The sequence below is a fragment of the Nocardia sp. SSK8 genome (genome assembly GCF_037034205.1).
GTDB lineage: Bacteria > Actinomycetota > Actinomycetes > Mycobacteriales > Mycobacteriaceae > Nocardia.
The window spans coordinates 114,082-158,957 of record NZ_JBAGKD010000015.1 but is presented as its reverse complement, the minus strand read 5'-3'; the positions used below and the strand labels follow the sequence as shown (position 1 = coordinate 158,957).

43 protein-coding genes and 2 pseudogenes (1 of these 45 running past the window's edge) are annotated in these 44,876 nt (G+C 70.7%); 32 read left to right on the top strand and 13 right to left on the bottom strand.

The window, feature by feature from the left end:
- A pseudogene (locus WA675_RS24380) lies at positions 1 to 1,964 on the bottom strand (hypothetical protein); the annotation flags it as partial.
- 3 nt (positions 1,965 to 1,967) lie between these two features.
- Between WA675_RS24380 and WA675_RS24375 the strand changes: the two are divergent.
- The 6 genes from WA675_RS24375 to recN all read left to right on the top strand — a co-directional run bounded on the left by WA675_RS24375 (position 1,968) and on the right by recN (position 7,929).
- Complete coding sequence (locus WA675_RS24375) at positions 1,968 to 2,828, top strand: hypothetical protein (protein WP_336087502.1); 861 nt, start codon at positions 1,968 to 1,970, stop codon at positions 2,826 to 2,828.
- A gap of 410 nt (positions 2,829 to 3,238) precedes the next feature.
- Complete coding sequence (locus WA675_RS24370) at positions 3,239 to 4,132, top strand: HAD-IIA family hydrolase (RefSeq protein ID WP_336087500.1); 894 nt, start codon at positions 3,239 to 3,241, stop codon at positions 4,130 to 4,132.
- 13 nt (positions 4,133 to 4,145) lie between these two features.
- Entirely contained in the window at positions 4,146 to 4,418 is a 273-nt protein-coding gene (locus WA675_RS24365; RefSeq protein ID WP_336087499.1) for a hypothetical protein, read from the top strand.
- A 1-nt stretch (position 4,419) separates the two neighbouring features.
- Positions 4,420 to 5,241: a TlyA family RNA methyltransferase gene (locus tag WA675_RS24360; RefSeq protein ID WP_336087498.1), complete on the top strand. Its 822-nt coding sequence runs from the start codon at positions 4,420 to 4,422 to the stop codon at positions 5,239 to 5,241.
- Entirely contained in the window at positions 5,238 to 6,182 is a 945-nt protein-coding gene (locus tag WA675_RS24355) for an NAD kinase (protein WP_336087497.1), read from the top strand. Before WA675_RS24360 ends, WA675_RS24355 begins: the two co-directional genes overlap by 4 nt.
- Positions 6,160 to 7,929, top strand: coding sequence for a DNA repair protein RecN (recN, locus tag WA675_RS24350; protein ID WP_336087495.1), 1,770 nt, complete (start codon positions 6,160 to 6,162; stop codon positions 7,927 to 7,929). Before WA675_RS24355 ends, recN begins: the two co-directional genes overlap by 23 nt.
- A 39-nt stretch (positions 7,930 to 7,968) precedes the next feature.
- On the opposite strand, the gene WA675_RS24345 is transcribed toward recN, so the two are convergent.
- Positions 7,969 to 8,388 carry an SRPBCC family protein gene (locus WA675_RS24345; RefSeq protein ID WP_336087494.1) on the bottom strand — a complete coding sequence of 140 codons (420 nt, stop codon included), beginning with the start codon at positions 8,386 to 8,388 and terminating at the stop codon, positions 7,969 to 7,971.
- A gap of 46 nt (positions 8,389 to 8,434) precedes the next feature.
- Positions 8,435 to 8,872 carry an SgcJ/EcaC family oxidoreductase gene (locus WA675_RS24340; RefSeq protein ID WP_336087493.1) on the bottom strand — a complete coding sequence of 146 codons (438 nt, stop codon included), beginning with the start codon at positions 8,870 to 8,872 and terminating at the stop codon, positions 8,435 to 8,437.
- A 115-nt stretch (positions 8,873 to 8,987) separates the two neighbouring features.
- Here WA675_RS24340 and WA675_RS24335 point away from each other — a divergent pair, with 115 nt between their 5' ends.
- The 12 genes from WA675_RS24335 to der all read left to right on the top strand — a co-directional run bounded on the left by WA675_RS24335 (position 8,988) and on the right by der (position 21,299).
- Positions 8,988 to 9,452, top strand: coding sequence for a MarR family winged helix-turn-helix transcriptional regulator (locus tag WA675_RS24335; RefSeq protein ID WP_336087492.1), 465 nt, complete (start codon positions 8,988 to 8,990; stop codon positions 9,450 to 9,452).
- A gap of 49 nt (positions 9,453 to 9,501) precedes the next feature.
- Entirely contained in the window at positions 9,502 to 10,701 is a 1,200-nt protein-coding gene (gene steA, locus WA675_RS24330) for a putative cytokinetic ring protein SteA (RefSeq protein WP_336087491.1), read from the top strand.
- Entirely contained in the window at positions 10,698 to 11,639 is a 942-nt protein-coding gene (locus WA675_RS24325; protein WP_336087509.1) for a copper transporter, read from the top strand. Before steA ends, WA675_RS24325 begins: the two co-directional genes overlap by 4 nt.
- A gap of 128 nt (positions 11,640 to 11,767) precedes the next feature.
- Positions 11,768 to 13,489, top strand: coding sequence for a CTP synthase (locus WA675_RS24320; RefSeq protein ID WP_336087489.1), 1,722 nt, complete (start codon positions 11,768 to 11,770; stop codon positions 13,487 to 13,489).
- Between the two features lie 15 nt (positions 13,490 to 13,504).
- A complete protein-coding gene (locus WA675_RS24315; protein ID WP_336087487.1) occupies positions 13,505 to 14,167 on the top strand; it encodes an NUDIX hydrolase in 663 nt (220 codons plus the stop codon).
- A 72-nt stretch (positions 14,168 to 14,239) separates the two neighbouring features.
- On the top strand, positions 14,240 to 15,163 hold the full coding sequence (gene xerD / locus WA675_RS24310) for a site-specific tyrosine recombinase XerD (protein WP_336087485.1): 924 nt from the start codon (positions 14,240 to 14,242) through the stop codon (positions 15,161 to 15,163).
- A 244-nt stretch (positions 15,164 to 15,407) separates the two neighbouring features.
- Positions 15,408 to 16,241 carry a ParA family protein gene (locus tag WA675_RS24305; RefSeq protein WP_336087508.1) on the top strand — a complete coding sequence of 278 codons (834 nt, stop codon included), beginning with the start codon at positions 15,408 to 15,410 and terminating at the stop codon, positions 16,239 to 16,241.
- Positions 16,238 to 17,110, top strand: a complete 873-nt coding sequence (locus WA675_RS24300) for a segregation and condensation protein A (protein WP_336087483.1) — start codon at positions 16,238 to 16,240, stop codon at positions 17,108 to 17,110. The genes WA675_RS24305 and WA675_RS24300 overlap by 4 nt, the downstream gene beginning before the upstream one ends.
- A gap of 70 nt (positions 17,111 to 17,180) precedes the next feature.
- Positions 17,181 to 17,837 carry an SMC-Scp complex subunit ScpB gene (scpB, locus tag WA675_RS24295; protein ID WP_336087481.1) on the top strand — a complete coding sequence of 219 codons (657 nt, stop codon included), beginning with the start codon at positions 17,181 to 17,183 and terminating at the stop codon, positions 17,835 to 17,837.
- An 8-nt stretch (positions 17,838 to 17,845) separates the two neighbouring features.
- Positions 17,846 to 19,141, top strand: coding sequence for a pseudouridine synthase (locus tag WA675_RS24290; protein ID WP_336087479.1), 1,296 nt, complete (start codon positions 17,846 to 17,848; stop codon positions 19,139 to 19,141).
- 38 nt (positions 19,142 to 19,179) lie between these two features.
- A complete protein-coding gene (gene cmk, locus WA675_RS24285; protein WP_336087507.1) occupies positions 19,180 to 19,884 on the top strand; it encodes a (d)CMP kinase in 705 nt (234 codons plus the stop codon).
- A complete protein-coding gene (gene der / locus WA675_RS24280) occupies positions 19,881 to 21,299 on the top strand; it encodes a ribosome biogenesis GTPase Der (protein ID WP_336087476.1) in 1,419 nt (472 codons plus the stop codon). Before cmk ends, der begins: the two co-directional genes overlap by 4 nt.
- Positions 21,300 to 21,782: 483 nt before the next feature.
- Here the strand turns inward: der and WA675_RS27450 are convergent.
- A pseudogene (locus WA675_RS27450) lies at positions 21,783 to 21,947 on the bottom strand (TetR family transcriptional regulator); the annotation flags it as partial.
- Between the two features lie 91 nt (positions 21,948 to 22,038).
- Here WA675_RS27450 and WA675_RS24270 point away from each other — a divergent pair.
- Positions 22,039 to 22,926, top strand: a complete 888-nt coding sequence (locus WA675_RS24270; protein ID WP_336087472.1) for an alpha/beta fold hydrolase — start codon at positions 22,039 to 22,041, stop codon at positions 22,924 to 22,926.
- 218 nt (positions 22,927 to 23,144) lie between these two features.
- Here the strand turns inward: WA675_RS24270 and WA675_RS24265 are convergent, their stop codons facing one another.
- Positions 23,145 to 24,263 (bottom strand): homoserine dehydrogenase, encoded by a 1,119-nt coding sequence (locus WA675_RS24265; RefSeq protein WP_336087470.1) that lies wholly within the window; start codon positions 24,261 to 24,263, stop codon positions 23,145 to 23,147.
- A 204-nt stretch (positions 24,264 to 24,467) separates the two neighbouring features.
- Between WA675_RS24265 and WA675_RS24260 the strand changes: the two genes are divergently transcribed.
- On the top strand, positions 24,468 to 25,724 hold the full coding sequence (locus WA675_RS24260; protein WP_336087468.1) for an aspartate kinase: 1,257 nt from the start codon (positions 24,468 to 24,470) through the stop codon (positions 25,722 to 25,724).
- A 25-nt stretch (positions 25,725 to 25,749) separates the two neighbouring features.
- On the top strand, positions 25,750 to 26,598 hold the full coding sequence (locus tag WA675_RS24255; protein WP_336087466.1) for an alpha/beta fold hydrolase: 849 nt from the start codon (positions 25,750 to 25,752) through the stop codon (positions 26,596 to 26,598).
- Positions 26,599 to 26,604: 6 nt separating this feature from the next.
- Here the strand turns inward: WA675_RS24255 and WA675_RS24250 are convergent, their stop codons facing one another.
- Both WA675_RS24250 and WA675_RS24245 read right to left on the bottom strand, forming a co-directional pair.
- Complete coding sequence (locus WA675_RS24250) at positions 26,605 to 27,324, bottom strand: GNAT family N-acetyltransferase (RefSeq protein WP_336087464.1); 720 nt, start codon at positions 27,322 to 27,324, stop codon at positions 26,605 to 26,607.
- 210 nt (positions 27,325 to 27,534) lie between these two features.
- Positions 27,535 to 27,867 (bottom strand): SAM-dependent methyltransferase, encoded by a 333-nt coding sequence (locus tag WA675_RS24245; protein ID WP_336087462.1) that lies wholly within the window; start codon positions 27,865 to 27,867, stop codon positions 27,535 to 27,537.
- A gap of 564 nt (positions 27,868 to 28,431) precedes the next feature.
- On the opposite strand from WA675_RS24245, the gene WA675_RS24240 reads away from it, so the two are divergent.
- Positions 28,432 to 28,722: a hypothetical protein gene (locus tag WA675_RS24240; RefSeq protein ID WP_336087460.1), complete on the top strand. Its 291-nt coding sequence runs from the start codon at positions 28,432 to 28,434 to the stop codon at positions 28,720 to 28,722.
- Positions 28,723 to 28,736: 14 nt separating this feature from the next.
- Here WA675_RS24240 and WA675_RS24235 read toward each other — a convergent pair whose 3' ends face one another.
- A complete protein-coding gene (locus WA675_RS24235; protein WP_336087458.1) occupies positions 28,737 to 29,219 on the bottom strand; it encodes a cation:proton antiporter regulatory subunit in 483 nt (160 codons plus the stop codon).
- A 314-nt stretch (positions 29,220 to 29,533) separates the two neighbouring features.
- Here WA675_RS24235 and WA675_RS24230 point away from each other — a divergent pair, with 314 nt between their 5' ends.
- Together WA675_RS24230 and WA675_RS24225 are read left to right on the top strand one after the other, a co-directional pair.
- Positions 29,534 to 30,994, top strand: a complete 1,461-nt coding sequence (locus WA675_RS24230) for a sugar porter family MFS transporter (protein ID WP_336087456.1) — start codon at positions 29,534 to 29,536, stop codon at positions 30,992 to 30,994.
- 35 nt (positions 30,995 to 31,029) lie between these two features.
- Positions 31,030 to 32,079 carry a glucose 1-dehydrogenase gene (locus WA675_RS24225; protein ID WP_336087453.1) on the top strand — a complete coding sequence of 350 codons (1,050 nt, stop codon included), beginning with the start codon at positions 31,030 to 31,032 and terminating at the stop codon, positions 32,077 to 32,079.
- 7 nt (positions 32,080 to 32,086) lie between these two features.
- On the opposite strand, the gene WA675_RS24220 is transcribed toward WA675_RS24225, so the two are convergent.
- Positions 32,087 to 32,926 (bottom strand): SDR family oxidoreductase, encoded by an 840-nt coding sequence (locus tag WA675_RS24220; protein ID WP_336087450.1) that lies wholly within the window; start codon positions 32,924 to 32,926, stop codon positions 32,087 to 32,089.
- Between the two features lie 101 nt (positions 32,927 to 33,027).
- Here WA675_RS24220 and WA675_RS24215 point away from each other — a divergent pair, with 101 nt between their 5' ends.
- Positions 33,028 to 33,765 (top strand): PaaX domain-containing protein, C- domain protein, encoded by a 738-nt coding sequence (locus WA675_RS24215; RefSeq protein ID WP_336087448.1) that lies wholly within the window; start codon positions 33,028 to 33,030, stop codon positions 33,763 to 33,765.
- A 247-nt stretch (positions 33,766 to 34,012) separates the two neighbouring features.
- Here the strand turns inward: WA675_RS24215 and WA675_RS24210 are convergent, their stop codons facing one another.
- Positions 34,013 to 34,879, bottom strand: coding sequence for a TetR family transcriptional regulator (locus tag WA675_RS24210; RefSeq protein ID WP_336087446.1), 867 nt, complete (start codon positions 34,877 to 34,879; stop codon positions 34,013 to 34,015).
- 131 nt (positions 34,880 to 35,010) lie between these two features.
- Between WA675_RS24210 and WA675_RS24205 the strand changes: the two genes are divergently transcribed.
- From WA675_RS24205 to WA675_RS24195, 3 genes are read left to right on the top strand one after another with little or no spacing between them, the layout of a single operon-like run.
- On the top strand, positions 35,011 to 36,219 hold the full coding sequence (locus tag WA675_RS24205) for an acyl-CoA dehydrogenase family protein (RefSeq protein ID WP_336087445.1): 1,209 nt from the start codon (positions 35,011 to 35,013) through the stop codon (positions 36,217 to 36,219).
- Between the two features lie 11 nt (positions 36,220 to 36,230).
- Positions 36,231 to 37,235 carry a phosphotransferase family protein gene (locus tag WA675_RS24200; protein ID WP_336087443.1) on the top strand — a complete coding sequence of 335 codons (1,005 nt, stop codon included), beginning with the start codon at positions 36,231 to 36,233 and terminating at the stop codon, positions 37,233 to 37,235.
- Complete coding sequence (locus tag WA675_RS24195; protein WP_336087441.1) at positions 37,232 to 37,975, top strand: SDR family NAD(P)-dependent oxidoreductase; 744 nt, start codon at positions 37,232 to 37,234, stop codon at positions 37,973 to 37,975. The genes WA675_RS24200 and WA675_RS24195 overlap by 4 nt, the downstream gene beginning before the upstream one ends.
- A 20-nt stretch (positions 37,976 to 37,995) precedes the next feature.
- On the opposite strand, the gene WA675_RS24190 is transcribed toward WA675_RS24195, so the two are convergent.
- Together WA675_RS24190 and WA675_RS24185 are read right to left on the bottom strand one after the other, a co-directional pair.
- Positions 37,996 to 38,976 carry an AurF N-oxygenase family protein gene (locus WA675_RS24190; RefSeq protein ID WP_336087439.1) on the bottom strand — a complete coding sequence of 327 codons (981 nt, stop codon included), beginning with the start codon at positions 38,974 to 38,976 and terminating at the stop codon, positions 37,996 to 37,998.
- 89 nt (positions 38,977 to 39,065) lie between these two features.
- Positions 39,066 to 39,914: an SDR family NAD(P)-dependent oxidoreductase gene (locus tag WA675_RS24185; RefSeq protein WP_336087437.1), complete on the bottom strand. Its 849-nt coding sequence runs from the start codon at positions 39,912 to 39,914 to the stop codon at positions 39,066 to 39,068.
- A 48-nt stretch (positions 39,915 to 39,962) separates the two neighbouring features.
- On the opposite strand from WA675_RS24185, the gene WA675_RS24180 reads away from it, so the two are divergent.
- Both WA675_RS24180 and WA675_RS24175 read left to right on the top strand, forming a co-directional pair.
- Entirely contained in the window at positions 39,963 to 40,967 is a 1,005-nt protein-coding gene (locus WA675_RS24180) for an alpha/beta fold hydrolase (protein ID WP_336087435.1), read from the top strand.
- Positions 40,968 to 40,998: 31 nt separating this feature from the next.
- The gene (locus WA675_RS24175) at positions 40,999 to 43,191 is read left to right on the top strand and encodes an MMPL family transporter (protein ID WP_336087433.1); all 2,193 of its coding nucleotides are present in this window, start codon (positions 40,999 to 41,001) and stop codon (positions 43,189 to 43,191) included.
- On the opposite strand, the gene WA675_RS24170 is transcribed toward WA675_RS24175, so the two are convergent.
- On the bottom strand, positions 43,169 to 43,750 hold the full coding sequence (locus WA675_RS24170) for a YdcF family protein (protein ID WP_336087431.1): 582 nt from the start codon (positions 43,748 to 43,750) through the stop codon (positions 43,169 to 43,171). The two genes, WA675_RS24175 and WA675_RS24170, sit on opposite strands and share 23 nt — an antisense overlap.
- A gap of 288 nt (positions 43,751 to 44,038) precedes the next feature.
- Between WA675_RS24170 and WA675_RS24165 the strand changes: the two genes are divergently transcribed.
- Positions 44,039 to 44,587 (top strand): hypothetical protein, encoded by a 549-nt coding sequence (locus WA675_RS24165; protein ID WP_336087429.1) that lies wholly within the window; start codon positions 44,039 to 44,041, stop codon positions 44,585 to 44,587.
- A gap of 44 nt (positions 44,588 to 44,631) precedes the next feature.
- Positions 44,632 to 44,876, top strand: partial view of a PQQ-dependent sugar dehydrogenase gene (locus WA675_RS24160; RefSeq protein ID WP_336087427.1) — the beginning only. Its footprint extends 853 nt past the window's final position; only the first 245 of its 1,098 coding nucleotides appear in the window; it begins with the start codon at positions 44,632 to 44,634; the stop codon falls past the right edge of the window.

The window sequence follows — 44,876 nt, the reverse complement described above, 5'->3', positions numbered from 1 at the left end:
TTTCGCGATAGGGGACCCAGATCTGGGTCCCCTATCGGCGTTTCTGGGCCTTGTGCTGGGCCCGATATGCCGGGTGGAGGATGCCCCGTCCTCCGTCCGTGGTTGAATTCTTCAGGCGGGGCACCACAACATCTCCCCGGAGGCGGGGAACCTAGAAAGGGATCGCCGTGTCGGAACACAACGACGGACGGAAGCCTTTCCGCCGGGACGGAGACGCCCGCGGTTTCGGCCGACGCGGCGAACCGACCGATCGCCCCCGAGGCGGCCACGGTGACAACCGCGGCGCCGGGCGCGGCGAGGGCGGCGGCTTCCGCCGCAACGATGACAATCGCGGATCCCGCGGCGGCTCCGAAGGTGGCGGGTACCAGGGCCGTAGCGGTTCGAACGACCGAGGCGGCTTCCGGCGCAGCGACGACGACCGGCCCCGCGGCGGTTACCAGAAGCGCGACGATGAGCGCGGCGGTTTCCGGCGTGACAGCGGCGACCGTGGCGGCTACCAGGGCCGTGGCGGTTCCGGTGACCGTGGTGGTTTCCGGCGCGACGACGACCGCTCGCGCGGCAGCTCCGACCGTGGCGGCTTCCGCCGGGACGACTCCCGTGGCGGCTCCGATCGCGGTGGGTTCCGGCGCAACGAAGGTGAAGATCGTTCGCGTGGTGGCTACCAGCGGCGTGACGATGAGCGCGGCGGCTACCAGAAGCGCGATGACGAGCACGGTGGCTTCCGGCGTGACAGCGGCGACCGTGGTGGATACCAGGGCCGTGGCGGCTCGGGCGATCGTGGCAGCTATCAGAAGCGAGGCGACGACGACCGTTCGCGCGGTGGCTCCGATCGCGGTGGTTTCCGCCGTGGTGGTGACGACTCGCGCGGCGGCTCGGACCGCGGTGGGTTCCGGCGCAACGAAGGCGACGACCGTTCGCGTGGCGGCTACCAGCGCCGCGACGAAGGCGACCGTGGCGGTTACCAGAAGCGTGACGATGACCGCGGCGGCTACCAGAAGCGTGGCGACGAGCGCGGTGGCTACCAGAAGCGCGATGACGAGCGCGGCGGTTTCCGTCGCGACAGCGGCGACCGTGGTGGTTACCAGGGCCGTGGCGGCTCGGGCGACCGTGGTGGGTTCCGGCGCGACGACGACCGCTCGCGCGGCAGCTCGGATCGCGGCTCCGATCGTGGCGGTTTCCGACGCGGTGCCGACGACTCGCGCGGCGGTTCGGACCGGGGTGGCTTCCGTCGGAACGAGGGTGACCGTGGCGGTTACCAGCGGCGTGACGATGACCGCGGTGGCTACCGGAAGCGTGATGACGAGCGCGGTGGCTTCCGTCGTGACAGCGGCGACCGTGGTGGTTACCAGGGCCGTGGCGGCTCCGGTGATCGTGGTGGGTACCAGAAGCGGGGCGACGACGATCGTTCGCGCGGTGGGTCCGGTGGCTTCAAGCGTGGCGAGAAGTCCGGTGGTTACCAACGGCGCGACGAGAACGCGCGCGGCGGCTTCAAGCGTGGCGGGGATCCCGGCCGGACCGAGTACATCGGCGAGGACGGCGCTCCGCTGGACGGCACCTACCGGGAGAAGCGGCGCGAACGCGAAGGCGATGTGCTGGGCGTGATCTCGAGCGGCGCCGACGATCAGCCCACCGGCGACACCGTCTCGGCGGCCGATGAGCACGCCGACCAGGCCGCGTCCACTGTGCAGTCCGATGCGGACAACGCGACCCGGAGCGCCGACACGACAGAGTCGGAGAAGGCCCGCGCCCGTCGCGACTCCGACCGGTCCGCCGACGATCGCGCCGCATCGACCGACGATGACGGTGCCGACCGCTCGGCTGACGAAGACGAGGAAGCGGTCGGCGGCCGCTCCGCGCGCTCGGGGGATACTCGGGCCGATCGTTCGGACGAGTCGCGGAACGCGGCTGCCGAGGACGACGTCCGTGCCGATCGCGGGGCCGCGGCGGAGGACGATCGTGCTCATCGCGTGGATGACGAGCGCGGCGAGACATCGGAGGAGGGCGGTGCTCGCGGCCGCTGGCCGGACGACCGCCGCGAGGGTTCCGATCGTGATCGCGGATCGCACTCCGAGGGCTATGAGCGCGAGGATCGCCGCCGTGGTGGCGAAGGCGCGCGCACGGCGGGCGGCAGGCCCACCGACCGGCGCAACGCGCGGCCGGACGAGCCCGATCTGCCCGAGGACGTGCAGGCGTCCGATCTGGATCCGGCGGTACGCCGCGATCTGCTGAGCCTGGACAAGAACAATGCCGAGACCGTCGCCCGGCACATGGTGATGGCCGTCGAGCTGCTCGAGGACGACCCGCGGCTGGCCCTGGCGCACGCGCGGGCCGCGCGGCAGCGGGCGGGCCGGATCGCGGTGGTGCGCGAGACCGCCGGTGTGGTGGCCTACCACGCCGAGGAATGGGCCGAGGCGCTCTCGGAGCTGCGGACCGCGCGACGGATGTCGGGTGGTTCGGGGCTGCTGGCCGTGATGGCCGACTGCGAACGCGGTCTGGGCCGTCCGGAGCGGGCCATCGAGCTCGGCCGCAGCGAGGAAGCGCAGCGGCTCAGCGGTGACGAGGCCGCCGAGCTGCGCATCGTGGTCGCCGGGGCGCGCATGGACCTGGGTCAGTTCGACCAGGCCGTGGTGACCCTGCAGACCCCGGATCTCGACCCCGCGCGCACCGGCTCGGCGGCGGCCCGGCTGTTCTACGCCTACGCCGACGCCCTGGTGGCGGCGGGCCGCACCGAAGACGGCCTGCAGTGGTTCCTCAACGCGGCCGCGGCCGACGAGGACGGCGAAACCGACGCCGAGGAGCGCGCCGCCGAACTCACCGGCGGCGCCTGACACATCGCTGGATCACCGGCCGCAGTCCGGCCCCCTGGACCGCCGGAGGATCGGACTGCGGCCGCTCCGCGTCCGGTCCTCACCCGGTCGTGCGCGTTCCGGCCACTCTGTGCCGCGGCGTGTTCCTGTCACTACGGATGCGCGGTCTTCGGTCGCTGCCGTCGGCGTGGTGCTGGGTGAGGTGGTGTGCTCGGCACGCCGGAGGTGGTGTGTGGTGTGCGGGCGTGGCACGTGAGGTGGGTCACCCGCGGTGGCCGAACCTCGCGCACCCGGCACCGAGCGCCCGGCCCATGCTCGATCATGAAGAGGGCGAGGGCGATTCGACAGTGGCGCGAGCCGGAAAGGTGTCGGTGGCCTCGCCTAGGGTCGCAGACGTACTGGGCCCGGCAGCGACGACGGAGTGAGGGTGTGTGAACCGGCTACGCGATCGATATGACGCTCTGCTGCTCGATCTGGACGGCACGCTGTACCGCGGGCCCGACGTGATCGTCGGCGCGCCCGAAGCGCTCGTCCCGGACGGGAATTCGGCCCAGCGGCTGATCTATGTGACCAACAACGCCTCTCGTGGTCCCGGCGCGGTGGCCGGTCATCTCGTGGAGCTGGGCTATCCGGCCACGGCCGACGATGTGGTGACCAGCGCGCAGGCCGCGGCGGGCATGCTCGCCGAGCGGCTGGAGCAGGGCACCCCGGTGCTCGTGGTCGGCACCGAGGACCTGGCCGCGGAGGTCAAGGCCGTGGGGCTGGTCCCCGTCCGCTCCTTCACCGACACGCCACCCGCCGCGGTCGTGCAGGGCCATTCGCCCACGACCGCGTGGCCCGACCTCGCCGAAGCCGCCTACGCCCTGCGCGCGGGTGCGCTCTGGATCGCCAGCAACGCCGACCGCACCCTGCCCAACGAGCGCGGCCTCGCCCCGGGCAATGGCGCCATGGTCGCGGCCCTGCGCGCCGCCACCGACCGCGAGCCCCTGGTGGCGGGTAAACCGTACGCGCCGCTGATGCGCGACGCGCTGACCCGCTCGGGCGCCCACACGCCGCTGGTGGTGGGCGACCGGCTCGACACCGACATCGAAGGCGCGCACGGCCTCGGCCTGGACTCGCTGCTCGTGCTGACCGGCGTCAGCACCCTCGACGAGGTGGGCGGCGCGCCACCGGAGCGGATCCCGACCTATCTCGCCGCCTCGCTCGACGCCCTCAACACCGAACCGCTCGCGGAGTCCGTCGCGCCGTCCGCCGTCGCGGAACTGTTGCGACAGCACCCCGACCGGGCCGTACGCGTGCGCGCGGCCGATCCGGAAATCCGATAGCGTTGACCCCACGATGAGTACTCCGAGTTCACCGCCGACCGGCGCGTCGCAGCCACCCCGTCCCGGCATTCCGCTGCCGGGCGCTCACCTGGCGAGCCAGGAACCGGCCGACCCGAACCGGATCAGGACCGAGGTCGACGCGCTGCTCGCCGAGCTGGGTCCCCGCCCCGCCGCGGGTCCCGCGGAGAGTACCGAGACCGGGGCCGACATCACCCGCCGCGCGCGCATCCTCGAGCAGGCGCACGACGTGCTGGTGGACGCGCTGGCGACAGTGGACAAGATCTGAGGTGGCCAGGCGAGCGCGTGTGGACGCCGAACTGGTTCGCCGCGGATTGGCGCGATCGCGAGAACACGCGGTCGAGCTGATCGGCGCGGGCCGCGTCCTGATTGCCGGAACCGTCGCGGTGAAACCCGCGACGGCCGTGGAGGCCAACACCCCGCTGATCGTGCGGGAGGAACCCGACGAGGTGTCGTGGGCCTCGCGCGGCGCGCACAAGCTGCTCGGCGCGCTCGAGGCGTTCGAACCGCAGGGCGTGAGCGTCGCGGGGAAGCGGTGCCTGGACGCCGGGGCCTCGACCGGTGGGTTCACCGATGTGCTGCTCGAGCGTGGGGCGCGTGAGGTGGCCGCCGTCGATGTCGGCTACGGCCAGCTGATCTGGCGGTTGCAGAACGACGACCGAGTGCAGGTGTTCGACCGCACCAACGTGCGCAACATCACCCCCGAGATCATCGGCGGCACAGTCGAACTCGTCGTCGGTGACCTCTCGTTCATCTCGCTGGGCCTGGTACTGCCCGCGCTGGCGGCCTGCGCGGCCGAGGGCGCCGATCTGCTGCCGATGGTCAAGCCGCAGTTCGAGGTCGGCAAGGAGCGGGTCGGCGCGGGCGGGGTGGTGCGTGATCCGGCACTGCGCGCCGAGGTGGTGTGCGAGGTCGCCGCCGCGGCGGCCGCGCTGGGGTTGCGCACCCAGGGTGTGGTCGCCAGCCCGCTGCCGGGGCCCTCGGGCAATGTCGAGTATTTCCTGTGGTTGCGCAAGGTCGGCCCGTTCGACTACGCCGCCGAACAGGTGGCCGCGCTGGTCGCGAAGGCCGTCGAGGAGGGTCCGCAGTGAGCACGCACGCCGGCGATCGGGAGATCCTGCTCGTCGCCCATCCGGGCCGCGCGGAGATCATCGAGACCGCGCACCGGGTGGCCAAGATCTTCGCCGCGGCCGGGATCTGCCTGCGGGTACTGGCCGACGAGGCCGACAGCACCCGCTTCGAGAACGAACCCGCCGGTTACCCGGTGCGGGTGGTGCCACACAGCCCGTCGGCCGCCCAGGGCTGCGAGATGGTGCTCGCGCTCGGTGGTGACGGCACGTTCCTACGGGCCGCCGAACTGGGCAGGCCGACCGGGGTGCCGGTGCTCGGGATCAATCTGGGGCGCATCGGTTTTCTCACCGAGGCGGAGGCCGAACACCTCGACGAGGCGCTCGCACAGGTGGTCGACCGGGACTACCGGGTCGAGGACCGGATGACCATCGACGTCACCGTCCGGGTCGAGGACGTGGTGGTCGAACGCGGCTGGGCGCTCAACGAGGCCAGCATCGAGAACGCCCAGCGCATGGGCGTGCTCGAGGTGGTGCTCGAGGTCGACGGCAGGCCGGTCTCGGCGTTCGGCTGCGACGGCATCCTCATCTCCACGCCCACCGGGTCGACCGCCTACGCGTTCTCGGCGGGCGGTCCGGTGGTGTGGCCGGAACTCGAGGCCATGCTGGTGATTCCCAGCAACGCGCACGCGCTGTTCGCCCGGCCGCTGGTGACCAGCCCGGAATCGCTGATCGCGGTGGAGGCCGTGGTGACCGGGCACGACGCGATCGTGTTCCTCGATGGCAGGCGCACGCTGGCGCTGCCGCGCGGCGGGCGCGCCGAAGTGGTGCGTGGCGACCGGCCGGTGCGGTGGGTGCGGCTGGATTCCGCGCCCTTCGCCGACCGGATGGTGCGCAAGTTCCAGCTGCCGGTGACGGGCTGGCGGGGCAGAAAGGACACCGATGCTGACCGAGATCAGAATTGACGGACTCGGCGTCATCTCGACGGCCACCGCGCAGTTCCACGCGGGACTGACCGTGCTGACCGGCGAGACCGGCGCGGGCAAGACGATGGTGGTCACCAGCCTGCACCTGCTCAGCGGGGCACGCGCGGACGCGGGCCGGGTGCGCCTGGGCGCGGCCAAAGCCGTAGTCGAGGGCCGGTTCGTGGTCGACGACGTCAACGAGGCGGCGCGCGCGGCGGTGCACGAGGTCCTGGAATCGGCGGCCGCCGAGGCCGACGAGGACGGCAGCGTGATCGCGGTGCGCACCGTCAACAGCGACGGGCGCTCACGCGCGCACCTGGGCGGGCGCGGGGTGCCCGCGGCGGTACTCGGGGAGTTCACCTCGCGGCTGCTGACCGTGCACGGCCAGAACGACCAGCTGCGCCTGCAACGTCCCGAACAGCAGCTCGCCGCGCTGGACCAGTTCGCCGGTGACGGTGTCGCCGGGCTGCTGCGCAAATATCAGGTGCACCGCCGGACCTGGCTGGACGCGCGCGCCGAACTGCTCGAACGCACCGCCCGCGGCCGGGAACTGGCGCTCGAGGCCGACCGGCTCAAGCATTCACTGGCCGAGATCGACGGCATCGCCCCGGAACCCGGCGAGGACGAGCGCCTCGTCGCCGAGATCCGCAGGCTCAGTGATCTGGACTCGCTGCGCGAGGCCGCGGTCGCCGCGCACGAGGCACTGTCCGGCCCGGGGGAGGAGCCCGTCGACGGCGGGGGCGTCCTCGACCTGCTCGGCGGTGCCAGGGCCCGGCTGGATTCGGCCGACGATCCCGCCCTGACCGCGCTCGCACCGCGCCTGGGCGAGGCGATCGCCGTGGTCGTCGACGTGACCACCGAGATCAGCGGTTACCTCTCCGAACTGCCCTCGGATCCCGGGGCGCTGGACTCGATGCTCACCCGGCAGGCCGAACTCAAGTCGCTGACCCGCAAGTACGCCCCCGATATCGACGGCGTGATCGCCTGGGCCGACGAATCCCGCGCGCGCCTGGACTCCCTGGACGTGTCCGAGGACGCGCTGGCCAAGCTGGCGGGCGAGGTGGAGACCGCCGCGGGCAAGGTGCGCGAGACCGCGCGCAAGCTCAGCGCCGCGCGCGCCAAGGCGGCGGGCAAGCTGGCCACCGCGGTGAGTACCGAACTGGGCGGGCTGGCCATGGGCAAGGCCCGGCTGGAAGTCCAGGTGCGGCCGATGCCCGCGGGCGCGCAGGATTCCGCGCCGCTCGAGGTGGACGGTGTCGCGCTGCACGCGGGGGCCACCGGGGTCGACGAGGTGGAGTTCCGGCTCTCGGCGCACTCCGGCGCGCAGTCGCTGCCGCTGAGCAAGAGCGCCTCCGGCGGTGAGCTCTCCCGGGTGATGCTGGCGCTGGAAGTGGTGCTGGCGGGGTCCGATCACGGCGCGACCATGGTCTTCGACGAGGTCGACGCCGGGGTCGGCGGCCGGGCCGCGGTGGAGATCGGCAAGCGGCTGGCCCGGCTGGCGCGTACCCATCAGGTGATCGTGGTAACGCATCTGCCGCAGGTGGCGGCCTTCGCCGACACTCACCTCGTCGTGAACAAGTCCGACGACGGCAAGGGCAAGGTCGACAGCGGCGTGCGCACGCTCACCGACGAGGAACGCGTGGTGGAACTGGCCCGCATGCTCGCGGGTCTCGACGACACCGAGACCGGCCGCGCGCACGCGGAGGAACTGCTCGAGACGGCCAGGGCGGAGCGGACTCCGGCCTGAACCGAGGCCGCCCGCGCGGGGCGCGGGCGGCGGTCGGCGCTACTTCAGGGCTTTGCGGACGCCGCCGAGCAGCTGGTTGGTGAGCTGGCGCAGCCCGAACTCGAGCACCGGCGCGGGCACGGGCAGCGAGGGCTCGGAGTCCATGGTGTAGACCACGCGGGTGCCACCGGAGCTGGTGTCGGCGAAGGTCACGGTGCCGACGTGGCGCTTGACCGGGGCACCCTTGACGATCTTGTACTCCATCCGCTCACCGGGGACCAGCGCGGTGGTCTCCTCGGTGACGACGACCTTGCCCAGGCCGAGCGAGTACTGCGCGCCGACGCCGGTGGCCGGGTCGCCCTGCTTGACCAGCTTGACCGTGACCGGCAGGTACGGGCTGACGCTCTCGCGCTCGGTGAAAAGGCGGTAGACGATATCGCGGGGGGCGTCGAAAACCGTCTCGACGGTGCTGCGGGGCATGGATGTCTCCTGTCCGGATTGTCTGTGACCCGCAGCATACGGGTATTCAGGCGGCCCGTTCCGACCTGGCCGCCATGGTGTCGAAGAACCAGTGGTACTTGGTGTTGTGGAACGCGGCGAACCGCCAGCTGCCCGCCTGGCGCACCGCCACGTAGACGTAGTCCTTGGTGTTGCGCCGGTTCCGGGTCTGCTTGCCCTTGAGCAGCGCGCCCCGGCCGTCGACCACCGCGACATCGGGGGTCAGGAACCGCAGCCGGGTGATCTCGCCGTCGAGGCGCGAGTTCTTCAGGTACGAGGTGAACAGCGCGGCGTGTGAGGACTCGATGGCGGCCCGGCCGGTGTAGTGGCGGCCGAACCAGGTGACGTATTCGGCGTCGTCGGTGAAGGTCGCGGCGAAGGCGCGCGCGTCCCCGGCGTCCCAGGCGGCGGTATTGGCGGCGAACAGCGCGCGCACGGCCTGCTCGTCGGCACGGGTCTCGGTCATCATCGTGGCTCCCGAATCTAGGATCGAACGGTCAGAAGTCGATCGGGTGAGTATCTGTTTCGGTAATAATCTTACCTAGGAAGATAATCACCGAGAGAGCGGAAGGTGTCAAGGGATGTCTGAGAAGAGGGCCGCGCTCGCGGCCGCGCTGACGGTGGCCGCGCAGCGCAGCGCGACCGACGGCGTGATGCTGCACCAGGCCGTCGCCGACAAGCTCGGCCTGCACGTCACCGATCTGCGGTGCCTGAACATGCTGCGCCTGGGTGGCCCGGCCACGGCGGGGGAGCTCGCCGCGCAGACCGCGCTGTCCACCGGGGCGGTGACGAAGATGGTCGACCGGCTGCTCGCGGCCGGATATGTGCGCCGCGAACACGATGTCGCGGATCGGCGGCGGGTGATCGTCAGCGCGATCCCGGACAGGATCGACGAGATCGCCCCGCACTACGAGCTGCTCGCCCGCAGCTTCGCCACCGCCCTCGATGACTACTCCGACGCGCAGCTCGAGCTGGTTCTCGACCTGTTCGAGCGGCTGCACGCGACCTCGCTGGAGGTGGCGGCGGCCCTGCGCGAGGAGGGCTGACTCGGCGCGCCTCCACCAAAGGTTGAGGGTTTGCGCTCATCATCGGCCCATGAGGATGCCGGCGCTGTTGTCGAGGAATACCGAAACGCTGCCCGGTGTCACCGGGATCGCCCGGGTGGACCGGAACACCCGGCGGCTGTTGCGCCGGGTCGGACCCGGGGACGTGGTCGTCCTCGACGAGACCGACCTGGACCGCCATACCGCCGACCGGCTGGTCGAGGCCGGGGTGGTCGCGGTGATCAACACCTCGCCCTCGATCTCCGGCCGCTATCCCAACCTGGGCCCGGAAGTGCTGGTGGCCAATGGGATCGTGCTGATGGACACCGTGTCCTCCGACGCGTTCGGCAAGATCAAGGACGGCACCAAGATCCGGATCGACGCCGGTATCGTCTACGCCGACAAGCTGACGAAGAAGGAACCCGAGGTCCTCGTGGAGGGCATCGAGTTCGACGAGTCGGCCATCGCCGACAAGATGATCGAGGCCCGCAACGGCCTGGCCGATCACCTCGACGCCTTCGCGGGCAACACCACCGAATTCGTCCGCACCGAGAGCGCGCTGCTCATCGACGGCATCGGCGTGCCCGATATCGAGCTGGAGCTGCGTGGCAGGCACGTCGTGGTGATCGCCGACGGCCCGGGGCATCTCGAGGAGTTGCAGCGGCTCAAGCCGTTCATCAAGGAGTACGCGCCGATCCTGATCGGTGTCGGCCGTGGCGCCGACACCCTGCGCAAGCAGAAGTACACCCCGGATCTGATCGTGGGCGAGCCCGACGAGATCAGCACCGAGACGCTGCGCTGCGGCGCCGAGATGATCCTGCCCGCCGACACCGACGGGCACGCCAGGGGCCTCGAGCGCATCCAGGACCTCGGGATCGGCGCCACCACCTTCCCGTCCTCGGGGGCACCGGCGGATCTGGCGCTGATGCTGGCCGATCACCACGGGGCCTCGCTGATCGTGCTGGCCGGGGCGCCCGCCTCGCTGGAGGACTTCTTCGATCGCGGCCGCCGCGACAGCAATCCGGCCACCTTCCTCACCCGGCTGAAGGTCGGGGCCAAACTGGTCGACGCCAATGCCGTCGCGACGCTGTACCGGCAGCGCTCCTCCGGGGCGGCGCTGGCGCTGGTGGTGCTGGCCGCGCTGGTGGCCGTCGTGGTGGTGATCCTGGCCTCGCGCAACGGCTCCCAAGTGCTGGACTGGGGGATCGCGTACTGGGATCGCTTCGTGCTGTGGGTGCGGGGGTTGCGGTGATCTCGATGCGCCAGCACGCCATCTCGATCGCGGCGATCTTCCTCGCGCTGGCGATCGGGGTGGTGCTCGGCTCGCAGACCCTGGCCGCGGATCTGGTGTCGGGGTTGCGGTCGGACCGCGGTGACCTGCGCGGCCAGGTCGACGCGCTGACCGCGCAGAACGAGCAGCTCACCGCCCGGCTCGACACCGCCGACCGGTTCGTGGCCGGGTCGGCCGCCCGCATCCTCGGCGGCACTCTGGCCGAGCGCAGTGTGCTGGTGTTCAGCACCCCGGACGCCGATCCCGCCGACATCGACGGCGTCAGCCGCGCGCTCGAGACCGCGGGCGCCGCGGTGACCGGCCGGATCGCGCTCACCGAGGCCTTCACCGATACCGGCGAGGGCGATCGGATGCGCTCGGCGCTGACGAACATCGTCCCCGCGGGCGCCCAGCTGCACACCGGCGCCGTCGACCAGGGCAGCATGGCCGGGGACCTGCTCGGCCTCACCTTGCTGCTCGACCCGGCGACCAACCAGCCCCGCAGCACCCCCCAGGAACTCGCGCTGGCCCTGGAGACCCTGCGCGGCGGCGGCTTCCTCGCCTACGGTGACGCCCCCGTGCGACCCGCGCAACTGGCCGTGGTGGTCACCGGCAATGGTGTTGTTTCCGACACCGGCCAGGGCGCGACTATCGCCCGATTCACCGGTGCGGTCCGTGCCCGCGCGGTGGGAGCTGTGCTGACCGGCCGGGCGGGCGCCGCCGAGGGCAACGGCGCGATCGCGTTCGTCCGCGCCCAGGCCCCGCTGTCCACCACGGTCACCACCGTCGACAACGCCGACCGCGAAATCGGCCGCGTGACAACGGCTCTCGCCTTCACCGAACAGCTCACCGGCGGCGCGGGCCGCTACGGCACCACCCCGACCGCGACCTCGTTCACCCTGGTCGCCATGCCCGGCTGATCCCGCTTCCCCGGCGGAAAGGCACCGGCGGCTCACGGGGCACTCCCGGCCCGCCTGATCCCCGACACACCCCTGCGAAAACGGCACGCTGAATTCCCACGGTGGCGGTACTGCTAGGCTGGAGTTCCGTGGGTCAAACACGGAATCAGGCTCGAAATGCCACCAAGCACATCTTCGTGAGCGGTGGTGTCGCCTCCTCGTTGGGTAAGGGTCTCACCGCCTCCAGCCTCGGTCAGTTGTTGACCGCGCGCGGGATGCGGGTGACGATGCAGAAGCTCGACCCGTATCTGAACGTCGATCCGGGCACCATGAATCCGTTCCAGCACGGCGAGGTGTTCGTCACCGAGGACGGCGCCGAGACCGACCTCGACGTCGGCCACTACGAACGCTTCCTGGATCGCGATCTGTCCAAGGACGCCAACGTCACCACCGGTCAGATCTATTCGACGGTCATCGCCAAGGAGCGTCGCGGCGAGTACCTCGGCGACACCGTCCAGGTCATTCCGCACATCACCGACGAGATCAAGAACCGCATCATGGCGATGCAGGGTCCCGATCTCGAGGGCCAGGTGCCGGATGTGGTGATCACCGAGATCGGCGGCACCGTCGGTGACATCGAATCCCAGCCGTTCCTCGAGGCGGCGCGCCAGATCCGCCACGACGTGGGCCGCGACAATGTGTTCTTCCTGCACGTGTCGCTGGTGCCGTATCTGGCGCCCTCGGGCGAGCTCAAGACCAAGCCGACCCAGCACTCCGTCGCCGCGCTGCGCAATATCGGTATCCAGCCCGACGCGCTGATCCTGCGCTGCGACCGCGAGGTGCCGCAGGGGCTCAAGAACAAGATCGCGCTGATGTGCGACGTCGACGTGGAGGCCTGCATCTCCACCCCGGACGCGCCGTCGATCTACGACATCCCGAAGGTGCTGCACAGCGAGGGCCTCGACGCCTACGTGGTGCGCAAGCTCGGCCTGCCGTTCCGCGATGTGGACTGGACCGTGTGGGGCGACCTGCTCGACCGCGTGCACTCCCCGCGCGAGACCGTCGAGGTGGCGCTGGTCGGCAAGTACGTCGACCTGCCGGACGCCTACCTGTCGGTGACCGAGGCGCTGCGCGCCGGTGGCTTCGCGCACCGCGCCAAGGTGAACATCCGCTGGGTGCCCTCGGACGAGTGCGAGACCGAGGCCGGTGCGCAGGCCGCGCTTCGCGACGTCGACGCCGTGCTGATCCCCGGTGGGTTCGGCATCCGCGGCATCGAGGGCAAGCTCGGCGCCATCCGCTACGCGCGGCACCGGGGCATTCCGCTGCTGGGTCTGTGTCTGGGCCTGCAGTGCGTGGTCATCGAGGCGGCGCGCTCGGTGGGCATCGAGGACGCCAACTCGGCGGAGTTCGAGCCCGAGACGAAGAACCCGGTCATCTCGACCATGGCCGACCAGGAAGACGTCGTCGCCGGTGCGGCCGACCTGGGCGGCACCATGCGCCTGGGCGCCTACCCGGCTACCCTGCAAAAGGGCTCGGTGGTCGCGCAGGCCTACGGCTCCGAGCAGGTCTCCGAGCGGCACCGGCACCGGTTCGAGGTGAACAACGCCTACCGCGACGCCATCGCCAAGAGCGGTCTGGTGTTCTCGGGCACCTCGCCCGACGGGCACCTGGTGGAGTTCGTGGAGTACCCGGCCTCGGTGCACCCGTTCTTCGTCGCCACCCAGGCGCACCCGGAACTCAAGAGCCGCCCGACCCGCCCGCATCCGCTGTTCGCGGCGCTGATCAACGCGGCCTTGAAATACAAACTGGCCGAACGCCTTCCCGTAGACTTTCCCGAGGAAGAGCTCGCGGAGCAGGCCGCGGAACTCTGAGAGAAGCTGAGGTTCATGAGCGCGCCCGGTAGTCACGAGTTCGAGACGGTGTCGAGCCGGGTGCTCTACAGCGGCGCGATCCTGGCTTTGCGTCAGGATCAGGTCGCGATGCCGGGTGGGCGGATCGCCGAACGTGAGGTCATCGAGCATCACGGTGCCGTCGCGGTGCTGGCGCTCGACGACAACGGCGAGATCGTGCTGATCCGCCAGTACCGGCATCCGCTGGGCACCCGGCTGCTCGAGCTGCCCGCCGGGCTGCTCGACATCGACGGCGAGGACCCGCTCACCGCGGCCCGGCGCGAGCTGGCCGAGGAGACGGGCCTGGCCGCGGCCGACTGGTCGGTGCTGGTGGATGTGGCGCTCTCGCCCGGGTTCACCGACGAATCGCTGCGGGTGTTCGTCGCCACCGGTCTCACCCCGACCGAGCGGCCCGACCCCGAACACGAGGAAGCCGACCTGGAAACCGTGCGGATGCCGGTGGCCGAGGCCGTGCGCGCCGCGCTGGCGGGGGAGATCGTGAACGCGACCGCCGTGGCCGGGGTGCTGGCCTACGCGGCGGCGAAGGCGAGCGGGGTGGCCTTGCGCCCGGCCGACGCGCCGTGGCCGGGTCAGCCGACGGCCTTCCTGCGGCGCAAGGCCGACGAGGCCCGCGCGACAGCGTCCGGCAGCGACGCGTGACCACGACGTCGGCTCGCGGCGCGACAGGGCGACCTGCCGCCGCGGCCGACGGGGATCGACCGGGCACCCGCCGTGCTCGCGCGTGAAATCGGCGCCTACCTCGACCATCTGACGGTCGAGCGCGGAGTCGCCCGCAACACCCTCGGCGCCTATCGCCGGGATCTGGCCCGCTACCAGGCTTTTCTCGACGGCCGCGGCATCGCGGGTCTGGCCGTCGTCGCCCAGGGCGATGTCGCCGAATTCACCATGGCCCTGCGCTCCGGCGGCGGCGAACATCCGCCGCTGGCCGCGGGATCGGTGGCCAGGGCCCTGATCGCGGTGCGTGGCCTGCATCGCTTCGCCGCCGCCGAGGGCATCACCGACACCGATGTGGCGCACGCGGTGAAACCCCCCGCGCCCGGCCGCAGACTGCCCAAAGCGCTGCCCTACGACCAGGTTCTGCGCCTGCTGGAAGCGGCGGGCGGGGAGGGCGACGACGCTCCCCGTAGCCTGCGGGATCGGGCACTGCTGGAACTGCTGTACTCCACCGGCGCGCGCATCTCGGAGATGGTCGGTCTCGACGTGGACGACATCGACGCCGAACAGCGCTGCGTCGTACTGCGCGGCAAGGGCGGCAAGCAGCGGCTGGTCCCGATCGGCCGCCCCGCCCTGGCCGCCGTCGACGCCTACCTGGTGCGCGGGCGCCCGAGCCTGGCCGCGAGCGGAAAGGGTTCGGCCGGAGCGCTTTTCCTCAACGCGCGCGGCGGCCGGTTGTCCCGGCAGAGCGCCTGGCAGGTCCTGCAGACCGCGGCCGACCGCGCGGGCATCGGCGCCGCCGTCTCCCCGCACACCCTGCGGCACTCCTTCGCCACCCACCTGCTCGACGGCGGCGCCGACGTGCGAGTCGTCCAGGAACTGCTCGGCCACGCCTCGGTGACCACCACCCAGATCTACACCCTGGTGACGGTGAGCACCCTGCGCGAGGTCTGGGCCACCGCGCACCCGCGCGCGCGATGAATCCATCGGCGCAGGTCGGCGCGCAGCGGGTATCGTGCGAACACGCCCGGCGTTGCCATGCCGTACCTCACCGGTCCGAGCGGTAGCGTCTACCCCCAGAGCTGGACCGTACGAAAGCGAGTCCGGGCCCGAATCGGTCTCGCTACCCTCGACAGGGGTTACCGGCAGGAATACGTATAAGGAGCAGCGGATCGTGACGACAGCGGAAACACCGTGGGACGGTGGATCGGACGAGGTCGCCGAGATGGGGCCGACCGGGCGTCCGCTGCGACTGGTGCCCGAGCCCCCGCGGGTACAGCGTCACGGTGACGCACTCGTGGTGGCCATGTGCAACCAGAAGGGCGGGGTCGGCAAGACCACCTCGACGATCAATCTCGGTGCGGCCCTGGCCGAATACGGCCGCCGCGTGCTGCTGGTCGATCTGGACCCGCAGGGCGCGCTCTCGGCCGGGCTCGGCGTGGCGCACCACGACCTCGAACTCACCGTGCACAACCTGCTCATCGGCGGCAAGGCCAAGGTCGACGACGTGCTGCAGACCACCAAGGTCGACGGCATGGATCTCTTACCGAGCAATATCGACCTGTCCGCGGCCGAGATCCAGCTGGTCAACGAGGTCGGGCGCGAGCAGTCGCTGGGCCGGGCGCTGTCCTCGGTGCGCGACCGCTACGACTACATCCTCATCGACTGCCAGCCCTCGCTGGGCCTGCTCACCGTCAACGCGCTGGCCTGCTCCGACGGTGTCATCATTCCGATGGAATGCGAGTACTTCTCGCTGCGCGGCCTCGCGCTGCTCAATGACACCGTCGAGAAGGTGCGCGACCGGCTCAACCCGCGGCTGAGCCTCTACGGCATCGTGGTCACCATGTTCGATGCGCGCCTGCTGCATTCGCGTCAGGTGATGTCGCGCGTGGTCGAGGTGTTCGGCGATCTGGTCTACGACACCGCCATCTCGCGCACCGTGCGCTTCCCCGACGCCAGCGTGGCCGGTGAGCCGATCACCACCTGGTCGCCGAAATCCGCGGGCGCGGAATCGTATCGGGCCATGGCTCGCGAGGTCATCCACCGGTCGGGCCGGTGATCGACGCTTCACCCGCGGTGCCCGCTGTACCCGAAGACCCTGCCCCGACCGGCTTTCAGCTGAAGCTGGCGAATTTCGAGGGGCCGTTCGATCTGCTGCTCACGCTGATCAGTTCGCGCAAACTCGATGTCACCGAAGTGGCGCTGCACCAGGTCACCGACGAATTCATCGCCTACACCAAGGCGCTCACGGCCGAGCTGGCCGAGAACACGAAGCTGCGCGCGGACAAGATCCTCGACCAGACCACGGAGTTCCTGGTGGTCGCGGCGACCCTGCTCGATCTGAAGGCGGCCCGGTTGCTGCCCTCGGGCGAGATGACCGACGCCGACGATCTGGAACTGCTGGACGCGCGCGACCTGCTGTTCGCCCGGTTGCTGCAGTACCGGGCGTTCAAGCAGGTCGCCGAGCTGCTCGGCGAACTAGAGGCCGCCGCCCTGCGCCGGTACCCGCGCTCGGTGGCGCTCGAGGAACAGTTCGAGGGCCTGCTGCCCGAGGTGACCCTCGGCGTCGACATCGCCGCCTTCGCCGAGATCGCCGCGGCCGCCTTCCGGCCCCGCCCGGTCGCCGAGGTGGGCCTGGGCCACCTGCACATGCACACCATCTCGGTGGCCGAACAGGCCGAGCTGGTGCTGGCGCTGCTCAAGGAGCGCGGGCCCGGCGGCTGGACCACCTTCGCCGAGATCGTCGCCGACTGCACGGTCCCGGTCGAGATCGTCGCCCGGTTCCTGGCGCTGCTCGAGCTCTACCGCGGTAAGACCATCGCCTTCGACCAGCCCGATCCGCTCGGCCCGCTGGCCGTGAGCTGGCTGGGCGAGATCGACCCGGATGCCGAGGCGGCGGCGCTGACTTTCGAGGAGGACTACGGGTGATCGGGTCGAGCCCGGAGGCGGCAGCGGAGCGGAACCACGGAGGGCTCCCGATCACCCGAGGAGGAACAGCATGACGGAGACAGTGGTGGAATTCACCTCCGAGCCGCTCGACGACGACGAACTGCGGGCGGCGCTGGAGGCGATGTTGCTCGTCGTCGACGCGCCCGCCCCGGCAGAACAGCTGGCAGCGGCCCTGGACGACAGCACCGAGCGGGTCGAGCAGGTGCTGCGCGCGATGTCGGCCGAGCTGTCCGCGCGGGGCAGCGGGATCGACCTGCGTTTCGTCGGTGACGGGTGGCGCTTCTATACTCGACAGCAGTACGCGCCCTATGTCGAGCGGGTACTGCTCGACGGGGCCCGGACGAAATTGACCCGGGCCGCCTTGGAAACCTTGGCGGTGGTGGCCTATCGCCAGCCGGTGACCCGCACCAGGGTCAGCGCGGTTCGCGGGGTGAACGTCGACGGAGTGATGCGCACGCTGCTGGCCAGGGGCTTGATCGCGGAAGCGGGTCAGGACCCGGAGACCAACGGCACGCTGTATCGCACCACCGAGTTGTTCCTCGAACGGATCGGGCTCGCCTCCCTGGGCGACCTGCCCCCGCTGGCGCCGCTGCTTCCCGGCGTCGATCTGATCGACGAGATCAGCGAGAGCCTGGAGACCGACCCCCGGTTCACCAGGCTGAAAAAACCCGCCGAGTCCGACATGGACCTCGGCACCGACGATTGACAGGACAGATGAATAATTCCGCTCGCCGAGATGGCACACCGGATCGAAGAAATCGCAGCGACCAGCCCCGTAGTGGCGCGAACCGGACCGCGGCTCCCCGCGGCGGCAGTGCGCGCACCGGGCAGGGTGGCTCCCGTGGTGAGGCCCCCGGCCGCCGCGGCACCGGCGCGGGTGGTTTCCAGCGCAGCAGTGACACCGGCCGTCGCGGTACCTTTACCGGCGGATATCAGCGAGAGGGTGACTCGGCGGGCCGCCGTGACGGCCGCGGCGGTTCCGCTGGTGGCAATCATCGTGACGGGGCGCCCGCGCGTCGCGGTTCCGCGGGTGGCTTCCAGCGTGACGACGCCCCGCGCGGTGGGTACCCGCGTGGTGGCGCGGGCGGTCAGCGGGGCGGCGCGCCCCGCGCGGGTGGCACGGCCCGTCCGGCCACCTCGCAGGCGCCCGCCGCACGCAAGAAGACCGCCAAGCCGCAGCGCAAGGTGGTCGCGCCGACCATCCTGAACAACGCCAAGCCCGCGCGGCACCAGCACTCCGACGCCACCGAGGGCCCGAAGAAGCTGCCGTGGGGCGAGGGTGAGCGTCTCCAGAAGGTGCTCGCCAAGGCCGGTGTGGCCTCGCGCCGCGCGGCCGAGGACATGATCGCGGCCGGTCGCGTCGAGGTCGACGGCAAGATCGTGCGCGAGCAGGGCCTGCGGGTGGATCCGCAGAACGCGGTCGTGCGCGTCGACGGCACCCGCGTGGTCGTGCGCGACGAGCTGGTGCACCTGGTGCTGAACAAGCCCAAGGGCTGGCAGTCCACCATGTCCGACGATCTGGGCCGTCCCTGCGTGGGTGACATCGTCGCCGAGCGCATCGCCGCCGGTCAGCGCCTGTTCCACGTCGGTCGCCTGGACGCCGACACCGAGGGTCTGCTGCTGCTGACCAACGACGGCGAGATGGCGCACCGGCTGATGCACCCGTCGTTCGAGGTGCCCAAGACCTACCTGGCCACCGTCAACGGCGAGGTCAACTACCGCCTGGTCAACAAGCGCCTGCGCGACGGCGTCGAGCTCGAGGACGGTCCGGCCAAGGTCGACAAGTTCGTCCTGCTCGAGGCGCACGAGGGCCGGTCGCTGGTCAAGCTCGTGTTGCACGAGGGCCGCAAGCACATCGTGCGTAGGCTGCTCGACGAGGTCGGCCACCCCGTGGTCCGCCTGGTGCGCACGCACCTGGGCCCGGTCGCGCTGGGTGATCAGCGTCCCGGCACGCTGCGGGTGCTCGGCCGCGACGAGATCGGCAAACTCTACGAGGCGGTGCAGCTGTGAACGGAGTGGACCTCCCGGTGGAACTCACCGGCGGCCGGATGGCCGGTGACGGCACGCTCGTCGTCGCGATGGACGGGCCATCGGGCACCGGCAAGTCGAGCGTCTCGCGCAGGCTGGCCACCCGCCTCGACGCTCGCTACCTCGACACCGGCGCCATGTACCGGGTCGCGACCCTGAGCGTGCTGCGCGCGGGCGTCGACCTGGCCGACCCGGCGGCGATCGCCGCCACGGTGGCCGAGCTGCCGCTGTCGATCGGCACCGATCCCGGTCACGAGGTCATCGAGCTCGACGGCGAGGACGTCTCGGCCGAGATCCGCGGCGACGCCGTCACCAAGGCCGTCTCGGCGGTCTCGGCGGTGGCGCAGGTGCGCGAGCAGCTCGTCGCCCTGCAGCGCGAGATCGCCGCGGTCGCCGGGCGGATCGTGGTCGAGGGCCGCGATATCGGCACCGTGGTGCTCACCGGCGCCGACGCCAAGATCTACCTCACCGCCTCCGCGGAGGCGCGCGCCCAGCGGCGCAATGCCCAGAACATCCGCGAGGGCCGCGGCGACGACTACACGGCCGTGCTGGCCGACGTGCAACGCCGCGACACCCTCGACTCCACCCGCACGGTGTCGCCGCTGCGCCCCGCCGCCGACGCGGTGCTCGTCGACACCAGCGACCTGACGATGGACGAGACCATCGACGAGCTCTACCGCGTGGTGGCCCAGCAGCTTTCGGCCACGACAGGAGGGTCGCGATGATCGACGAAGAGGTTCTGGTCGGAGACGGCACCTGGAGCGACGAAACCGACTGGGAGATCGCCGATCTCGACGGTGAGCAGGAGGACGGCGAACATCTCGCCATGCCGACCCTCGCCGTGGTCGGGCGCCCGAACGTGGGCAAGTCGACCCTGGTGAACCGCATTCTCGGCCGCCGCGAAGCCGTCGTGGAGGACATCCCCGGCGTCACCCGCGACCGCATCTCCTACGAGGCGAGCTGGGCCGGGCGCCGATTCCTGGTGCAGGACACCGGCGGTTGGGAACCCGACGCCAAGGGCCTGCAGCAGCACGTCGCCCGCCAGGCCGAGGTCGCCATGGAGACCGCCGACGCGATCCTGCTCGTGGTCGACGCGACCGTCGGCGCCACCGCCACCGACGAGGCCGCGGTGCGCAAGCTGCGCCGCTCCAAGATCCCGGTGATCCTGGTGGCCAACAAGGTCGACGACCAGAAGGTCGAACTCGAGGCGGCCAGCCTGTGGTCGCTGGGTCTGGGTGAGCCGCGCATGGTCTCGGCCGCGCACGGCCGCGGCACCGGCGACCTGCTCGACGACGTGCTCAGCGCCCTGCCGGAAACCCCGCGCGAGGGCACCGGCGTGGCCGGACCGCGGCGCGTGGCCCTGGTCGGCAAGCCGAATGTCGGCAAGTCCAGCCTGCTCAACAAGCTCTCGGGCGACGAGCGTTCGGTGGTCCACGATGTCGCGGGCACCACCGTCGACCCGGTCGACTCGCTGGTCGAGCTCGGCGGCAAGGTGTGGAAGTTCGTCGACACCGCCGGTCTGCGCCGCAAGGTGTCCAATGCCTCGGGCACCGAGTTCTACGCCTCGCTGCGGACGAAGTCGGCGCTGGAAGCCTCCGAGGTGGCGATCATGCTGATCGACGCCTCGGTGCCGATCACCGAGCAGGACCTGCGGGTGATCAGCCTGGTCGCCGAGTCCGGCCGCGCGCTGGTGCTGGCGTTCAACAAGTGGGACCTGGTCGACGAGGACCGCCGCTACATCCTCGAGCGCGAGATCGATCGCGATCTGGTGCGGGTGCCGTGGGCCCAGCGGGTCAATATCTCCGCCCATACCGGCCGCGCGGTGCAGAAGCTGGTGCCGCAGATGGAGACCGCGCTCGAGTCCTGGGACAAGCGCATCTCCACCGGTCGCCTGAACACCTGGCTCAAGGAAGTCATCGCGGCCACCCCGCCGCCGATGCGCGGCGGCCGCCAGCCCCGCGTCCTGTTCGCCACCCAGGCGGGCACGCGCCCGCCGACGTTCGTGCTGTTCACCACCGGTTTTCTGGAGGCGGGCTACCGCCGATTCCTGGAGCGCCGCCTGCGTGAGGAATTCGGCTTCGACGGCTCGCCCGTGCGCATCTCGGTGCGCGTGCGCGAGAAGAAGGACCGCAAGAAGTAGGCGTTATGCCGTCGCGAGCCCCGGGCCCTGTGCCCGGGGCTCGTTCGCGTTTCCGGTGCCCATCACGCGGTCGAGCAGATGGTCGACCAGCGCGGTCGCGCGCGCGGCCAGGCCCGCGTCGGTGAGCATGCCCTGGGCCAGCCCCGCGACGGCGATCAGCGTCACCTCGGCATCGGCGCGCACGATCGACTCGTCGGCCGCGGGCCCGCGCAGGGCGCGCAGCTGGGCGGCGACCGCGTCCACGATGTAGGTGGGGGTCTCGGCGGTGTCCGCGGATTCGAGGTGCGGGCCGGTGAGGGTCGCGGCGTGGAAGATGCCGAGGATCACCGCGTTCTCCCGGCTCGGCTCATCGAGCGGGAGCAGCCCGAGCAGCACCGCGCGCACGATCTCGCGCGGGCCCGCGCCGGGACCGAGCTCGCCCAGCGCCCGATGCAGCCGGGCACCGGCATCGGCGACCACCGCGCGGTGGGTGGCCAGCAGGAACTCGCGCTTGGTGCCGAAGTAGTACTGCACCGACCGCACCGAGACTCCCGCCTCGGCGGCGACGGACTGAAAGGTCGCCGCGTCGAGTCCGCCCCGCGCGATGACCCGCCGGGCGGCACCGGTGATGGCGCCGCGCCGTTCCTCGTGATCGGCCAAGCGTGGCACTGCGGTCTCCTTCTGTCCGGCGAGGTCTTCATGGTACGCCCATATCACTTATGTGGTACGGTCATATCACCAACGAGATTCAGGGGTGGTCATGGCCAAGATCGGGCGATTCAAGAACGACAAGGCGCGCGAGGAGTACCTGCGTGCCTATCGCGCACTCGAGCAGGAGATGCCGGTCCCGTCGACCACGGTCGACATCCCCACGTCCTTCGGCAGCACCCGGGTGCGCACCGCGGGCTCGGGTACGGGGATTCCGATCGTGCTGCTGCATTCGATGGGCGGCAACAGCCTGGCCTGGAACCACGTGATCGAGGACTTCGCGCCCGGGCACGTCGTCCATATGCCCGAGATGATCGGCACACCCGGCCTCAGCGTGCAGACCGCCCCGCTCGACGAGTCCGGGTTCGGTACCTGGCTGGGTGAGGTCCTGGACGGTCTCGGCGCCGATCGGGTGCACCTGGTCGGCTATTCGCAGGGCGCGTGGGAGGCGCTGGTCATCGCCACCACCCAGCAGCGCCGACTGGCCAGCCTGACCGTCATCGAGCCGAGCGGCACGCTCACCAAGATCAAGTGGAGCCTGCTGTGGATGATGATCCGGGTCGGCGCGCGCCCGACCGACAAGAACCTGCGCGCGATGAACGCCCGGATGAATCCTGGCGTCACCCTCAGCGACGCGGAATTCGACGGCGTCAAAGCGGCACTGGGCTACCACCCGTCCATCGGCTATCCGAAGCTGTTCACCGACGAACGCCTGGCCACCATCACCACCCCCACCCTGGTGATGCTCGGCGCCGAATCCCTGGTCGTCGACCCGGTCCTCGCCCAACAGCGCTTGCGCGAGAACCTCCCGCGCTGCGAGGTGGTGATCTTCCCCGGCGAAGGCCACGGCCTGTTCCACGCCATTCCGGAGGCGATCGTCCCCCGCATCCTCGATTTCACCGCCCGCTACGAACCGACCGACGTCCGCCACGGCGACTGACCACAGCGAGCGTCCCCCACCGGGATGTCCGCCCCGCACGATGCGCCGCCGCCGGTCGCCCGCCGCCTGTTCCCCCGGACGCGCCGTCAGCGCAGGTGGTCGGTGCGGGTGCCGTGTTCGTCGAACAGTTCGGCGTAGACGTGTTCGCTGGCGGTCGGCCATCGCCCGCTGGTAGCCCTCGACGCGCCGCGCGAAGGAGTGGGTGACAGCTCTCGCGGTCAGTCGTCGGTGCCTTCGACGCGCCAGCGGGTGGTGACCGCGCGGACGCAGGGGGAGTCGGTGAGGGCGTCGACGGTGTCGGTCAGGGCGGATTCGGGGGCGCGGTGGGTCAGGACGATGAGGTGGGCGTCGGTGTCGTGGAGTTCCTGGCGGACGCGGGCGATGCCGACGCCGTTGTCGGCGAAGAGGGTGGCGACCTGGGCGAGGGCACCGGCGTGGTCGGTGACGTGGAGGTTCAGGTAGTAGCGGGTGGGGGTGTCGCCGAGGGGTGCCAGGGGGAGTTCGGCGTAGGTGGAGGGGCGGGGGGCGCGGGCGCCGTGGACGCGGTCGCGGGCGGCGGTGACCAGGTCGCCGAGCAGGGCCGAGGCGGTCGCGGGGATGTCGGCGGGGCCGGAGAAGACGAGGTGCCCGGCGCCCTCGGCGGTCACCGAGACCGCGCTGACCGCCGGATCCAGGTGGGCCAGCGGGTGCTCGGCGGGGAGCAGGGCGGGGGAGACCCGCACCGAGATTCCTTCCTTGCCACCGTGTTCCGGCCCGGGCGGCTCGCTGACCAGCGTGCACACCGTGAGCGGGCGCAGGCGCAGTGACAGCGATTCGGCGGCCGCCAGATCGTGCGCGGAGACCGGACCCGAGGGCACGCGGTGCACCTCCTCCGGCTCCACCCGGGTGTGGAAGGCCAGCGTAGCCAGGATCGCGGCCTGGGCGACGGTGCGATCGTCGTCGCGATGGGGGAATACGCCGAGCACCTGGCGGACCCGGTCGCCCGCGAGCGACTGGGTCAGCGGCCGGACCACCGGCACCCCACCGCCCACCGCCGCCTCGAAATACAGGTCGCCGCGGTGCTGTTCGGCGGCCGCCGTCAGCGCGTACCCGTGCCGGGCCACCGTGTGCGCGTTCGCCGTGATCACCGAGCGTCCCGCGCGCAGCGCGTCCAGGACCGGCGCGGACGCCCGCGCCGACTCGCTCGCGTCGACTGCCAGATCGGGGCTCACCGTGTCGAACACCAGCCGCGCCCCGATGCGGGCGCGCAGGTCGGAGCCGGTATCCCGGATGATCCGTTCGACCTCGGCGGCCAGCGGGCCCGCGCCGAGAACAGTGACACCGAGTTGTGAAGCCATGGAATTCGCCTAACCGCCGAGAGCTGCCGAGCCGGGGATCGCCGCGGGCACGCGCTACCCCCGAGATGCCAGTATCCGGGCCTGATCCCTTCGGCGGCAGTCCTTTTCGCGCACCAATCTCCCCGGTTGTGTCCGGTTTGCCTGGATACTCGAAAGGGTCACCCGCGGATCGCACGCGGGCGAGCAGGGGAGAGGACGACGTCAATGGCCTTGGTGGTACAGAAATTCGGCGGCTCATCGGTCGCCACGGCGGAGCGCATCCGCCGGGTCGCCGAGCGGATCGTGGAGACCAAGAAGCAGGGCAACGACGTGGTCGTGGTGTGCTCGGCGATGGGCGACACCACCGACGAGCTGCTCGAGCTGGCGGGCCAGGTGGCCCCCGCGCCACCACCGCGCGAGATGGACATGCTGCTCACCTCCGGTGAACGCATCTCGAATGCCTTGGTGGCCATGGCCATTCACTCACTCGGCGCCGACGCCCGGTCGCTGACCGGGTCGCAGGCCGGGGTCATCACCACCGGCGCGCACGGCAACGCCAAGATCATCGAGGTGGACCCGGGCCGGGTGCGGCGCGCGCTCGACGACGGCGAGATCGTGCTGGTCGCCGGGTTCCAGGGCGTCAGCCAGGACAGCCGCGACGTGACCACCCTGGGCCGCGGCGGCTCCGACACCACCGCCGTCGCCCTGGCCGCGGCGCTGAAAGCCGATGTCTGCGAGATCTACACCGATGTCGACGGCGTGTTCACCGCCGACCCGCGCATCGTCGCCGACGCGCAGAAACTCGACCGGATCTCCTACGAGGAGATGCTGGAGATGGCGGCCTGTGGCTCCAAGGTGCTGATGCTGCGCTGCGTGGAATACGCGCGCCGCTACGACGTTCCGGTGCACGTGCGCTCGTCCTACACCGAGGGGATCGGCACCACCGTGCACGGCTCGATGGCCGATATCCCCGCTGCTCAGGCCGTGCTCACCGGTGTCGCGCACGACCGCAACGAGGCCAAGGTGACCGTGGTCGGCCTGCCCGACGAACCGGGCTACGCCGCCAAGGTGTTCCGCGCGGTGGCCGACGCCGAGATCGGCATCGACATGGTGGTACAGAACACCGGTACCGGCCGCACCGACATCACCTTCACCCTGCCCGCCGCCGACGGCGCCCGCGCGGTCGCGCTGCTGCGCAGCCGCCGCGCCGAGATCGGCTTCGCCGACGTGCGCTACGACGACCGGGTCGGCAAGGTGTCGCTGATCGGCGCGGGCATGAAGAACCACCCCGGCGTCACCGCGACCTTCTGCGAGGCGCTGGCCGCGGCGGGCATCAACCTCGACCTCATCGCCACCTCCCAGATCCGCATCTCGGTGCTGGTCCGCGACACCGACCTCGACGACGCGGTGCAGGTCCTGCACCGTGCCTTCGACCTGGGTGGCACCGAGGTCGCGGTGGTGCACGGCGGTACCGGCCGGTGAGCGCGGCACGGGCATAATCGGGCACATGGGCACACGGATCACCACCTACACCCGCGCCGGGCTCGCCTTCGACGTGGTCGACGCGGGCCCGCTCGACGGGCCCGTTGTCGTTGCCCTGCACGGCTTTCCACAGACCAGCAGCTCGCTGGCGGCGCTGACCGGCCTGCTCGCCGACCGCGGCTACCGCACCGTCGCCCCCGATCAGCGCGGCTACTCCCCGGGCGCCCGGCCGCGCGGACGGCGGGCCTACCGCCTGTCCGAACTGTCCGGGGACATCGTCGCGCTGATCGAGGTGATCGGTCGCGGCCCGGTGCACCTGGTCGGGCACGACTGGGGTGCCATGGTCGCCTGGGTGGTCGCGGCGAACCACCCCGAGCTGGTCAGCTCGCTGGTCACGATCTCGGTGCCGCATCCCGGCGCGTTCCTGCGCTCGCTGACCTCGAGCGATCAGCTGCTGCGCTCGTACTACATGGGCCTGTTCCAGCTGCCCGCCCTGCCGGAATACCTGCTGCGCACCCGGCCCGCGTTCCTGCGGCGGGTGCTGGCCTCGACCGGGATGCCGGACGAGTCGATCGAGCGGGTGCGCGCCGAGATCGTCGACGGCGGCGCGCTCACCGGCGGCCTGAACTGGTATCGCGCGCTGCCGCTCGGCGGGTTCGGTGGCCCGCTGGGCCCGGTCGAGGTGCCGGTGACCCATGTGTGGAGCTCCGGTGACACCGCGCTGAGCCGCCGCGGCGCCGAACTCGCCGGACGGTATGTGCGCGGTGACTACCGGCTGGTGGTGCTCGACGGCGCCTCGCACTGGCTGCCCGAGGAACGCCCGGCCGAGCTGGCCGGGATCGTCGCCGAGCGGATCGAGTCCACCCGCCGCTGACCGGGTTCAGCGGTGCGGATACACCAGCGGTCGCAGGGCCGCGGCAGTGGCCGGGATGAGTGGCGCGGGCCCCACCGCGGCCCGCGCCGCCAGCTGCTCGGCGATGCGCGCCCGCACGCCACACCACTCGTCGTGCAGGATCGAGTAGAACGCGGTATCGCGCACCGCGCCGTCGAGCCCGCGCGAATGTGCCCGGCGCACACCGTCACACACCGCGCCCAGGCGTTCGATCGCGGTGCGGGAGCGCTGGTTGCGGGCGTCGGCACGCAGGCTCACCCGCCGCACCGCCCAGCTCTCGAAGGCGTGGGTGAGCAGCAGCAGCTTGGATTCGAGGTTCACCTGGCCACCGCGCACCGCGGGCACCAGCCAGGTATTGCCGATCTCGACGGCGTCGGGAATCGCGCCGCCGGGCAGCGCGGACACCGGCTCGGCCGATAACGGCCAGGTCAGCGGGCCCTGCCAGTAGTCGAGCCGGGTGAAACGGGTGGCGCCGACGACACAGTCGTCGGCGCTGGTGAGAATCGCGAAAGCCAGCGCGGTGCCTGCCAGCTGCGCGGCCTCGGCCTGGAAGACATAGGTGCGTGCCTCCTGTTCACCGTGCGGGACGATGGTGAACCCGGCTTGTCCGTCGAGCGCGGCCGCCGCGGCGACCAGACCGGGAACGTGGTGGGGTGCAAGCGGTTCCAGCCGTACGATGCGGCCATCGAGGATAACGGGTGCGGGCATGGTGACCGGCGTCCTTCGTCTGATGAGGGTCGCCGAATCACGAGGCGTGGATCTCACGCGGCACGTGATTGCGGCGAAGCGACACGAACGATCCAGCGGCATCGAAAAAAGCAAGATGGACGATAGCCGACCGTGCCGCGTTCGCCCACACGAACGCACAAGATGTCGGGACCGGAAAATTTCCCGGTTTCGTGGACCCGGACGAAACGCCTACCGCTTCTCGGCGAGGGCCGCCACGATGAGTTCCTCCCACACCGACAGGTCCCGGTCGGCGTCCTCGGCGTGCGGCCGCCACCGCGCGGCCGGGACCACCCCGGGTGCGGTCAGGGTGAGCGCGCCGAAGAGCGCCTCGATCTCCGCGCCGGAGCGCCAGCGGCCGCGCCCGAAGGTCGATTGCAAGGTGGTCTCGGCCGCCACGGTCTCGGGATTGTCCCCCGAGCGGAAGTGCGAGATGAACACGGCGCTGCCCACCGGGACCTGTTCGGCGGCCATCTCACGCACCGCGCGGGTGAGGGCCTGGCGGTTGGTGACGGCGATGGCCACCGAGCCGGGCAGATTCTGCTTGAAGTGGTCGCCGACCGCCCCTCCCGCTGTGCTGGTGCGTGCCGCCGCCCATCGTAGGAGAACTCCGGGGTCCCGGCAGGGTTTCGGAACGGCTGCACCCGCGAAAGCTGTTCTGGGCGTGTCGATTCCGATATCGATACGCGGGAACTGCCGGTACGGGTGCGTCGGTTGGCTAACTCTGTAACGGCCGGTGTTCTCGGCCTGTTTTCGCACGTCAGAGCCATAACGGTTCGATAAATCACAATCGTGACAGTTCGTTGAGCAAACGTCCAGTTGTTCGCCTGTTTCGCCAGTTCCGAGCCGTGTTCCCGGGGAGAGGCTGTCTCGTTATCACTTCGTGTCGCACGTATGTTCTATGTGATGCAGATCACAGTAGGTGTCTTTCGTCCGGTTCGGGTGGCACGCTCGTAATTGCTGAACGTTAACCGTTTGTGATCAACGGCAGGTCGAAGTGGATCTTCCGTCACGAACGCACCACAGGGGATCGGCAGTGATCACCTACCGGCCGTGTCGATACGGCCGTCCGGAAGGGGCCGCATGGTTATGAGCAGCATGTATTTCGACTCCAATAGCAATCTGCCAGTTACCGGCCGAGATCGCCGCGTCACCGCGAATCCGGCCGCCGAATCGCCGCTCACCCCGCTCGCGATGCCGGGTCTGCTCCTGGGCATGGTCCTGCTGGGCCTCGGCATCATCGCCGCGGTGCGCCTGGGCGACTGGACCGGCGACTACGGGGCGCCGCTGGTCCTGCTGGCCTACGTCTTCTATATGGCCGCCGCGGCGCGCCTGGTGCAGTGGAGCGCCGTCACCGTCTGGGCGGTGCGGCACCGGTAGTGGCCAGGGACGTCTCAGCCGTCGCGCAGAATCCGCGCGGCGGCATCGAGGCCCTCGGTGGAACCGACCACGATCAGCACATCGCCCGCCGTGATCGGGAATTCCGGCCCGGGCGAGGCGATCACCGCGCCGGTGCGCATCGCCGCCACGATCGAGGCCTTGGTGCGAGTGCGCAGGCGCGTCTCGCCGAGGGTGCGCCCGTCGTAGGGTGAACCGGCGCCGACCGGGAACTGCCGGGTGCGCACGCCGTCGAACTCGCGATGCTCGGCCTCGAGCTGGGCGACCACCTGGGGTGCGCCGAGCAGGCTCGCCAGCGCCGCTGCCTCGTCGGCGGACAGCGTGATCTGTTCGGTGACCTCCGGGTCGCCCGGCCGCCCGACGAGCAGGTCGACGGTGCCGTCGCGGCGCTCGACGATCCCGATGCGGCGCCCGCCCTTGCGTGCCGCGAAATCCTTGCGTACCCCCACGCCGGGCAGTGGCGTCACGTCGATCTGCACACCGTCCACTGTAACCGGACAAAATGGACGTAGGGTGGTCACAGTTCGACGGCCGGGTGGTGTCGAAGAGTTATCCGCGCGCAGGCGCATTCGGCGATTTCGGGCGACGATCAGCTGCCGCGGAATTCGGAATCGCGGGACGGAGCGGGCGGAATTCGGGCCACGGTGCGAGGCATATCGGGATCGCCCGCTGATTGCCTCGAATTGTTAACGAATCAGGACCGATGTCTGTTGCCGCTGTGCGTCTTTCGGGGCCTGCTACTTCTCGATTACAGTGCAGGAATCGCTCGACTCCCGGCGACGGAGGTACCGACATGGCGGATTCCCGGCGCGGCCCCACCGGTGCGGACCCCGAAATCACCACTACTGTGCTGGTTTCGCCGGTGACCGAGCCGCCGGTCCCGTCCGACGATTCTCCCGAACGCGTCGCCATCCGCGCCCGGATCAAGAAATTCGTGCTGACCGTGGTCCTCGTCGCGGCTCTCGGCGGCGCGCTGTTCGGCTACGACACCGGTGTCATCTCCGGTGTCCTGGTGTTCCTCACTCCGGATTTCGGCCTCACCCAGGCCCAGGTCGGCGTGATCACGAGTTCGCTCCTGATCGGCGCGGCCATCGGCTCCATCACCGGCGGCTGGATGGCCGACCGCTGGGGCAGGCGAACGACCCTGCTCTTCGCCGCCGGGCTGTTCCTGATCGGCGCGCTGGCGCAGGCCGCCGCGCCGAACGCCTCGATCATGATCCTCACCCGGCTGGTCCTCGGCGTCGCCGTGGGTACCGCCTCGCTGGTCGTGCCGATGTACGTCTCGGAGATCGCGCCCGCCACCTATCGCGGCAGGCTCGTCTCGATGAACAGCCTGATGATCGCGAGCGGCCAATTGCTGGCGTACATCGTGAACGCGGGCCTGGCGCCGACCGGGAATTGGCGCTTGATGCTGGTGATGGCGGCCATTCCCGCGGTCGCTCTGCTGATCGGCATGCATTTCATGCCGGATTCTCCGCGCTGGTATCTGAAAGTCGGTCGCGAAGACGATGCCAGAAAGGTGCTGCGACGCTCCTATTACCCGGAGAACGTCGAACCGACGATCACGGCGATCGAGCAGACGGCGGCCGCCGACGCGGCCGTCAAGGACAGTTTGCGCGACCAGCTGCGCAGGCCGAAAGTGCGCGCGCTGTTCGTCACCGGTGTCGGGCTGGCCCTGATCCAGCAGTTCGTCGGCGTCAACACCGTCATCTACTACGCCCCGTCCACCCTGGCCGCCGCGGGGATGGGCGACAACGCCGCGATCACCAGCTCGATCGGCATCGGCGTCGGCGCGGTGATCGGTGTGATCGTCGGCATGAGCCTGGTCGACCGGATCGGCAGGCGCCCGGTGATGTTCCTCGGCCTGACGATCATGATCGTCGCGCTGGTCGGGATGGCGCTGGTCGAGCGTCTCACCCAGGACACCGTCACCGGATATGTCCTGCTGGTGCTGATGATCGTCTACATCTCCTCGTTCCAGGTGGGGGTCGGCGTGCCCACCTGGCTGCTGCTGTCGGAGATCTTCCCGGCGCCGATCCGGGCCACCGCGATGAGCATTACGACCTTCCTCATCTGGATGGGCAACTTCGTTGTCTCGCTGGTGTTCCCGCCGCTGGGCGAACTGTGGGGTGCCTCGACGATGTTCGCGATCTTCGCGGTGGTCTCGGTGCTGTCGCTGGTGTTCTGCTATCGACGGGTGCCCGAGACCAAGGGCGTGTCGCTGGAGCAGATCACCGCGGCGGCGGAGAGTTAGCACGTGACGGGCAGGCGGGCGGAAAGGGAGACGACATGCGGGCGTTGACTGTGGTGCCGAATCAGGCCGGATCGCTGGCGGTGCGGGAGGTACCCGACCCGGTCGCCGGGCCGGGCGAACTCCTCGTCGACGGGGTCTCGCTGGGGATCTGCGGCACCGACCGGGAGATCGCGAGCGGCCTGTACGGCTGGGCGCCGCCGGGCAAACAGCAGCTCGTGCTCGGCCACGAATCGCTGGGCCGGGTGCGGACCGCGCCGGAAGGAAGTGGTTTCGCGCCGGGCGATCTCGTCGTCGGGATCGTGCGGCGGCCGGACCCGGTGCCGTGTGGCGCGTGCGCGCGCGGCGAGTTCGACATGTGCCGCAACGGCCGCTACGTCGAGCGCGGGATCAAGGAGATCGACGGCTACGGGTCAACGGCCTGGGTGGTGCGCGCCGATTACACCGTGAAACTGGATCCGGCGCTGAGCGAGGTCGGGGTGCTGATGGAGCCGACCACGGTGGTCGCCAAGGCCTGGGATCAGATCGAGCGGATCAACCGGCGGGCCTGGTTCGAGCCGAAGTCGGTGCTGGTCACCGGTGCCGGGCCGATCGGTCTGCTGGCCGCGCTGCTCGGCGCCCAGCGCGGGCTGGACGTGCACGTGCTCGACCGCACCGACGAGGGCCCGAAGCCGGGCCTGGTCGCCGATCTCGGCGCCACCTTCCACACCGGCTCGGCGGCGGCGGTGGCCGACAAGATCCAGCCGGACCTGGTGGTGGAGGCGACCGGCGCGCCCTCGGTGGCACTCCAGGCGATGGAGGTCAACAACCCGGGCGTGCTGATCTGCCTGACCGGGGTCTCCTCGCCGGGCGCCGACACCGAGGTCGACATGGGTGAGCTCAACCGCAACATCGTGCTGGACAACGCGCTGGTGTTCGGCTCGGTGAACGCCAACCGCCACCACTACGAACTCGCCGCGCAGGCCCTGGCGAAGGCCGACGCCTCCTGGCTGACCCGGCTGATCACCCGGCGACTGCCGCTCGAGCGCGCGCTCGAGGCCTTCGATCCGGGTGATCACGCCGATATCAAGGTCGTTGTCGATCTCTGAGCGGACCTCAGGCCTGCGGCGGGTCGACGAAGATGTCGTATTCCAGCTCGCCCGCGCCGCCGTAGCCCGACAGGTCGGTGATGCCCTGCTCGCGCAGCACGTCGACATCGAGGAAGGTGTTGCCGGTGGTGGTGCGCGCGTCCTTGCCGAGGATGGCCACGGCGGCGTCGGCCACGATCTCCGGGGTGCGGGCCTTGGCGATGGCGTCGTCGCCGCCGAGCAGGTTCTGCACCGCGGCGGTGGCGATCAGGGTCTCGGGCCACAGGCAGTTGGCGGCCACGCCGTGCTCGGCGTATTCGGCGGCCCAGCCCAGCGTCAGCAGGGACATGCCGTACTTGGCGAGCATGTAGGCCGGTGCCTGGCCGAGCCACTTCTGGCTGAGGTTCAGCGGCGGGGACAGGCTCAGGATGTGCGCGTTGTCGCTCTCGCGCAGGTGCGGCAGACAGGTCGAGGACAGCAGGTAGGTGCCGCGCAGCTGGATCTGCTGCATCAGGTCGAAACGCTTGATCGGCAGTTCCTCGGTCGAGGCCAGCGCGATCGCCGAGGCGTTGTTGACGCAGTAGTCGATGCCGCCGAAGCGCTCGACCGCCTTGGCCACCGCGTTGCGCACCGAGGCCTCGTCGCGCACATCGCCCACCACGGCCAGGGCCTGGCCACCGGCGGCCTCGATCTCGGCGGCGGCGGTGTGGATGGTGCCGGGCAGTCGAGGGTCGGGCACGTCGGTCTTGGCGAGCAGCACGATATTGGCGCCCTGGCGCGCGGCGGCCACGGCGATCGCCAGGCCGATTCCGCGGCTGCCACCGGACATGATCATCGTGCGCCCGGCCAGCGGGAACGGGGCTGTCATGGGGACTCCTTGTCGTGGACTAGGCCGCGAGGCGGCAGGTGCCCGGTGACGTTACAGATGAAAAACGATTGTGGCAATACTGAAATATGTACACTCGAGGCGTGAAAAGCGCTGTGACCGGCTCCGACGTCGCCATCCGCCCGGTGACCGCGCGCTCGGCCCTGGTCCGCATCCTCATCGCCGCCGACTCCCCGACGATGACCTCCCGCGAGATCTGCGCCGCCACTACCGCCATCGGCTACCCCGAGTCCACCATCCGGGTCGCGGTCTCCCGGATGGTCGCGGCGGGCGATCTGCTGCGCGAACGCCGCGCCTACACCCTCGACCCCGCCCTGCGCGCGCGCCGCAGTGAGCTCGCCGCCCCGCGCACCCGGCCGTGGACGGGGGACTGGGACCAGGTCGTCGTCACCGCCGGTGGCCGCCCCGCCGCCGAGCGTGCCGCCCTGCGTACCACGCTGCTGTCGCTGCGCCTGGCCGAACTGCGCGAAGGCGTGTGGATGCGCCCGGCCAACCTCGAGCGCGCCTGGCCGACCACCTTCGACGACGCCCTGCTGCGGCTGCGGACCCACGCCGTCGACGACCCGGTGGCCCTGGCGCGCCGGTTGTGGTCGCTCGACGAGTGGGCCGCCCGGGCCACCGGCCTGCTGGCCGCCATCGAAACGCCGGATCCCACCGCCGAATTCACCGCCGTCTGCGCCGGGCTCGACCATCTCACCACCGACCCGGCACTGCCCGCCGAGCTGCTGCCCGCGGACTGGCCCGCAGGCCGGTTGCGGGCGCGGACCGCCGACTACCTCGCGTGGTTCCGTACCCTCGCCCCGGCCGACGCGGACCGCTGAAAAGCCCAGGCTTCGGCACACATCCACGGTAACTCCTGTGCGCCTCCCGGGGTGCGCGGCGATCAGCGCCTACCATGGGGGCAGCCGTGCGACGTGGCGGCGCCGCATGGTGCGTGGGGAAGGACCCGCCCCGAAAGCTGGGGCGGGTCGCACACACCGGTGGCCGTGGATGTCACGCGACGGCGCGCAAGAGGTTTCGGCTTCGGATGCCGCGCAACGGAATTCGTGCGCGGCATCGCCGGAACCGTCATCGGTCCGGGGTCCCCCGGTGGCCGTCGATCCCGAGCATGCCGAGGGCGAAGTTCGCGTAGTCCGTCGCGATCCGTTCCGGCGTGGCCGCGCCGTCGAGCCGAAACCATTGCGGCAGTGAGGTACACATCGTCGCGATCGCCCGCCCGGCGGCCCGCGCCCGGCCGGTGTCCAGCCCCGCCTCGGTGAGCGCGGCGTCGATGTCGGCGTCGAGCCGGTGCTGGATGGCATTGCGCGAGGCCGCGATCCGGCGCCGGTTCTCCGGTGTCAGGCTGCGCATCTCGCTGGCGCCGATGAAGGCCAGCTCGCGCCGGTGGGTGTGGAACAGCGCCAGCGCCTCCACCACCCTGGCCACCCGGTCGCGTCCGCCGGTGGCCTCCCGCCGGGCCGCGTCCACCCGCCGGTGCAGCTCGTCCATGGTCAGGTCCAGCGCGCGGACCAGCAGTTCCTGCTTGTCGCGATAGTGGTGGTACACCCCGGGCACGCTCATGCCCGCGCGCTGCGCGATCGTGCGCACGGTGGCCCCGTGATAGCCGGTCTCGACGAACGCGGCGATGGCGGCGGCCAGGACCGGATCGATGTCCAGCGGCGGGAAGACTCGCCAGTCGTCGGCGGTGCCGGTGGGGGTCGTCGTCGGTGCCCGCCGCGCCGGTGTGTCGTCGAGCAGGGCGGCGGCGGTGGTGCCGAAGGTGGTCGCCAGGGCGATCAGCCGGGCGGCCGAGACGCCGGTCTTGCCGTTCTCCACGGCGCTGAGCGTGGCCGGGCTGACGCCGAGGCGCCGCGCGGTCTCGCGCAGCGACAGTCCGGCGGCGGTCCTGGCCCGGCGCACCCGCGCACCCAGCGCCACCTGTTCCGAGGTGTTCACGATGTTCAGAATAGCTGAACAACGCCGATCGGGAAGTGGTCCGGCATTGACACATTGAGCGGCGACATGTCAGTGTCGATGGCGTCCAGTGCCGAGCGAGCGTTCGGCACGCGAGATCGAGGAGTTGGTCCGTGGCGATCGACCTGTCCCATCCCGCCGAGGTGCGCCGCCTGACCGAGGCCACCCGCGCCTTCGTCCGCGAGCAGGTCCTCCCGCTCGACGACGCCCACGACGGTGACATCACCGCCGCGGGCGGCGAGAAGCTCCGGATCGAGTTGCAGCAGGCCGCCCGCGACGCCGGTGTCTTCGCCCCACACGCACCCGTCGAATACGGTGGCCACGGCCTGACCATGTCCGAGCGCGCCCCGATCTTCGAGGAGGCGGGCTATTCGCTGTTCGGCCCGACCGCGCTCAATATCGCCGCGCCGGACGAGGGCAATGTCCACATGCTCGCCCACATCGCCGACCCCGAGCAGAAGCAGCGGTACCTCGCGCCGCTCGCGCGCGGCGAGGTGCGCTCGGCCTTCGCCATGACCGAACCCGCCCCCGGCGCGGGCTCGGACCCGTCCGCCCTGACCACCCGCGCGGTCCGCGCGGCGGGTGGCTGGCGCATCACCGGCCAGAAGTGGTTCATCACCGGCGCCGACGGCGCGGGATTCTTCATCATCATGGCCCGCACCTCCGGCGAACCCGGACAGCGCGGCGGCGCCACCATGTTCCTCGCCCCCGCCGACGCCCCCGGCCTGCGCGTCGGCAGGCACATCGACACCCTGGACCGCTCGATGCTCGGCGGGCACTGCGAGGTGTTCTTCGACGACCTGCTCGTCCCCGATGTGGCCGTCCTCGGCGAGGTCGACCGCGGCTTCGACTACGCCCAGGTCCGGCTCGGTCCCGCCCGGATGACCCACGTCATGCGCTGGCTCGGCGCCGCCCGGCGCGGCCACGATGTCGCGGTGGCGCGGGTGGCCGAACGCGAGGGCTTCGGCTCGCGCCTGGGCGATCTCGGGATGATCCAGCAGATGATCGCCGACAACGAGATCGATATCGCCGCGACCCGCGCGCTGCTGACCCGCGCCTGCTGGGAACTCGACAACGGCGAGCCCGCCGCGAACGCCACCTCGATCGCGAAAACCTTCGCCGCCGAGGCGATCTTCCGGATCATCGACCGCAGCATGCAGATGTGCGGCGGCCTCGGTGTCGCGGCCGATCTGCCGCTGGCCCGGCTCTCGCGCGAGGTGCGCCCGTTCCGGATCTACGACGGCCCCTCGGAAGTGCACCGGTGGGCCATCGCCAAGCGCGTGGTGAGCGCCGCCAAGCGAGCCCAGCGGGACAGCGAATGAACCTGCCCGGCATGGATGTCGCCGCGCTCGAGCGGTTCCTGCGCGATCAGGGTGTGCCGGTGCAGGGCGCGCTGCGGGTCGAGCTGATCAGTGGCGGTCGTTCGAATCTCACCTTCGCCGTGGCCGACGACGTGTCGCGCTGGGTGGTCCGGCGCCCACCGGTGGCCGGGCTCACGCCCTCCGCGCACGATATGGCCCGCGAGTTCACCGTCACCCGCGCGCTGCGGGATTCCGCGGTGCCGGTGGCGCCCACGGTCGCCTTCGACGCCGACGGGACCGCCCTGGGCGCCCCGATGACCGTGGTCGAGTTCGTCGACGGCACCGTGGTCCGCGATCAGGACGACCTGGCCGCCCTCACCGACGACCAGGTCGGCGCGGCGACCACCGCCCTGGTCCGCGTCCTGGCCGACCTGCACGCCGTCGACCCCGCGGCGGTCGGGCTGACGGAGTTCGGCCGCCCCACCGGCTTCGTCGCGCGCCAGGTGAGACTCTGGGCGTCGCAATGGAACCGGGTCAGCACCCGCGAGCTGGCCGATGTGGCCACCCTGCACGCCGCGCTGGTCGAGGCGATCCCGGCCCGCTCGGCCACCTCGATCGTGCACGGCGATTTCCGCATCGACAACACCATTCTCGACACCGCCGACCCGGGACACGTTCGCGCCGTGGTCGATTGGGAACTGTCCACTCTCGGCGACCCGCTCACCGATGTGGCCCTGATGTGTGTCTACCGATCGCCGGTCTTCGACCTGGTCCTCGGCTCCCGCGCCGCCTGGACCAGCGACCGCCTGCCCACCCCCGACGCGCTCGCCCAGTCCTACGCCCTCGCCGCGGGCCGCGACCTGGACGACTGGGGTTTCTACCTGGCCCTGGCCAACTTCAAGCTCGGCGTCATCGGCGAAGGCATCACCCACCGCGCCCGCCAGGGCTCCGACGCGGGGGCCGCCGCCGAACGCGCCGCCGAGGCCACCCCCGAATTCATGGCCGCGGGCCTGCGGGCACTGAGAGGACAACGATGACCGTCACCCGATCCGCCCTGATCAGCGGCGCCTCCCGCGGCATCGGCCGCGGTATCGCGCACCGGCTCGCCCAACAGGGCTACGCGCTGACCATCACCGCCCGCGACGCCGACCGCCTGGACACGGTCGCGGCCGAGCTGCGTGCCGCGGGTGCCGCCGAGGTCGTGCCGGTCGCCGCCGAGATGGCCGACGAGGACGGCATCGGCCGGGTCGTCGCGACCCACGCCGAACGCCACGACACCCTCTCGGCGCTGATCCTCAATGCCGGTGTCGGCACCGCGGGCCCGATCGCCGACTCCTCGATGCGCCGCTTCGACAAGACCCTCGCCGTCAATGTCCGCGCGCCGCTGCAGCTGATCCAGACCGCGCTGCCGCTGCTGCGGGCGGGCGCGGCGGCCGACCCGGCGCGCGGCGCCAAGGTGCTCGCGCTCGCCTCGATCACCGGCGTCTACGCCGAGGCGGGCCTGGCCGTCTACGGCGCGGCCAAGGCCGCGCTCATCTCCCTGCTGGCCACCCTCAATGCCGAGGAATCCGGCAACGGTGTCACCGCCACGGCGCTGGCGCCCGGCTATGTCGACACCGAGATGAGCGCCTGGATCCACGACCGCGTCCCGCCCGAACGCATGCTCGCCGTCGACGACATCGTGGAGATGGCCGACGCGCTGCTGCGGCTGTCCGCCCGCGCGGTCGTCCCGGAGATCGTGCTCTCGCGCGCCGGAGCCGACGCCTATCACGCCTGAGGACGCGGCCCCGTCGCGCGTCAGCTCGCGCGGCGCTGCGGCTCGCTGCGGTAGCGGGTGACGCCGCCGTCGATCTTCAGCAGCTTCCACAGCGGCCGGGTCACCCGGTTGCGGAAGCCGAGTTCGTCGGCGAGCGTGCGCATATCGCCGAAGAACCCGCTCAGGATCGCGCGTGAGGCCGGGCTGCGCCAGAAGGCGTCCTTGAACACCTCGTCGGGGATATCGAACTTGCGCGCGAACGACTTCGACGGTTTGACCAGCTCGTCGGCCAGCCAGCGCATCGCGATCGGGAACGCCACCGCGCACACCCCGGTACTCACCGGGTTCATCCGCGCCACATGGTCGCGCAGGAACTCGTGGGCGAAGGAGATGTGGCGCGCCTCCTCGGCGATGTGGATCTCCATGATCCGGCGCAGCGTCGGCTGGGTCGCGCTGCCCGAGCGCAGCAGGGCCTTCTGGTAGTGGTCGATCGGTTCCTCGCCACCGAGGATGCCGATGAACAGGATGGCCCAGAAGTAGCCGCCCGCCACGCCGATGAACGGGGAGGTCAGCCGGAACAGCGGCCGCATGCCGGGCACATCGTCCCCGATGCGGTTCACCAGCTCCTGGAACATCTGGATGTGGTTGCACTCCTCGGTCATCTCGTGGAGGCAGTACCGGAATTCGGGGGAGCCGTTGGGCAGCGCCATGGCGTACTGCATCATGCCGCGGATCAGGATGGACTCGAACGCGAGGCCCACCTTGGCGGCATTGGCCTGGCGCCAGCGCCCGATCTCGACGCGCCGCTCCAGCGGCAGGTTCTGGTACCAGCTCGTCGCGCCGAGGGGGTCGAGCTCGGGCGAGAGCACCCAGCGGGGATCGTCGCGGTCGACTGTCATCTCCGGTGCGTCCCAGTCGATATCGAGAAAGGGATCGAACCGCCGGTGGACCGATCCTTCCGACAGGGTGAGCAGGGTGTCGGCGTACTCCGATGCGGGGGTCGTGGTTTTCGAGAACGTCATTGTTTCTCTCCATTGTCACCGGGACGGCCGAGGTACCGGCACATCCCTCAACTAACTGTAACGCACTGTCCCACCTATTTCCAGGGTCATCAGTCGGCCCGGGGAATCCGCCCGTCGACGTCGGTGAATCCGTACTCGACCGCCAGATCGGCGACCTTCCATGCCTTGCCTGCCCGGCTCTGCCGGTGCGGATCAGCGGCCAGCGCCACCACCGCGCGCCCCGGGAAACGCGGGGTCTCGGCCGCGCCGAGATCGAAGGTGCCCTCACCCGGCAGGGTGACCAGGCGCCTGCCCTGATCGTCGGCGGGTACCAGCTGCAGCAGTTCGGTGTCGACGATGCCCGGCCAGATCGAGACCGCCGTGGCGCCGGTGCCGTCGAGGTCGTGGGCCAGGTCGGCGGTGAGCCGGTCCAGGGCGGTCTTGGCGACGCCGTAGACGGCATTGTGCATATAGCGCTCCGCGCCGGGGGAGGACACATTGACGATCAAACCTGCCGACTCGATCAGCAGCGGCGCCGCGAAAACGCTGGCCACATAGTGCGATCGGACGCCGATGTCGAAGGTCTCGTCCCAGGCATTCGGCGGCACGTCCCAGAACTTGCGGCCGAGCCAGCGGGCGGCGGCGGGGGAGTTGTAGACATTGTTCACCAGCACGTCCAGGCGGCCCTGCTCCGCGCGGACCTGAGCGAACAGCTGCTCGACCGCCGCGTCGTCGCGGTGATCGCAGACCACCGCGACGCCCGTGCCGCCCAGTCCGGTGATCTCGGCGGCGGTGGCGTGCACGGTGCCGGGGAGCCTGCCCGGTTCGGCGGTGCGCCCGGTGACGTAGACCGTCGCCCCGGCCGCGCCGAGTTCCAGGGCGATGCCCTTGCCGATACCGCGGCTGGCGCCGGTCACCACCGCGACGCGCCCGGCCAGAATCTGGGGTGTTCCGCTCATGACCTCCGGACACTACCGTGAAATGAGAACACGTTCTAGAAATTGGAGATGGTAGTGGAGCAGACCCATCGATTCCTCGACACCGACGGCGCCCGGATACACCTCACCGAGCAGGGCCGGGGCTATCCCGTCGTGTTCTGTCACGGCTTTCCGCACACCGGCTTCATCTGGCATCGCCAGCTCGCCGCCGTCGCCGCGGCGGGCTGCCACGCCATCGCCCCCGACCTGCGCGGCTACGGACGCACCGAGGTCACCGGCGATGTCACCGCCTACACCAACGCGGCCGTGATCGGCGATCTGCTGGCCCTGCTCGACGATCTCGGCGCGGAGCAGGCGGTGTTCGTCGGCCTGGACTTCGGTGCCCAGCTCGTCTGGGAACTCGCCCTGCGCGCCCCCGACCGCGTCGCGGCCGCCGTCGTGCTCAACAACCCGTTCTCCCCACGCCCACCCCGCGCGCCCTCGGAGTACTGGACCAAGGCCGCGCAGCGCCACTTCCTGCACCTGGCCTACTTCCAGGAACCGGGCGTGGCCGATGCCGAACTTGCCGCGCGGCCACGGGAATTCCTGGCCCGGGTCTATTTCGCGCTCTCCGGCGACTACCACTACCTCGACACCTGGAAGAACCCGCCCGGCCTCGGCTACCTCGACGTCCTGCCCGCGGCCCCCGACCTGCCATGGCCGTGGCTCGACGAGGCCGAATTCGACACCCTGGCCACCGAATTCGAGCGCACCGGCTTCACCGGCGGCCTGAACTGGTACCGCAATCTCGACCGCAACTGGGACCTCACCGCACCCTTCGCCGGGGCCACCGTGCCGGTCCCCACCTACTTCCTCTACGGCGAGCACGACCCCGACATGGCGGGCTTCAGCGGCCGCGACCCGCTGGCCACGCTGCGTGCCTCGGTCACCGATCTGCGCGCGGTGGTGCGGGTCCCGGACGCGGGCCATCTGGTGCAGCTCGAGCAGACCGCGGCTGTCGACGCCTTCCTGCTCACCGCGCTGCGCGAACTCGGTGTCGCGCCGCCTCAGCCCGCGCAGGCCGAAGCGAGGTGAAATCCGGCCGGACGGCGGTACTTTGGATGGGGTGTTCACGCAATGGGGGAACCTGGTCCACCGCCGCCGGTTCGCCGTGCTCGGCGTCGTCGTCTTCGCGCTGCTGAGTCTGGGCGGCTACGGGCTGGGCCTGCACGACCATCTCAGCTCCGGCGGAATGGACGATCCCGGCTCGGAGTCCGCGCTCGCGGCCCGGCTGTCGGACTCCGCGTTCGGCCGCAATCACGACCTCGACGTCGTGGTCCTCTACACCGCGCCCGCGGGCAAGACCGTCGACGATCCGGAGTTCAGCCGCCGGATCGTCGACCATCTCAACGGCCTGCCGGACGCGTATCCCGGCGTGATCGCGGGCGTCAACGGCGCCTACTGGCCCACCGAGACCGGGCGGGCCAGCGGCGTGGCGTTCGCGACCCCCGACCGGCAGCGCGCCGTCGCGGCCATCGCGCTGGTCGGCGACGACGACACCGAGATGCTGCGCAGCAACCGTGCCGCCGCGGGCGCCTTCGCCATTCCCGGCATCGACGTGCGGGTCGGCGGCCTGCAACCGGTGGCGGGAGCGCTCAACGACACCCTCGCCGACGACATCCGCCGCATGGAAGTGCTCGCCTTCCCCGTGGTGGCGGTGCTGCTGTTCTTCATCTTCGGCGGGGTGGTCGCGGCCGCGCTGCCGCTGATCGTCGGCGGGCTGACCATGCTCGGCGCCAGCGGCATCGTGCGCACCTTCACCCATGTCACCGAGGTGAACTCCTTTGTCGCTCCGGTCGTGTCGATGATCGGTGCGGGCCTGGCGATCGATTACGGCCTGTTCATCGTCAGCCGGTTCCGGGAGGAACTCGCCGAGGGCCACGACACCGCGACCGCGGTCCGGCGCACGGTGACCACCGCGGGCCGCACCGTCGTCTTCTCCGCGACCATGATCATCGCCAGCGCGGGCGGGCTGCTGCTGTTCCCGCAGGGCTTCCTGAAATCCATCGGCTACGGCGCCATCGCGACCGTCTCGCTGGCCGCGCTCACCGCCATCACCCTGCTGCCCGCCATGCTCGCGGTGCTCGGCCCGCGCATCGACGCGCTCGGCAGCGCCCGGCTGCGCCGCACCAGGACCGCCGCCGAGGTGGAGAACGGCTTCTGGGGCAAGACGACCGACTGGGTGATGCGCAGGCCGGTGCGGGTCGGCGCGGTGCTGTGCCTGGTGCTGATGCTGCTGATCCTGCCCGCCCGCAACCTCGCCTTCGGCGGTTTCAGCGAGCGCTACCTGCCCCCGGACAACACCACCCGCGTCGCGCAGGAACAGATCGACGAGGCCTTCCGCGGCCGCCGCTCCGACCCGATCGAACTGATCTTCGTGGCCGACAACAGCATCGCGGTGGGTACGGCATGGAAGCAGGCCAATGCGGCACCCGGCATCGCGGCGCCGTTCGACCTGCCCTCCCAGTCGAGCATCGACAAGCAGGTCTTCCGCGCCAAGACCACCCTCACCGACGCCGACGACCCGGGCCCGACCATCGAGTACCTGCGCTCGATCCCGCTGCCGGACGGGGTGCGCATGCTGGTCGGCGGCGTGCCGGTCATCCAGCAGGACAGCCTCGACGCGTTGCTCACCCGGATGCCCGCGATGATCCTGCTGGTCCTGTTCGTCACGACCCTGCTGATGTTCCTGACCTTCGGCTCGCTGATCCTGCCGATCAAGGCCGCGCTGCTGAGCGCGCTCGGCCTCGGCTCGACGCTGGGCATCCTGACCTGGATCTTCATCGACGGCCACGGCGCCACCCTGCTCGGTTTCACCCCGCAACCCATCCAGGCGAACATGCTGGTGATGATCATCGCCATCATCTACGGCCTGTCCATCGACTACGAGGTCTTCCTGCTCTCGCGCATGGTGGAGGCCCGCGCCCGCGGGGCGACCACCTCCGAGGCGGTGCGCATCGGCACGGCCCATACCGGGCGCATCATCACCGCCGCCGCGCTGATCCTGCTGGTGGTGACCGGCGCCTTCGCCTTCTCCGACCTGGTGCTGATGCAGTACGTCGCCTACGGCATGATCGCCGCGCTGATCATCGACGCGACCGTGCTGCGCATGCTGCTGGTGCCCGCCGCGATGAAACTGCTCGGCGACGACTGCTGGTGGGCGCCCGCCTGGATGCGGCAGATCCAGCGCCGCATCGGTCTGGGCGAAGCACTGCCGGACGATCGGGGCCCGGACCTCACCACCGCGTCGGCACGGTGAACGGTGGCACCTGCTCGGGGGTCACCGCGGAGACCACCACGACACCCGCGCCGAGGAAATTGGCCACCGCGCGGTCGATGTGATCGGCCGAGGTGACCACGACGGCGTCGCGCGCGCCGATCTCGCGCAGGATCGCGGCGGAGAAGCGCGCGTTCTGGATCGTCGAATCGGCCTGCGCTTCGCGGTGGACGCGCTCGGCGGGAATACCCTGCTCGACCAGCCAGGCCGCCATCGCGTCGGCCTCGGTGACCCCGTTGTGCGGGTTGCCGCCGGTCACGACGATGGGCGACAGCGGCGCCAGCACGGCCTGGACATAGCCCGCCGTCAGCCGGTCGACAAGTTCCGGGCGCATGCTGCCGTCGGGCAGCAGGCCGTAGCCGAGGATGACGATGGCGGTCTCGGGGCCGCGCAGCCCCAGCGGCGCGACCGTGGCCGCCGGACCCGGCCCGGCGTGCGCGGGCGGCGTGCCGAGCAGGACGGAGGTGGCGACCGCCGCGCCCGCGAGCGCGCAGGGCAGGCGGCGGACAAACGGGCGAAAAGGGACGAAGAGGGCGAACATTCGGAAACTCCCGGATAGGGCGGTGGTGTCGCCACAGAATCCGCTGTGCGATCCGGGAATTCGCCGGTCATGCCGTGTTCCTGGGCAATTCACACGGGAATTGCCGTGGTTTGGTGGCGCGTGGAAATCCGTCTGGGTTTCTCCAAAGTACCGACCAGCCGTTATGTGACTGGCGACAATATCGCGCCGAATGGTTGCCCAGGGGGTCCGCAACACCGATGGTGGATACGTGGGATTTTCGGTCCCATGCATCGAACCGAGCCGTGTGGATTCGACATCGGAGTCAGAATGAACAGCTTGCTCGACAATCATCGTGGTTGGGTCGCCGATATCTTCGCCGACGGATTGCGTGGCCACAGCGACACTCCCGGCCCGCGCGCCACCGCCGCGGTCGACGCCACGCCGCTGCCCCCGCGCGACCGGCGCCCCCGCGACGAGCAGGAGGTGATCGGCTGGCGCGCGCTGTGCACCTGCGGTGGCTGGCAGGGGCGCACCTGGCTGCGCACCCAGCACGCCGCCGACCACGCCCCGCGGGACCGCGTCCTGTACTGCCCCGGCGGCCGTCTCGACGCCGAGCTCACCTGCCTGGTCGCCGCCGAATGGGACTACCACCGGCTGGAGATGCAGGCCCTGCTGCCGGTGCACCTGGCCTTCCAGGATTCGGCTTCCGCCCAGCAGCGCCTGGTCGAGGCCGTGCGGTTCGTCCGCGCGTCCGGCGCGTCCTGGGACGCCGTCGGCCGGGTGATCGGCGCGGAATCCGCCGAGGCCGCCGAACGGACCTTCCGCCCCTGGCTGACCCCCGCCTTCGCCGACAGCGTGCCGGTCGACCTGCCCTAGGGCCTCTACCCTGGAAGGGGACCTGCTCCGGAAGGAGGTCCCGCATGCCGTTCGCCTCGCCCCTGCGCGCCCTGCTGGCCGCGACCCTGGCCCTGGTGACCGTCTCGGCCTGCGCCCAGGACCGGCCCCGCGACGAAACACCCACCGCCGTCGCCTCGTCGGTGGCGCCGAGCAGTCCCGGCGGGATCCCGGACCTGGCCGCCGCCGAGGAGGTGGCGCGGGGCCTCGACGTCCCGTGGGGCCTGACCTTCCTGCCCGACGGCGCGGCGCTGGTGGCCGAACGCGATTC

Coding starts and splice junctions, on each gene's coding strand:
- WA675_RS24365 (WP_336087499.1), top strand. CDS start 4,146: ATGAGTACTCCGAGTTCACCGCCGACCGGCGCGTCGCAGCCACCCCGT.
- recN (WP_336087495.1), top strand. CDS start 6,160: ATGCTGACCGAGATCAGAATTGACGGACTCGGCGTCATCTCGACGGCC.
- WA675_RS24345 (WP_336087494.1), bottom strand. CDS start 8,388: ATGCCCCGCAGCACCGTCGAGACGGTTTTCGACGCCCCCCGCGATATC.
- WA675_RS24340 (WP_336087493.1), bottom strand. CDS start 8,872: ATGACCGAGACCCGTGCCGACGAGCAGGCCGTGCGCGCGCTGTTCGCC.
- WA675_RS24335 (WP_336087492.1), top strand. CDS start 8,988: ATGTCTGAGAAGAGGGCCGCGCTCGCGGCCGCGCTGACGGTGGCCGCG.
- steA (WP_336087491.1), top strand. CDS start 9,502: ATGAGGATGCCGGCGCTGTTGTCGAGGAATACCGAAACGCTGCCCGGT.
- WA675_RS24315 (WP_336087487.1), top strand. CDS start 13,505: ATGAGCGCGCCCGGTAGTCACGAGTTCGAGACGGTGTCGAGCCGGGTG.
- WA675_RS24305 (WP_336087508.1), top strand. CDS start 15,408: ATGGGGCCGACCGGGCGTCCGCTGCGACTGGTGCCCGAGCCCCCGCGG.
- scpB (WP_336087481.1), top strand. CDS start 17,181: ATGACGGAGACAGTGGTGGAATTCACCTCCGAGCCGCTCGACGACGAC.
- WA675_RS24290 (WP_336087479.1), top strand. CDS start 17,846: ATGAATAATTCCGCTCGCCGAGATGGCACACCGGATCGAAGAAATCGC.
- cmk (WP_336087507.1), top strand. CDS start 19,180: ATGGCCGGTGACGGCACGCTCGTCGTCGCGATGGACGGGCCATCGGGC.
- der (WP_336087476.1), top strand. CDS start 19,881: ATGATCGACGAAGAGGTTCTGGTCGGAGACGGCACCTGGAGCGACGAA.
- WA675_RS24270 (WP_336087472.1), top strand. CDS start 22,039: ATGGCCAAGATCGGGCGATTCAAGAACGACAAGGCGCGCGAGGAGTAC.
- WA675_RS24265 (WP_336087470.1), bottom strand. CDS start 24,263: ATGGCTTCACAACTCGGTGTCACTGTTCTCGGCGCGGGCCCGCTGGCC.
- WA675_RS24260 (WP_336087468.1), top strand. CDS start 24,468: ATGGCCTTGGTGGTACAGAAATTCGGCGGCTCATCGGTCGCCACGGCG.
- WA675_RS24255 (WP_336087466.1), top strand. CDS start 25,750: ATGGGCACACGGATCACCACCTACACCCGCGCCGGGCTCGCCTTCGAC.
- WA675_RS24250 (WP_336087464.1), bottom strand. CDS start 27,324: ATGCCCGCACCCGTTATCCTCGATGGCCGCATCGTACGGCTGGAACCG.
- WA675_RS24240 (WP_336087460.1), top strand. CDS start 28,432: ATGAGCAGCATGTATTTCGACTCCAATAGCAATCTGCCAGTTACCGGC.
- WA675_RS24230 (WP_336087456.1), top strand. CDS start 29,534: ATGGCGGATTCCCGGCGCGGCCCCACCGGTGCGGACCCCGAAATCACC.
- WA675_RS24225 (WP_336087453.1), top strand. CDS start 31,030: ATGCGGGCGTTGACTGTGGTGCCGAATCAGGCCGGATCGCTGGCGGTG.
- WA675_RS24220 (WP_336087450.1), bottom strand. CDS start 32,926: ATGACAGCCCCGTTCCCGCTGGCCGGGCGCACGATGATCATGTCCGGT.
- WA675_RS24200 (WP_336087443.1), top strand. CDS start 36,231: ATGGATGTCGCCGCGCTCGAGCGGTTCCTGCGCGATCAGGGTGTGCCG.
- WA675_RS24195 (WP_336087441.1), top strand. CDS start 37,232: ATGACCGTCACCCGATCCGCCCTGATCAGCGGCGCCTCCCGCGGCATC.
- WA675_RS24190 (WP_336087439.1), bottom strand. CDS start 38,976: ATGACGTTCTCGAAAACCACGACCCCCGCATCGGAGTACGCCGACACC.
- WA675_RS24185 (WP_336087437.1), bottom strand. CDS start 39,914: ATGAGCGGAACACCCCAGATTCTGGCCGGGCGCGTCGCGGTGGTGACC.
- WA675_RS24180 (WP_336087435.1), top strand. CDS start 39,963: ATGGTAGTGGAGCAGACCCATCGATTCCTCGACACCGACGGCGCCCGG.
- WA675_RS24170 (WP_336087431.1), bottom strand. CDS start 43,750: ATGTTCGCCCTCTTCGTCCCTTTTCGCCCGTTTGTCCGCCGCCTGCCC.
- WA675_RS24165 (WP_336087429.1), top strand. CDS start 44,039: ATGAACAGCTTGCTCGACAATCATCGTGGTTGGGTCGCCGATATCTTC.